This is a genomic window from Fibrobacter succinogenes (assembly GCF_902779965.1).
GTDB lineage: Bacteria > Fibrobacterota > Fibrobacteria > Fibrobacterales > Fibrobacteraceae > Fibrobacter > Fibrobacter succinogenes_F.
In genome coordinates, this window is record NZ_CACZDK010000022.1 from 57672 (window position 1) to 109186 (window position 51515).

Here is a 51515-nt window from a genome sequence, read left to right on the forward strand (position 1 = left end):
CATTTAAATTCGTCAAAGCATTCAAAGTAACCATGCCTTCAGATTCTTTTCCAGCAACCTCATTACGATAATAACCTTTAACTTCAAGCAACGCATATTGCGAAACCAAGTTAATACCCTTTATAGTAAAATCACCCCAATTACTCTTCACACTCGTGTTATAACTTTTTCCAGTCTGAGCCAAAGTACGACCATCAAGTTCTTGAACAGTCACCGAAGCACCCTTCAAAAAAGGTCCCTTCTGCGTAACACCCGCAATTTCTCTATTCTTGACAGCCACAATCCCTTCGCTCTGTTCGTCAATACCGGCCGTTTTGCAAACATCAGAACATGCGCAAAGCATCATCACAGAAGAAAGACAGATAAATTTCACCATATTTTTCATACAACCGCATCCTTTTTAATCTTTTACGCAACGAACAGGACAACGGTTTAGCTTATTTTCAGCCAATAAAGAAGCTTTCATGCTCATTGATCTTTCTTCCAAAGAAATCAGCAAGCCACCCTCATCAGCATCAGCATAACCAGCATCCACAATCAAAGTATCAGAGCTTGTCCAAAATTCAGTCCTTACTTCATCGTAATACAAATCAGATCTAATCAATCCTACAGGTTTAACACTGAAATCGTACAGATTATCCACCTCCTGAAGAACAAAATCGTCTTTATTCCAGTCTCTAAAACTACCCAATCTATATCCAATATCATAGTATTTCCACAACGGATCCCATCTGCCCCAAGAGCTGTCTATACGATCCGCAACGAATGTTAGCATTTCATTCCATTCAAATTGACTAGGGAGATGCCAACTTTCGGGGCACACATCATGAGTAGAATCAGAACCAACAGCCTCGTACCACGAATAAAAACAGCCTTCATCACCGCATATATAATAGCATTCATCATGACCGCATATTGAATCTTTCGTCACGGCCGCTTTATAACGCAGATTTTCAGCCATCCAATATTTACCATTGATTTCTGTAAAACGATACTTTTCGTTATCACGTGCATCTATTATGTATTTATCAGCGCTATACTGTTTCGGTTCATCACTCACCTGTACAGAATCAATAACACAACGAACTAAAGCTCGGCTTCTGTCGCTATAAAAATCAAACTCTCTAATATCAGCTATCGAAGAATCAATCCATAAAACAAATCCATTTTGAGAATAATATGAGCTAGTACTATCTTCAAAATAAAGACCTTTCGTCGAAATCCACAATGCCAAGGTTCCATCGTCTCCTAGTATTGCATTAAAGCCATTCTTGGCAAGCAAAGAATCGGCGGCATTTTTTCCAGCGCCTCCATACTGTTGCAATAAATTTTCAGCCTCACTATATCGCGGCAATCGGAAACCCTTAGGGCATGCTGACAAAGCAGAATCACGTCTATATAAATTTCCATTTTTTCTGATATTTTGACGAGATTTTCCATATCGCAAATTTTCCGCCATCCAAGTAACATTCCCTATACGTAATGTCTTATATATCGTCCCATCTCGTAAATCAATAATTTCCACATTCGTCGAATCAGATTTTTTTCGATATCCACCCCATATCCATCGTTTATTATCCCCATCACATCTAAATACCACTCCATAATACTTACTTTGTTCGTTTATATTTTTGCGGATTTCTTCATCATTTTTTTCATCGCACTTACCAAGACCAAAATTCTGCGCCCAAAAATCATACATATAGTTCACAAATTTTTCACTATTCCACCCCTGTATCCATGATTCCATATTTCTAGATACTTTATATAAGATATTTTTCTCAAAGCCTAATTCACCAGATTCATGATAGAGACCTTTTTCAAAATAATCATATTCAGTTTCAAAAGTCCAGTCTACCATTTCCGCCCCAAATCCTTCATTTTTCTCAAATGAAAGTGCAGCCAACGCAAGCCGTTCTGAGAGATCCGCCATTGCGCCATTCCTCTGCATCATCACACTCAATGCAGCCAAGAATTCACGCCCTTCTCCGGCAAACAAATCCATATCTTCAGATTTTTCTAGACCACCTTCAATACCAAACAAAGCAAGGGCTTCCTCTTCGGCCTGTTTTTTTGCCTCTGTAAAAGATTTTCCTTCTTTTTGTACCAAGCGGAGAACACGGTCAACCATCAAATGAGTCAATACATTCACATTCACATGATTACGGTCAGTTAAATCCGTAAGGGCATTCAAAGTAACCATTCCCTCAGATTTTTCCCAGGAAACTTCATTGAAATAATAACCATTCACTTCTAACAAAGCATAAGGTGAAACCAAGCTCACACCTCTGAGCACGAAATCGCCTTGGTCACTTTTTACACTCGTCTTAAAACTTCTTCCAGTCTGAACTAACGTTACGCGGTTCAATTCTTGAATCGTCACCGAAGAACCCACCAAGAAGGGCCCCTTCTGTGTAACGCCCGCGATTTCACGATCCTTCACAGCGAACACGCCTTCGCTCTGTTCATCAGTACCAGCAGTCTTACCAACATCGGAGCATGCACAAAGCATGGATACAATCGTCAAAAATTCAAAAAAGCGACTCATTTTCATCTTCATACCAACTCTTTTATATTCTATTTACTTTTGCGGTCCATAACTATTTTGCGCATTTGGCGCTACCGCACGGCCATGAATATTTTCCGTCAGCGGGAAAAGTTGCATATTCAAGCGACAAACTTTTTCTATGCTCTTATTCGCAGATACAATCGACACAATGCGCTTACGGCACTCCGCCAATTCTTCCACGACCTTCTTGTAGCATTCATCCGTCATGCCCATCGTGATGCCGCTAAAGTGGCGTTCCGAGATAGGCAATTTGTCCAAAGCCTCAAGCGCAAGCTCGCCCATTTGGCGCAATTGCGAATGCACCGCCACGGCTACCACATTCAAATTTCCTGTCGATAGCGAAGCATTAGTCTGGTGGTAGTTGCCCTTGATATCGCGCTTTAAGAGTCCGGACTTTACCAAGAACCGCAAGCTTTCGCTGACATCCGCCGCAGAAATCGCAGGTTTGCACACCTTGGCAATTTCGATCGGTTTCGCGCCCGGCATCGCGACCGCCAATTCACGGACAACGGAATGCTTCCAAGTCTCGTAGTAAGTGTACATTTCGCTACCGAGGATTCTCACGCGGTTCACTTCGCCAAGCGCCTGCATTTCCTCAAAACACTTCTTCTTTTCCTGCTCCGTCTTTGCGCTTTCGTACCGCACCAACAAAACAAAATAATCCAGTTCATAGCCAAGCAAGCCCATCGCAAGGCCAGTTTTCTTAGCGCCTTCTTCGCGCAAACGCGTTTTGCCGTCACAAACAAGTTTCAGGTACGACCCCGAGGCAAACCCGGCCAATTTTGCAAATTCGCGCCAGGTAAACGCCGAGCAACGTTTGCGTTCGCGATAGTAATCCAGCACATATTCGCGGTATTCCTTATATTCAGTTACAGACTTCATGAATTTAAAATTAAAAATTCGCACTCTTGTCTGCAATATTTTCACGAAAACAAAAATGGCATTTTTAAACAAATTTCGGCAATTATAAATTAAAACACAAAAAAGTATTCATTCATAAAACAAACATTAAATTCTATAGAACAAAAAAATCCCCCGGCGCATTGCCGAGGGAATTTAAAGGCGATTCGCGATTATCTTAGCTCAAGCGGCTGATCATATAACCAGCGCAAACTGCCGTACCAATCACGCCGGACACGTTCGGGCCCATAGCGTGCATGAGGAGGAAGTTCTGCGGGTCATACTTAGCGCCTTCAACCTGAGAAACGCGGGCGGCCATCGGCACAGCAGAAACACCTGCGGAACCGATAAGCGGGTTCACCGGATTCTTCGGAGAGCACTTGTTCATGATCTTTGCGAGGAGAAGACCGCCGAAAGTGGAGAAGCCAAAGGCAACCACACCCATAGCGATAATCATGATGGTCTGCGGCTTGAGGAAGATGTCGGCAGACATGGTGAGACCCACGGAAGTTCCGAGGAAAATCGTCACGATATTCATGAGTTCGTTGGAGGAAGTCTTCACGAGACGTTCAACGACACCGGCTTCCTTGAAGATGTTGCCCATCATGAGCATGATGATAAGGGCAGAAGCATCCGGCACAACGAGCACGCAGACAATCATCACCATGATAGCGAAGACGATGCGTTCGGCCTTGGAAACCTGGCGGAGAGCCTTCATGCGGATCTTGCGTTCGGCATCGTTCGTCATAGCGCGCATGATAGGCGGCTGGATGAGCGGCACGAGAGCCATGTAGGTGTAAGCAGCAACGGCGATGGGGCCGATGAGGTGCTTAGCAAGCTTGTTTGCAGTGAAGATGGAGGTCGGACCGTCAGCACCACCGATGATACCGATGGAAGCAGCTTCACCGAGAGTAAAGCCACCGAGAGCGACAGCTGCAAACATGGTCATGAACACACCGAACTGGGCGCCACCACCAAGAATGAGCGTACGCGGATTTGCGATAAGCGGTCCAAAGTCCGTCATGGCGCCCACGCCCAAGAAGATGATGGGCGGGAAGAGTTCCAGATGGATACCCTGGCTGATGTAGTAGTAGAGACCGTTCGTCGGGCTGAACATACCTTCGATGCTCCAGCCACCGTCGTAGAACGCGACGGACGGGATGTTCACCGCAAGTGCACCGATAGCGATCGGCAAGAGCAGAAGCGGCTCGTATTTTTTGACAATCGCAAGGAACATCAACACGAAGCTCACGATCCACATGATTACCATCGGAACGGTAATCTGCGCGAATCCTGTGCTCGAGGCGAAGTCCGCGACTGAGTTAATAATTCCACTCATTGACTTTTACCTCATTAGGCAATGGTCATCAAGACCTGGCCATCAGTAACGGTGTCGGTTTCCTTGACGGAGATAGAAGTGACCTTGCCTGCGCACGGAGCGACGACCGGGTTTTCCATCTTGAGAGCTTCGATAACAGCCACTTCCTGGTTGGCAGCAACGGTGTCGCCAACAGCAACCTTGAGCTTGAACACGGAACCAGCGAGCGGGCTCTTGACTTCGGTACCTGCACCAGCAGCAACCGGAGCAGCGGCCGGAGCCGGAGCGGCAGCAGGAGCGGCAACCGGAGCAGCAGGAGCTGCGGCAACGGCGGAATCAAGAACTTCAACTTCAACGTCGTAGGTCTTGCCTTCGAAACTGATACGGACTGTTTTCTTCATTTTGATTTTTCCTGGCTTAAAAGCCTGTTAAGTTTTTAAAAGTTTAGCCTTACTTGACGATCGTCCAAGCAGGGGAGTTAATGTTTCTGTAAGCCGTGACGCGGCACGGCTGACCAATAGCCTGAGATGCAGCAGCTGTTGCGATAACGAGGAACTGTTCGTTTGTCAGTCCCGGATGTTCTTCGAGAGCGGCGACAGCGGCAATGCCGAGGAACGCCTGGAGCTGCTTGTTGGTGAATCCCGGATGAACGCTCTTTGCATTCGGATCCCAATCGCAGTGTGCCGGAGCACGAACCGCAGGAGCCGGAGCGGCAGCAGCCGGAGCCGGTGCAGCCTTCTTCGGAGCAGGAGCCGGAACTTTATCGAAGCCGAGCTTCTTCATGACGAAGCTCATGAGAGAGCAAAGGATCAAGAGGCCAACAATAACGGACATCACGACGATGAGACCCGTAGCCTGGAATTCGACGAGCTTGCCAATGGTGAACTTCTGGACTTCACCATGGCACTTGCCACCTTCCATCTTGCCCTGGCAGTATTCGCTATTGAGCTTAGCCTTTGCAATCGGGAGCACGGCCGTACCGTTAGCATTTTCGACGGAATCGCGAATATCGCGGGCGCGAACGGACTGTTCGTATGTCTTATAAAGAATGGAATAGCCACCACCGTGAGTTTCCACAATCTGGAAAACAGTAGATTCATCCATCCACTTGAGCTGTTCCTTGATCGGAGCGGCAATGGAGTCCGGCATCAGAGCAATCTGCTCGTCAAAACGGCCAACCTTTGCAGCCTTAGAAGCAGCAGGTTGAGCTACGATTTCAGACGCGAAGGCACCGGAAACCGTTGTCACCGCGGCAAAAAGCATAGCTTTCTTTAGTGTATCATTCATATCGGAATGCGTCCATGTTTAATTAAGTGAACTGTTTGATAAAAATCAACGCGCGAGAATATAGCAATTTTTGATGGGTAGTAGGAAGTAGACGGTAAGAAGTAGGAAGTTAGAAGTAGGCAGAACTTAGTAGGCAGAGCTTAGTCTTTAGTTACTAGGTACTAGTTAATAGTTACTAGTGAATTTCATCTTAATACATTCTAGCAACTAGTAACTCAGAACTCTTAACTGCCGCAAAGCGGCCTCAGTAACTAGTAACTTCTAAGTTCTAAGAGCGAAGTGAGCTAAGTTCTAAGTTCTAAAATCACATCGTCATGGTGCCAGAAGAAAGGCCCTTCACGGGCACATAGCGGAGTGTTCCATCGACACCCATAATAACCGCTACACCGGCGAGGTAATTGATCCACTGTTTCGTGTCGAAATAGCGCAAGTTTACCTTTCCTTCCGTGCAATATGCGGCAAGCGGAACCACGAGCATATCGTGAGAAATCCAGACAGCCACCTTGCCCACGCTTTCGAAGCGCGGCTTGACTACTTCGGTTATAAATTCCTCGCCACGGGACTTTAACGGATAGAAGGCATCGCTATAGCTTCCTTTATACGCATAAGCCGATGTCACTACCCAGCCACCGCCATCAGAATTTTTGTAGTCTTCAAGTTTCGACTCATTTTTCACAAACCAGCTACCATCCAAATCAGGAATCGTATCGCTTACAAGCTGCGCAAATCCTGCTCCAGCCGCCACATTTTCGCAAGTCTCATAGCTGCGCGTGTAAGTGGAGTTTGCAAAGTAAATATCTTCACCCTTGAACTTTTCGCCCACGGATTGCGATTGTTTCTTTCCGTTACTCGTCAAGTGACCTGTTTTACCAGTATCATCGGAACGTTCGGCATGGCGCAAAATAAAGATGACCTTTTCACCTACGGCAACCGTCTTCAAGACATCGGCAACATCCTCGAATTCAAGGATTTCGCCCGGTTCAGGAACACGCCAAGTCCTTTTGCCCTGGTCATAAATGTATGACTTGTCCTGATTAATCTTCCCGCTCTTAATTTGTCCATCATAATCGCCGGCACCCAAGCCATACGTATCTTTTTCAAGGTCCGTTGCCACGCGCCAGTTCTTGGTTGTCCTATCGCAAATAAAACGAATCTTCGGACCATCAGGCTGTTCGTAATAAGAAACAAAATACTGGCTCTGGCTATTGCCCACATGCTTCACTTGACCCGCATTCATCGTGCCGCAAGTTTCAAAGTTATGAGTCTTCGTCCAGAAATTACGTACATGCTTTTCGAAATTAGGCACATCGCCCAATCGCCAACTTTCCATGTTCTGGCGGATTTTTTCAAGGCCACCTTCGGCATCGAGCATCAAAAGTTTATCTGCAAGTTTCGCCTTCGAAGAATTATCGCCCCAGTTGCCATCACCACGAATGTCATCAGCAACAAAGTCAGCAAACTTGAGCATTTCGCTTACCGAGCCATAGCTCTGCATCATCACAGAAACGGCCAGGAGCGCCGCGCTGTAATCGTCCGAACCGAACAAGCTAATATCTTCTGCGGACTTGCTCGATGTTGTAGTTGTCTGGCCACCACGGTTCCAACCACCAAAGCCACCATAGCCTCCACCGCCAGAGCTGCCAAGGCTAATCCCGAAAGACGAAAGCACATCTGTCAACGCACGCCCGCTCTGACTACCGATTGGCTGGTTATTGCCGGAATCTTCCACAAGCTTCATCACACGCGGGGCAGCCATATGCGTAAGCATGTTCACGTTGAATGAATCGCGCTTCGATAAATCGACAACTGCACGAAGCTTCAGCAACGACTGCGAATACGCTCCTGTGAATTCATCCATGTAAAAACCGTTCGCTTCTACTCTCACATACGGCGAAACAAGATTGACATTTTCAAAATTAAACGAGCCATTCGAAGAGACAATGCATGTTTCGTGCGAACGATCAGAATCCGCCAAGCGCTTCATGCTATCCAGCTCAACAATCTTGACCGAAGTCCCGTAACGGAATGGACCCTTTTCTACAAAACCCGAAATAGCAACGCCCGCTCTACGGAAATCCGTTGCTTCATCTTCCGTTTCAACGGCAGATTCAACTGGAACAAGAACACCATCATGACAAGTGAATGTCCCGGTTATAGCCGTATCGTTGAATGGCTTTTGAATTTCAGAAGTATCTTTACCTAATTCTTTACTAGAACTAGAAACTCGATGATGATGTTCCCTTTGCGAAGAACTGCTCACCGAAGAAGAGCTACTCTTATTATCTTTGGGCGGATTTTCTTTTGGCGGATCCTCATTAGAATCCGAGCTTTCTACTTCCGAAATCGTCTCGCAATCTTCGCCATCGCACGGAATAGACCCATACTTAACAGAATCGCAAGACGTCAAAACTAGCGCCAATAAAAATAATATCCAAACCCGCATAAGGTGAATATTAGTAATTTCTAATCCGTGAACCCAGACTTGAGGCCACGAATAGCGACATATCGGCGATTTCCCGACTTGTCAATGATAATAGCAACTCCGGCCAAGTAGTTAATCCACTTTCCGCCATCGTACTTTTTCAATTCTATCTGCAAATTCGAGCAGTAAGCCACAAGCGGAACCATCAACTTGTCATGCGAGCTCAAGAGCACAAACTTCTCCTTGGTGTATTTCTTGAGAAGAACATCCTCGATAAGTTCCACGGAGCGTTCAGCGAGATTGTAGTATGCCGCATTAGCTCCCGTCGAATAAGCACCCGTATAAGCATACTTGGAGGTCACTTCCCAGCCACCGCCACATTCACTCTTAGCCTTTTCAACCTCTTCGCTATTCTTGGTGTACCAATCGTCGTTCAACTGCGGAATCGTATCGCGCGTATCATAAGATTGGCCACGGCCCTTGGCAATTGACATCACCGTCTGATGGGCGCGCAAAAATTCAGAACCGCCAAGAACAAAATCTTCCTTGAATTTTTTCAGTCTAGCACCGACTTCTTCGGACTGTTTTTTACCATTGTCGGTAAGGGTCCCGCTTTTGCTCGTATCGTCACCGCGTTCCGCATGGCGCAACACAAAAATCACACGTTCATCGTCCTTGATACTTTCATAAACATCTTGGATATCGACAAACGTCTTGGCATTTGAAGCAAGGACAAAATAACGGTCTTTTTCAAGAGCGGTCGCCTTACGCCATTCCTTTTTGGTACCATCATACACAAGGATTTCACCCGTGAAAGCACCACGACGCACATCGCCATCTTTAGCAGGGGTCGCATCGCCCATAAAGTCCTTCAAGCTATCAGGAATAGCTTTCCATCCCTTTTGCTCATCGCATACAAAGCGTTCCTTGGACTTCGAAACATCATCGTATTTTGCAGCATAAAACTGGCTCGACTTGTTCTTGACATAGAAAATTTTGCCAGCGGATTCCGCATCGCATTCAGGGAATTCCAGTTCTGTCAAATAAAAATTTCTGAGATGCGTTTCAAATTCCGCAGCCTTGCCCATCCGCGATTCAAGCGTCTTGCGAATAGCCGCATAGCCATCGTTCAAATCATTCGAAAGCGCCCAATCCGCAATCGAAAAACGAGAAGCCGCATCATCCCATTTACCATCTTTTGAGACATCGGCCAAAACTGATTTAAAGAACTTTGCAAAGTCATCGCCAGCACCAGCCTGCAGCAAAACTGTTGCCGCCAAAAGTGCTGCGCCCGATTCGCTAATGTCAGAAACATGAATCATTTCGCTAGCATCATAATCAAAAGCTTCTAGATGGAACATGTTCCAAATTTCTTCAGCCGCATTTTTCTTTGCTTTTTCAAAGGAAATTTTTTTCCCGCTCAAAAGATTTAAAACACGATTGGCTTCAAGAGTCGTTATCATGTTCAAGTTGAAAACTTCTCCAGAAGTCACATCGCCCAAAGCCACCAATGTAAGGCTAGAATACTTGTCATTCAAAACACTTTTTAGCGAGCCATCTACAGACAATTTCACAAACGGCTGCTGCAACTTAACTTTCTTTATTTCATACGTACCATTTTTAACTTCACCCGTAAACGAAGTCTTCGTTTCTTTATATGCATCGTCAGGGTTCAACTCCACCATGCTGATTTTCGTACTCTTTGCAAAATAGTCCAGTGCAATAGCCCCCGACACTGTACCATCTTCAAAAACATAAACAATATCAAGGCCCTCTTCAGGCGGCAACTCAATTTTTATAGAACTCGAAGACGAGACCTTTCCTTTAACACTACTCGATGAAGATCTCCTATGAGATCGCGAACTCGAAGAAGACTTCGAATCTTCTCTTTTGCTGGACAATTCGGGATTACCTTTCGAATCTTCGTTCGGACGACTGACGGAATCATCGCCGCAAGCCACAAGCAGCGAAGCAAAGAAAACAAAAATCCAAATATGGGTGCACAAAGCACGAGCCTGAAAAACTTTCTGAGAAATAAATCCCATAAAAGCCCCCTTACATTCAAGTTTTTGCCACTTAAACACCCCATTACAAAGATATAATTAATGTATAAATTTCGCAACAACAAAAATAAAAAACAGGGCCAAAAAAGCGGGTCAATCGGCCCGCTTTAATTGTTTCAATTCTCGCTTTGTACTAAAGCATCTTGCCCGTTTCCAAAAAACGGGTATGCATTTCGAATGCGCGGGAAAGCGCAAGCGGCAAGTGGATTCCCTTCGCATGCTTGATGCCAAATTCCAAGACATCCGTAAGCTCAGCGCGGTAATCCGGGTGGGCGCAATTCTTGATAATCAAGCGGGCACGTTCTTCAACCGGCAAGCCGCGCAAATCAGCCAAACCTTGTTCCGTCACAAAAATCTGAGTGTCGTGATCGGTATGGTCCACATGGCTCACATAAGGCACGATGCTCGAAATTGCACCACCTTTCGCCACAGACGGCGTAAGGAAAAATCCGAGTGCGCAATGGCGTGCAAAGTCGGCAGAGCCGCCAATGCCGTTCATCATCGCCGAACCGCAAACAAGCGAGCTATTCACGTTGCCAAAGATATCCGCTTCCAAAGCCGTGTTCATGGAAATCACGCCCAAGCGACGAATCACATCGGGGCTGTTGCTCACCTCTTGCTGACGGATGATAAAATGCTTTTTCCATTCGGTGCTATTTTCAACAAATTCTTTTTGGGCAGCCTGCGAAAGCGTAAGCGCCGTTCCAGACGCAATGCCGAGCTTTCCCTTTTTCAAAAGCGGGAGCACGGCTTCCTGAATCACTTCGGTGTAAAGGTCAATTTGCCCCAGGCGGTCATCATCAGCCATTGCACAGAGCACTGCATTCGCCACCTTACCTACGCCGCTTTGGAAAGCCAGACCTTTCGGCAAACGACCCGTCGATTCCTCATAACGGATAAAATCTAAAATGCGTTCACCAATGTTCTTGGATATTTCATCCGGCTCTACAAACGGAGTCACTTCGTCATAGGCTTCGTTTTCGACAATCGCAATAACCTTATTCGGATCAATGCGCACAAATTCTTCGCCCATGCGGTCGCCAGCACTGTAAATCGCAAGCGGCTTTGCATGCGGCGGAAGTTCCGGGAGAGCATTATCGTGCATGCCCACACAGCTATCACCCAAGCGCGTGTTCAGTTCCAAGATAATCCTTTCGGCCATATCCAAATAGCAGACAGAATTTCCGCCCGAAGTCGAAAGGCAAACACGACCGTCCGGCAAAATCGCAGAAACTTCTATAATAGCAACCGTTGGCGCAGGGACGGCTCCGGTACGTACAAGATAACCCATTTTGCCCAAATGAGCGTCAATGTAATGGATGCTACCGTCGTTAATTGCCTTGCGCAAGCTCGGATTGGACTGGTAAGGCATGCGAAGCGAAAGTGCCTTAGCGCGAGCAAGAGCGCCATCGCAACTGTCGCCTGTCGAGGCGCCCGCAAAAAGCGTTACCTTAAATTCTTTACCTTCTTCGTGAAGTCTTTCGGCGCGAGCCGCAATCGCTAGGGGAACAGCTTTCGGGTATCCAGCTAAAGTAAATCCCGAAACACCCAAAATATCCCCATTACGAATCATATCTGCAGCGTCTGCGGCGCTGCATTTCTTAGTTGTAATCCAGGTCATGCTGCCAAAAATAGTATTTTTACCGCCGTGAAACATTTTATCAAGTACAATGCTATCGGCGTAATGAATACCCTGATTACGCTTGCGACTTTCTGGATTCTCCACGAAAACCTGAACTGGGATTATCGACTCGCAAATTTTCTCGGATTCGTCGTTGGGGGGCTCAACAGTTACATTTGCAACCGCATCTGGAACTTCAAGAGCACAAACAAGAAACGCACTGAAGTCGTCCGCTTCATTATCGTTTTTCTCTGTTCGTACGGCATAAATTACCTTGTACTCAAAGGCGCAACACACGTTCTCACAACCGCCTCCTGGTGCGCAGGCTTTACCGAATTCGTTTCTCAGTTTATGAAGCCGACCACATTCGCAAACCTCATCGCAAACGTAGTCTACGTGCTAGTAAGCTTCACGCTCTACAAGAAATGGGTGTTTAGGAAGTAGTAGGCAGTAGGAAGTGGTTGGTGATTAGGGATTGTCATCCTGGCGCAAGCAATAACCTTACGGCTCGACCAAGACATACAAGTATGATCGCGGCACTCGCCTTTTAAAGTTGTAACCGACGCTTTATTCTCTCGATGCCATACGACATCTCATTAATTAAAACACCCCACTTTATCTAAATAAATCATTTCGTGATGATAAAAAGGCGCACGGTTCGTGCGCTTTTTTGTACAGCACTAGAAATGCGCAGCTCGTTCATAGCGGCTTGCGGCATTCTCCAAATACAGATATTCATCATACACAAAAAGGGCGTCCTTACGGACGCCCCTTTTTAGATCTCAATCAGATTCGAAGATTACTTTTCGAACGGAACGAGTTCAACACGGCGGTTGAGCTTGCGGCCCTTCTTCGTCTTGTTATCTGCGATCGGCTTGTCAGAACCGTAACCGACTGCGCGGAGACGTTCGCTGTCAATGCCCTTCTTGACGAGGTACTTGACAACAGCCTGTGCACGCTGTTCGGAAATCTTCTTGTTCTTTTCTTCGTTACCAACGTCATCGGTATGACCCTGGATTTCGAGGTTGACAGCCGGGAGCTTCTTCAAGAGCTTAGCAATGTTGTTCAAGGTCTTGTTGCTGCTTGCAGTGAGCTTAGCAGAGCCAGACTTGAACTGGATACCCTTCTTGAGCTTGTCGAGGTCCTGGTTCTTGTTCGGGCAGCCGTTCTTATCAACTGCAACGCCAACGAGGGTGTTCGGGCACTTGTCGAGGTGATCGGCAACGCCATCCTTGTCGGAGTCAACCGGGCAACCAACTTCGTCAACAGAGACGCCAGCCGGAGTATTCGGGCACTTGTCGAGAGCATCAACGATGCCATCGCTGTCGCCATCCGGGCTGCAACCATCAGCGTTAACCGGGAGACCAGCCGGAGTGCTCGGGCACTTGTCGAGGTAGTCAGCAACGCCATCATTGTCAGAGTCAACCGGGCAGCCCTTGCCGTCAACAGCAATGCCAGACTGAGTATTCGGGCACTGGTCGAGGTAGTCAGCAACACCGTCGCGGTCAGAGTCAATCGGGCAGCCAGCAGCGTCGATAGTAGCACCAGAAGCAGTGTTCGGGCACTTGTCGAGGTAGTCAGCAACGCCATCCTTATCAGAGTCAACCGGGCAACCAGCAGCGTCAACAACTACGTTAGCCGGAGTTTCAGCGCACTGGTCGATGCCATCAGCAACACCGTCATTGTCGGAGTCAACCGGGCAGCCAGCAGCGTCAACAACAGCACCAGCCGGAGTTTCAGCGCACTGATCGAGACCGTCGAAGACACCGTCATTGTCACCGTCAACCGGGCAGCCATTAGCGTCAACAACAGCACCAGCCGGAGTGCCTGCGCACTGGTCGATGTTGTTTGCTACGCCATCATTGTCTTCATCAGCACCACGGACGTTACCGAAGCGCCAGACGAGAGAAGCCGTACCAGCATAGAGCGGGGTCGGAGTATAACCGTACTGGATCTTCTTGCCATTCTTGTCGTAGTAGTAGAGCTGATACTTTTCAGCATCCTTCATTTCTTCCTTGTTCTTCCAAGTGAAGTTGGTAAGAGCACGGATACCCACATCGAGACCGAGGGCGATGTCGATGTTTGCCGGGAGGTGGAAGCGGAAACCCGGAGTAAGAGTGAACGGATCGTAGCCAGGCTGACGATCGTAAGTACCCTTTTCTACACGGAATTCACCGTTAGCTTCAACGAAGAAGTCCATCCAATCGGTCGGGAGGATGTTGATGCCACCGCCATAGACCAAGGTGTTAGAACCCTTCGTCACAGTGCCGACGAAACCGACGTTACCGTTGAAGCGGAGCGGAGCGCCAACCTTCTGGAGGTCGAGGGTGAGGATCAATTCACCGCCGAAAGCCATGTTTCTGAGGCCGTACGGATGGGTTTCACCACCGTTGGCATGCAAGAACCAAGCATGACGCGGACGAACACCGACGGACTTGTCGCCAGTCGGGAAATAGAAGTGAGCAACAACGGCAGTGTTGAAGATGCCGTCGGTCATTTCGTCGAACGGAAGCTTTGCCTTAGCATAGAATTCGAGGTCACCGCGGCTTGCTTTCCACATGTCACCTTCGTTATTCTTCGGGGAGTTGGCATGGTCGTAGTAGAGCGGAAGAACAAGACCGAGGTCCAAGAAATCCGTTACGCCAGCGCCCAAGCTGATTTCACCGGAAACGCTACCAACGTTTTCGTAGAAAGCACTAGCCTGACCACCCTTGATGTATTGGCCACCGCGAGAAAGAGACCATGCGTCATAAGACACCTGGCCGCCGACTGCGAAACTAAAGCCACCTTCACCATTGGTTTGTGCGGTTTTCTGATGGATACCATCGGCTCCGCCCTGAAGGCCAGACTGCGCAAACGCGAAGCTACCGGCCAAGAGAGACATTGCAACTATTTTTTTCATCTATTCTCCTTGTTATTGGTTAATATTTCTTGTGATAGCCATAGTAGCCATAATAGCTGCCATAGCCGTATCCCGCATGACGTTCACACTTGTTGAAGACGAAAGCCTTCTGCAACGGTGTTTCCGTGCTGCGGTCAAAAGTATTCAAGGCATCTTGGATGCTTTCAATGGTATGAGCTGCATGCTTCAAAACACACAACAGATAATCCGCATGCTTTTCGACAAGCAATGCGTCACTGCACTGGAATACCGGAGGAGTATCCAGAACAATCAAGTCATACTTATCCTTGAACGCATCAAGGAAAGCGCTAAATCTAGAACTGTTCAAAAGTCCACCCGGATTCACAACACGAGCACCCGAACCTAAAACATGGAATGTATCCGTCACCTTGACAACATACCCGTCGCTATAATCTTCCTTTTCGAGCATTTCGCACAAGCCCTTCTGGCTATGCTTGAACAAATGACCACGACGAAGGTCCATATCGACAAGCAGCACCTTCTTGCCAGACATAGCAAAAGATGCAGCAAGGTTCGTAGAAACAAAAGACTTACCCACTCCCTGCACAAGACCGGAAACCATGAGGACTTTCTTGCCATCAGAGAATACAGAAAATTCCAAAGCCGTACGGAGAGCGCGAATGCCTTCTGCAAACGGATCATCCGGATTTACAGAAACACAAGGCTTCGTAACGTCATTCAAAGTTTTGCCATCAAGCATCGGAAGCTTTCCATAAACACCGATACCAGTAGCCTGCTCCACTTCGCTGCTGCTGCAAACGCCATTCGAAAGCATGCGACGAATATAGACAATAAAGCAGCCAAGCAGCAAGAACGCGAATACAACACCAACAAAAATCACCTTGCGGTTTGGCTTGTTCGGCAAAAGCGGTTCATACGCCTTGTCCACGATACGAACGTTTCCGACTTCACCGGCCTGCACCACGCGCAACTGCTGGATATTGTTCAGCAAGTTCGTATAAAGCTTATTGTTGACTTCAACTTCTTCCTGCAACGAGAGGACTTCTTGCTGCACCACCGGCAAAGTAGCAGCAGAGCGCTGTTGCTTTGCCAATTCTTGACGGAGCTGAGCGAGCTGTTCTTCGATAGTGCGGACAGTCGGGTGTTCAGCACGGAACAGACGTAAAGCTTCCTGCTTTTTCTGTTCAAGTTCAAGAATGCGCTGCTGGAGTGTCACATCCTTTTCGAGATGCAAGCGCGTTTCACCCGTAAGGTCGATTGTGCCCTTAGAGTGACGGAAGGATGTCAGTTTTTGTTCCGCAGAGTCAAGCTTGGCTTTGACACCCGGCAACTGTTCTTCGAGGAACATCAAAGTCTTCTTGGCTTCGGCACTACGCATTTCGATATTCTGTTTCAAATACGTATTTGCGATAGTGTTCAAAATAGCAGCAACTCGATCTGCATAGCGGTCTTCGAACGAAACTCTAATAATGCCGGAATTCTTACCTTCTTCAGAAATCGTCAGTCCCTTAAGAAGGCTCTCCACTGCAATCTGCGGATGAACGGCATTGAGCAAGAAGGTCTGACCAACGGTCGCGGTCAAAGCTTTAACGCAAATCACTAAAGTATCACCAGCAAAGGGCTTACGGTAAGTTTCGCCAACAGAGCCAGCCAACACGACCTCGCCCTCCAGTCCGAGCACTTCGTATGCACTGGAATCGGCAGTCACGCGAGCAACAAGCTTACCTTTTGCTTCCTGGAATGCGCGCGGAATAACCAAAAGTTCCAAGTCCATGCGGCCTTCGCGATGCATGAGGCGATCGGCCTTATCCAGCGGAATAGCAGAGAAACAAAGCCTTTCTTCATCAACGACATAATCAAGAACGACGCGGCTCTTGATGAGTTCCATTTCAGCTGCAGACGGAGTAGAAATATCAAGCAGAGCGCCCATTTCACCAAGAGCGAGCCCTTGCTTATTGCCCTTAACATTCACCTGAAGAAGAATATCACTTTTATAATATGGGCGGAGCCACATTGCAAGAAGGCCACCAAAAACAATGCCCAAGAACAAGAAAACAAGCAAGAACTTCCACTTGCCTTTCAAATAGACCAATACCTCAAAAATGTCGACTTCGCCATCGGCAGACGCATTCGAAGCATTTTGAGTCGTTTTCTCGTTCATTTAAAATAATCTCCAAGGACGCAGAACCAACCACCTGGCGTGGTCCAATTCGGAATATAAAATAAAAAAAAAATTAATGTTTATACATTGAAACATAAGAATCATGTAATTTTTGGGTGCTTTTAAAGATTACCCCCGTCAAAAAAGCACGAAATGACATTCTTTCAATGTAAAAGCAACCTATTCAACGGGTTAAAGCATCCAAAGAGGCAAATAAAAGGTCTTTATGCAAACCGTACAACCGATACTTTCTGTTCAGAATTTACGTCGCGACTTTAAGATGGGCGATGAAATAGTACACGCCTTACGCGGTGTGAGCTTCGACATATATCCAGGCGAATTCGTGACCATCATGGGCACATCCGGCTCCGGCAAGTCCACCATGCTAAACATTCTGGGGTGCATGGACCGACCGACTTCCGGACATTATATATTAGACGGCCAACACACAGAAACTCTAAAGCGAGATGCGCTCGCCCGCATCCGAAGCCAGAAGCTCGGATTCGTATTCCAGAGCTACAACTTGCTCAGCCGTACGACCGCTATTGAAAATGTGGAACTTCCCCTGTTGTACAATTCAAAAGTTTCAGCCGAAGAAAGACACCACCGCGCCATCGAAGCTCTAAAGATGGTCGGGCTCGAAAGCCGCATGAACCACTTGCCAAACCAGCTTTCAGGCGGACAGCAGCAGCGCGTCGCCATCGCCCGCGCACTCGTGAACGACCCTGTGATTATTCTCGCCGACGAAGCAACCGGCAACCTCGATACGCGCACGAGTTACGAAATCATGATGATCTTTCAGGAACTACACCGGCAGGGCAAGACCATCGCCTTCGTCACACACGAACCGGACATCGCGACGTTCAGCGGCAGAACAATCACGCTCCGCGATGGATTACTGAAAAAAGATGTCATTAACGAAAAAGTGCAAGACGCAAAAGAAGCGTTCGAAGCACTACCGCCACCGGAAACATTTGACGAAGAATAGAACTTAGAACTTAGTGAATTTAAATCAACTAAGATCTAAGTTCTGCCAACTTCTAACTTCCTACCGCCTACTTCCAACTTCCTACTAAAAAATATGAATCCATTTACTCTTGCAAAAATTGCTCTCCGCGCACTGCTTAGGAACCGCATGCGCACATTCCTCTCAGTGCTCGGCATCGTTATCGGCGTTGCCGCCGTTATCACCATGGTCGCCATGGGCGAAGGTTCAAAAAAATCCATCAAGGAACAGATGACGGCAATGGGCACAAACGCCATCACCATCATGCCGAACCAAAGCCGCCGCGGCGGCGTGCAATCCGAATCTTCCGAAATGCTCGAAGAAGAAGACGTCATCGCCATCCGCGAGAACGCGACTTACATCAACGGCGTATCTCCCATGATTACCGTTGGCGGGCAGGCCATTGTCGGGAACAACAACTCGCCTACAACTCTTTCTGGCGTTTCAGCAGACTACCTCAAAATCCGCAACTACGAAATCGAAGACGGCGTGATGTTCGATGACGAAGCGGACCGCATGGCAAAAGTTTGCGTCATCGGGCAAACGGTCGTAAAAAATCTATTCCCAGATGTGAATCCCATTGGCAAAACAATCCGCTACAAGAGCATTCCGCTGAAAGTCATCGGGACACTCAAATTGAAAGGCTCCGGCGATTTCGGTCAGGACCAGGATGATGTGATTTTCACGCCGTACCAGACGGTGATGAGACGCTTCTCTGCAACAACGAACATCCGCCAAATTTACGCAAACTCTATAGGCGAAGGCTATGCCCAAAAGGCAACCGAAGAAATCATGGGCATATTGAAGGAACGCCGCAACTGGACAAAACCGACCGATCCGTTCCGAGTTTTCACGCAAGAAGAAATGATCCAAATGGTCACAAGTACCTCCGATATGCTCTCGCTCGTGCTGACAGCCATTGCAGGAATTAGTTTGTTCGTTGGCGGTATCGGCATCATGAACATCATGTACGTTTCCGTGACCGAGCGCACGAAAGAAATCGGACTTCGCATGGCCATTGGCGCACGCGGCAAAGACATCTTGCTCCAGTTTCTCTTCGAATCAGTCATCATCAGCTTGCTTGGCGGCGCAATCGGAATTGCACTTGGCATTGCCGCTTCAGAAACTGTAAAACTCGCGATGAACTGGCCCATGAGCGTTTCGATGACGAGCGTTGTCGTAAGCTTCGGCGTATGCTTTGCCACAGGCGTATTCTTCGGATGGTACCCGGCACGCAAAGCAAGCAGGCTCGACCCGATTGAAGCTTTAAGATTTGAATAGAACAGGCTTCAGGTTTTAGGAAAACAGAGGCGGGCCGACGTCCGCCTTTTTACATTCTCTGTAATAAAGAAAAACAACAATTTTTTTCTTTTTTTCGTTTCTCGTCTCTCGCCTATAATGTATCTTAATACCATGAATTTTCTTGAATTTTTACAACCGATGCCGGTCGTGGGCATTCTCCGCGACATTCCTCAGGGCGCCGAAGAAGCATGCGTGAATGCATCCGCCAAATGCGGGCTCAAGGCTATTGAAGTTACGATGAATACATTCGCCGCCGCAGAAATCATAACAAAGATCAAGTCTTTTGCAAAGCCGCTTGGTATCAAGGTCGGCGCAGGTACAGTGCGTCACGGGAGCGATGTAGAGAAAGCAATTTCTGCAGGTGCAGAATTTTTGGTCACGCCGAACACGCGCCACGAAGTCATTCGACTTTCGAACACTGCGGGCATCCCGATCATCCCGGGCGCACTCACTCCGACCGAAGTGCAAAAAGCTTACGACCTGGGCGCAACCGCCATCAAGATTTTCCCGGTAAACTGCGTAGGCGGTCCGGAATATATCAAGGCACTGCGCGGCCCATTCCGCGACATTCCGTTGATGGCCTGCGGTGGCGTGAATGCAGAAAATGCGGCAAGCTACCTCAAGGCAAGCGCAAACTTGCTTTCGTTCGGCGGGAGCATCTTTAACGCGGAACTCATGAAGGCTGGCGATTGGGCAACAATTGAAGCAAGAATGCAGAAGCTGCTCGATGCAGTGAAAGCTGCACTTGGGTAAGCTAGGCTTCAGGTTACAGGTTTCAAGTAACAAACAAAGGCGGCACAAGCCGCCTTCTTTCGTCTTTAGTCTGTAGCCCACTTGCGGGCGTTCTTTGTACAAGTACCAAATGCTAGGTTCAGAAATGTCGATGCAAGCATCGACGCTTCATTCACCTTACGCATTTGTCGTCTACTCTCTACCTGCGCGCATTTTGCTTTTGCATTCATACATGGAAGCATCCGCACTGCGCAACATTTCGTCCATGTCCTTGTAATCTTCGGCAGTACTTGCCGTACCATACGCAAAAGAAACACCCTGATCGACAATCGTAAGCGATTTCACGGATTCTTGCATTCTTTCGGCGCAGACAAACGCACCCTTCAAATCGGTGTCCGGACAAATTACTAAAAATTCATCACCGCCCATTCGGAACAACATATCCGATTCGCGAAGCAGCTTATTGCAGGCATTCACGACCGAACGGAGCAGCAAGTCGCCCGCTAAATGTCCATGCTGGTCATTAATCTTTTTAAGCCCATTCAAATCGAAATAAACAATCGAGAAACTCGTTCCATAACGTTTGCTTCGAGCAAACAATTCACGGAGAGAACAAATCGCATGTCTGCGGTTGTAGGCGCCCGTCAAGTCATCGGTCAAAGAGATTTCACGCAAGTTGCGCAGAGAACGAGCCAAGCGCAAATGCACACCGATTCGAGCAAGCAAAATATCCGGCGCGGCAGATTTACAGACAAAGTCAGAAGCTCCCGACTGGAATCCCTGCGTCACGCTCTCTTCGTTTTCCTGATTCGTGAGGAATATAATGGGTAGATCGTCCAATGGGAAATGCTTGCGGATATTCAAGCAAACATCGTAGCCGTTCATCTCCGGCATATTGACATCGAGCAGCACAAGCTCTATCGGATTATGAAGCAAGTACTCTAAAGCCTCGGCACCGGATTTACAGCCAACCACTTCGTAACCCACTTCTTTTAAAATATCCGAGTCCTTCTTCAACTCGACTTCGTCATCATCGACGATAAGAATCTTTTCCTCTACCATTTTGTCTCCTTATCATCCTAACACTCATTCCGAACTACAAGATAATATTACTCAAGGAACTCTATTGGCGGATTTGATTCAACTAGCCCCATTTCAGCGGCTAATTTGAAGAAAAGAGCTAGCGATTGTTTGCGTTCATCCGTAAAACGGTAATCCAGGACGCTAAAATAATCTTCGATAAGAGGGCGAGGTAAATTAACTGGATATTTTTTCAACCATAAATCTAGCGCCACTGACGGATTTTTTCGGAACTCTCGAATGCCGTTTTCAAGACAATCCATATAACCATTCAGTACATGCAGCAAACCAGGTTGAAGAGCATCCTTCGAAATCACCCAGGCACCAAACACAAACGGAAGCCCTTGCCATTCTTGCCAAAGAGAACCCAAGTCATAACTGAACGCAAAACGATGGCGTTCATTTTCTTCAAGCGCAAGGTCCCCAATCAAAAGGCACGCATCATCCGTTGATTCGGCCGCAAGCCCAGATATGTATTCTGGCTGCAACCCGTAGCGGTTTTCAAGGAGAATCTTCAATAACGTAACAGACGTTTTGCTCTGTAACGTCATGCGGATGCGCTTGCCCGAAAGTTCTTCAATCGGGTAACGCGAAAAAAGTTTAACCGATCGCACCTCGAAAGAACAAGACGTGCAAAGCGACGGCGACAGCACAAAGGCGCCCGGTTTTTGCGCAAACGTAATCGAAGATGCCGGAGAAAGATGAATGGATCCATCCTTGAGACCTGAGCAGTGCGCACTCGGCGGACCGTCAATAAAAGCCACCTCGGGAAATTCATTTTCGCGACCGATAGAATTAAAGAAAAACGGCGCACAGACTAAAAAAGGGATTCGACCAACACGAAGAGTCATGTAAAAAAGTTAAATTTTTACACGTGGCGAAATTGTATGCCACATCAAAAACAAACCGATTAATTTAAAAGTTAATGGCTAAAGAATAATGGCTGTATTTCACGTGAAGAAGACCTCGCTCGGCGATGACCAGACTAGTCTCGTTTTCAAGGGCAAGATTGTAGAAGGCCCCATCAGCAAGGGCATGACCATTGAAATTCCTGTAACACAGGAAGCTGTCGTCAAAATGAAAATTTACGACGTCGTCCAGTTCGACAAGCAAAAAGACGAAGACAAAAAGGTGGGCCTTGTTGTAGATTTTTATAACCTTCCCGACGATATGGAAGTCATCATGGACTTAAACATCGCCGACGAAGATTTGAACATCGTAAACGAATAACCTATTCATTCACCGGCTGCTCCGGCAGCCAAAGTATGGGATACACGCATGAATAAAGAAAGATTGCGCGGAGTGAATTTGGGAGGATGGTTCAGTCAAGTAGACTGCATCGAAGAAAAGGACCCTGTCGGTTTTCCGGGAGTGGTCGGCCACATCAAGACGTTCCTTGGAACAAACGATTTCAAACGCATCCACGATGCGGGGTTCAACCATGTTCGTTTGCCAGTAGATTACTTTAATTTATTTAAAGGCGACGAGCTCAAGCCGGACGAAGAAATCTTTGCTTTACTCGATAAGGCACTCAAGGACATCCAAGACGCCGACCTAGACGTGATTCTCGATTTGCACAAGTGCCCGGGTCACGATTTCCACCTCGCTAGCAATCACGAACAAGCTTTCTTTGCCGATGCGAACGCCCGCAAGGACACCCGCAAAATTTGGGCTTTCATGGCCGAACGCTACAGCTCCATGCCCCGCGTGATGATGGAACTCTTGAATGAACCGGCCGCAAGCGATTCCAAAGTTTGGGACAAAGTCAAGGACGAAATCTTCTGGGAAATCCGCAAACATGCGCCCAAGAACACCATCGTCGTAGGCGCCAACAAATGGAACAGCGCAAGGGAATTCGAATTCTTGACACCGCTCGATGACGACAACGCCATCTACAGTTTCCATACCTACACGCCGGTGACGTTTACACACCAAGGCGCCGCCTGGATTGACGATCCGTTCTTCAAGATTGAACGTCCGTGGCCAGGCGATTATGCCGCCCCCGAAGGAGATTGCGCTACTCGACTCCACGTGGAATATGGCAAGTGGGACAAGGCACAGTTACAGGCCAGCATCCAGAACGCTCTTGATTTTCGTGCCAAGTACGACTTGCCCGTAAGCTGCAATGAATTCGGCGTTTACGTACAAGTTCCTCGCAAGTATCAACTCGCCTGGATGCGCGACTTCCTTGACATTCTCCGTGATGCCGACGTGGGTTACAGCTACTGGAACTACAAGAATCTGGACTTCGGTCTCGTCTCGAAAGGCGAATCGCTGCACAACGATTTGCCGCAGTATAACAACCCCGAACGCCTCGACTCCGAGCTCATGGAAATGATCGCGAAAGGGTAACGCGGCGGAGCCGCAGTAGGCAGCCAGCAGAACTCAGAATTTAGACAAGAACGCCTCGGATTAAATCCGGGGCATTTTTTACTATTGAGCAACTAACAAATAGCACATTTGCCACAGTCCCTTGCTAACAGTTGTTGACAAAATGAACGGTCAAAATTCCGGCCCCTTGCATTTTATTTTTGGCTTATATATTTTTAGTACGGATCCATTGAGGATGCCATCCGGTCCAGCCGGGCGTTAATATATCAGTTACTTTTATTCTAACAACTAACAAATAGGATACTCATGGCAAGACCCATCAGAGAAACTCCGATTTTGTTCGGCGAGGATGCTCGCCGGTTTATCGCCCGTATGCAGGAGAGGCACCCCGAAACTCCGGAAGCTCGTGCCCAACGTTTACGGGACTACGAATTTTTCCTAAAAGCATTTGAACGAGGCATGCGAGAAAAGCGTGCCCGCGAAGCCGCTAACGGAGGTAAAGATCCATGGTTCGACAATATATAGATAACGAGTCTATTCGATTTATTCGACTGCAACCATTCAACAAAGTCAAAAGTTTTGACTGCGGAGATGCTGATTTAAACGATTTCATTTTAAATCGCGCAACTCTTTTTGACAAATACATGTTAGCGGTCAGCTACACCTGTGTTGACATCAACGACACCAGCAGGCCTTTAGCCTATTTTAGCTTGGCAAACGACAAAATCGCAACCAGCGACTTTCCTAGCATGACGGAATTCAACAGATTCCGCCGTAAACAAGGATTCCCGAACGAGAAAAGGCTAAAAAGCTACCCCGCCGTGAAGCTCTGCCGCCTAGCCGTTGACATCTACGCCAAAAATCAAAAACTCGGTACACAAGTTCTAAACATCATCAAGTCCATGTTCGTCATCAACAACAAGACAGGCTGTCGCTTTATAACGGTTGACGCCTACTTGGCAGCAGTTCCGTTCTACGAAAAGAACGGATTCCGCATGATGAATCTCGAAGACAACGATCCGCATACACGATTGATGTACTTCGACTTGATGGATCTGGTGGCGTAAGGCAATAAACGGAAAAAGACCTACTCGACTCCGAATTCATGGAAATGATTGCGAAGGGGTGAGTTAGAATTTAGAACTTAGAGCTTAGAACTTAGAGGTTTGTCATACAGATGCTAAGGGCTCAGTAGATAGTAAAACATGGCTTCTTCGTCATCCTGACGCCGAAGGCGGATATATGAAACTAGGCACTTTAGTGCCTTAGTTGAATTAGGTTCGAAGGAGCTGGATCCAGTTACAAAAAAAAGGCGGACGAAAGTCCGCTTTTTTTATTCCACATTAAAGATTTTCATCGGCAGAAGATGTCTTTGTTTTGCTTTTAGAACTTCAAGAGCAACTGTACTTTCACCGCCTTGAGGCGAATTCGTCTTTATCGTCACTTTCTTAAGCGTACCCGGAAGCGAGCAGGAATTATCGCAATACTCGAATTCGCTCACTGAACCCACTCCATTCACAACAACATTCATCTTCATCACACGTTTGTTTTTTTGTGAATAGTAAAGCGTTGGCTTGGCCGGATCCTTGGGTGTTAATTTCCAAAAGTTTCCCTCAGCAATAGGATTGTTGTAATCCTCAGGAGACCCCATCTGCTTATTCACATCGGCAGGATTCTGCGCAGGCATATTCTGCGCAGGGAGCTTTTTTCCAGTCTTCAAGTCCGTCACCTTCATTCGACCGTTATTCTGCACCATTTCCATCTGCATCATACTTGACTTGATGGTGGTAATGGATTTCGATTCCCCCGCAGTAAGCAAAGCCACGTTTATCACCTGCGAAGGCATACCGGGAAGTGTTACCGTAGTACGCATCTGCATTTCACATGTATCAGGAAAAGCAGCTTTCTTTTGATTATCAAAAACCGTCTGCAAGCTAAGTGCATTTGCATGAATCGAAATGAACGAAGCAGCAACAAAAATTTTAAATAATTTATTCATAATACATCCTTAAAGCATAGAAAGTTTCTTTGTCGATTTAATAGTTCCATTTACCTTTAACATTAAATACGTCCTGTTCATATCTATTCCCGTCCAATTAACACGAACAAATTGTTCACCGGGAGCAAGGCTCCCGTTAAAAATAGATTTTACAGGCTTGCCCAAGGCGGTCACCAGACCCAGTTCCACATTCATCCACTTATCAATCGTAAGGACAAGACCTTCTGATGTACGTATAATAGGAATTGTTCCCGGCGCTTGATAACCGAATTCAACATTGTAAACAGAATCAGGAGCCATTTCGTCCGGTGCAGGTAACGGCCAAACCGGTGTATCGCCGTAAATCACGTAACCCGTAGAATCGAACAAACAAATGCCACGAGCCACCCTCATCGCCACTCCCAAACTGTCATGGCTAGGATCATCGAGCGCATTCCACAATTTTGTCCATCCGGATAAGTGCAACGAAACTTTCACGGGATTCTGCCAGATTTTACCCGCAGCAAGCGATTTATCGCAATGGACAGTCACCTGCCAGCGACCAGAACCAAGACTTTCCATAGAGGCCGAGGAACACTCAGACTTGTCGTTTATTTCATAATCTGGGGCAAGCCCCTCTTCCACAAAGAAGTAGTAACGCACATCGAAATTTTTCAATGCGACATTGCCCGTATTTTCCACCTTGAAGTGTATTTCGCTTGCCTGATTGTTACCACGCATATCAGCTGCGAGCACACGAGCCTTGGTCTCAAGCGACACAGGATCTTCCATCTCGGCACAAGAACCGCCAATCAGATTATTTTCGCTGTCAAGGACAATAACGCCAGCATCTTCATAGAAGCCGTCGATATTTGCAACGAGGCCAGAATTCGGATCTACAAAGGACGGGTCATCGGAAGCATCCCACGGGACATTACGTAGATTGTACAAGCCAAAGTGCGGTCCGTCGCCATTGAAAACGGTTCCGGCAATAGGAATTACCTCGGCAAACTTCCATTCCACATAGCCCGTGTTGGCACTTTCGGAATGCACCGCAGGGAATGTCGCCACATTGTTCGGCCAGTAGCGATCGACACCGGCTGCCGCAGCATCCTCACCACGGAAATAGTAGCGGACAGAGAATCCGTTCACAGGTTCATTAGAAATGTTGCGCAGGCGGATTCTCGGACGGAGCGTAGATGTTTCCGGATAACCTTCGTAGCGCAAATACGACTTTATCTTGCGAACCGTATCGGCAGACGCAATTCCAGCAACCTTGTCAGATGAGCTTACACCCCAGGCAATCATCGAAGCCGGAATGTTGGCTGTAGTGAGAGCTATACCACCAATCTGAATAGCGGCAGGAACCTTCAGAGTCAACGTATGCGTACCAGCAGCAAGATGCACGGACACGCCCGAAACCGTCACGGCTCGCCATGTATTGGAAACAGCAGCTGTTCCTGCGAGCAAGTTCGATTCGCCGACAAAGACCGGCTTATCGCCAACTGTCGCAGACCTTGTGTACAATACGACATTGTAGTCCGCCGCATTCTCGACAATTACGGACATTGTGAGTGTCGCCGAATCGCCCGATACAAGATACTTGTTGCCCGCCACAGAGCAGGAGAACTCGTTCGAGAATCCGCTTACGGCATCCATATCCTTCACGGCAACAACAATGATATCGGATACCTCGCCAGCATCGGTTACAGGCTTCGAAAGTTCCTCGACTTCCGCAGCAGAAAGCGCACGCGAGTACATGCGGATATCAGCGATGTTCCCGATATAGGACGATTCACCGCCAGCCTTGCCCATGGAGAATCGACCATCCAGTTCGCGTTCCTGTGAAATTCCGGCATCCCTAGCTTTTTTCAATATGCCATCGACATAGAACTTCACATGCCCAGAATCTACGGTCACTACTACGTGAGCCCAGGACTTTTCACCGATTGGAAGCAGTTCAGAATCCCAAGAACGAGAACCTTCGACCAGTTTCAACACGCCTCCGCGCTGCATGAGTTCAATATTGAGACCGTTAATTCCCGTAAAACCGAGCACCCTACGCCATGCGCTGTACCCTGAACCACGCTTGATACGCGCTTCAAACGAGTAAGAAGTCGAACTTCCAAAATAAACGGTCCCATTACCACTAGCAAAGTCTGCAGCCCTACCGAAATAAAGTCCCGCATCGCTTTGCCATGCATTTTTCATGTTCGTCAATTCAAGGTCATGGCCTGTACCAAGGAACTCATGAGCATAATTTCCACCACCTTCACGAGCAGGATACCACAACGCAAGTTCCGTCGGATACGGGTAAAGCTTTCCGGATGTAAATTTCTGTTCCGCGTGATTATGGCCGTAATCTTCCACGCGCATGTTCAGAGCGAGATTGCAACCGGAGCACTCAGCAAGCCGCTTTCGGGAAATGCGGACACTTGCAGACACTTGACCAGTCGTATCAGGCCGCAGATTTATTACACGCAACGTATCGTCACCAAACACAGGTGTTACAATTACGCGAGCGACACCCGATTCAGAATCCATCACTTTTGCGCTCACCGTAAATATACGGTCAAGAACCTCGGAAGAATCATCCACGGAGAAGTTCCTGATGACAGGTCGCGCAGAATCCGTATAAACCCGCGGCCCTGCCATCTGCAAGTCCATACCGAGAATAGAAACACCAACATAACGAGACTCGTAAATACCTTTGGCGATTTTACCAATTCGTGGTTCGCTAGAAGTCTTGGAACCATCATAAATAATCGTATCGGGAATTTCTCCTCGCACTTCTGCAGCAACACGACCATTCCGATAAAGCGTCACTAACCCATATCCCGGATGCGTACAACTTGCCCCATAAGCCATAAAGCCATTGTCAAGGCCAAGCCACAACGAGTCCGACGGGACAGAACAGGCAAACTGAGTATTCACTGTCAGAGCACGAGCCACCGCCGGAGCCGCAGGAAGTTCTTCCATATTTCCATTTGCGTCGGGTTCGCCAAGAGCAACCACGAACACATAGCTAGTATCGATAGCTTTTCCTCGCGACGGCAAGGTTACTTGTGCAAAGCCATTGGAATCCGCCGTAAACGAAAGCAAGGCCGGCGGCGTAGCATCGCCGCGATTGGCCCACAGCGAGTCATCATCTACATACAAGCGGTATCTCGAAATGCCGTCCACGCGAACCGTGCGGGTTTTCACCGATGCAATTTCGGGCAGAACGGTCACGCTGAAGTTTTGCGTTTCAGCAATGGAGGAATCCATCGCCGTAAACACAGAGAATGTTTGCGTCTCGGCAGAAATGAACAGGTATGCCCATGCAAAGCTATCACCGACACAGCGAACCTTCGTCATTTTATTGCGATCATCGCATTTTAAGGTGTCTGCGCCCTCCATGACGGCACTTCCATCCGCATTCAGGAACCCATACAACGCATTTTGAAGCGGAACAAATCGTTTACCTGTTGTATCGACCTTGTACAGCCTTACCGTCTGCGGAGTCGCACGCATCGCCTTCATTTCATCGTAGCTTATCTTCACCTGAATACGTGGCCGCACGGAATCCGCAAATGTCATATGCGGCAAAATTTCGATAATCGGGCCCTTGAGCGCCAAGTTGTTGAATACCTCGAACGAATAATCCTTCGCGTCAATCGTTCGTACAGTAACATCTTTGGCCGTATCCACCGAATTCTTCGGGAATGTGACACTCACTTCTTCGAACAAGGATTTGACGGTCTTGTAGTCCGATGCATCCACCGGGCGACCGACAATCATGTCAAATTTTGCAAAATTATACGATGTTTTATCTTTATCTCCCCACAGGAGCATGAACTGAGTATTCCCTTGCAACTTATTCACATCGAACCAGCCCAAACGATACCAGCCCTTCGTATCAACCTTGATAGAATCTTTCCATCTCGGTTCCAGCATGGAATTAGGAACGGCATAGAAAGCATTCCCATTCAAATACGCCAACTGATAATTTATGCCATTTTTCAAGTATGCCCGAATTTCCACAAGTTCTTTCGGACGCTTGACTTTTATGGAATCGGCAGGCCTAAATTCCACATACCTATCCGCAGAATCAGGATAATCGCCCGAAACTTTCAAATGAGTATGGTCACTAGAATCTAGCTGCAATAAGATTGCAGAATTCAAAACAACATTTTTAACCCATTGATTATAGTTGATATAAAGACTATCCGCTGCCAAAATATTATTCATCGGCAGTTTTGCTTTATTAGGACGCACAGGAACTTTTACAGTCGTGTCCATATCTTCGGACTTGCGATAAACAATATCATAAGCTATAGAATCCGCACGGACATAAAGCGTATCTTTTCTACTGGACAAAGTCAGCACAGAATCGCGAAGAGTAACCTTTGTTGGATTAATACCTAGCGAATCTACCGAAGCTACGACATGATCACTGGCAAGATTGCCAAGTATTTTCGTAACCGTATCGACTTTTACGAAAAATTGATGTTTCGCCTTATCATAATCTTGAGAAGATGGAACAACAGAAATTTCAACGGATTTTCGACCAAATTTTGAAACATCGAGACTATCCTTGAATCGCTGTTCCAAAGTTTTTCCCGTAGCAATCGCAGGCGTGTTCACCATATTCTTTATGAAACCGTCACTACGCACAAAGTTTAAAGTCCATACGGTATCCGTGTAATCTCCATAATAGTAGTGAATACGGGAAGCCAAGTCATAATACTTGTAACAAGCAGAGCTACCATTGCTTGCAAAATCCCATTTTTGCCCAGAGGCCAAGCAAGAATCCGTCACTTGAGTACGCCAATTTAAAGTTGCCGGATAAGCGATGGTATCCACATTGCGGCTTGTATCTATTTTCGCTCTCGATATCGCCATATTGCGGCCTACATAGAATTCAACAAATGCTCCCTTCAAATAGAATGGAGTCTGCTTAACCACAGAATCATTGCTCGTTGCAGAAACGACACATTTGCGACCATTTGAAGTTGATCTCATAAAACCGACATTCGTCAGCATGGTATCGCAACCACTCGAATCTATCGAAGCATTTACAGCAAGAACCTTAAAATAGTCATGTTCATCTTTGGGAGCAAAGAACTGCATATCAAACCGAGCAGATTGCATATGCTGCGCATCTTCATCAGCAAAGAGGAACGTATTTAAACCACCATCCAATAACGAAGCCGGATACATCGGCAAATACTGAACTTCAAACGGGGTTAACAGGCCATAGGTCCTGTCGTATTTCCATTTGTTTCCATCGTAATAAGAACCCGTCGCAACATCTAGTTTAAGTATAGTATTAGAATTGCCTTGCAAAGCTTCCCAATAACCACTTTCCCCATCACCAAAAATTGTCTTGTTCGTATGGTCAAAACGGACTGTGCGGTTTACGAGGTTGTCCATGCCGAAAGGGGCATCCCAATAGGATTTGGGGATAGTCAATTTAACATAAAAATCCATTTCTCTCCAACGTTCCTCGTTACAGCCATCATTTATCGTTCCATAATTCTTATAAAAATAATCAGAAACCCTATAAATATCCACATTAAACAAGTTTGCGTTCGGATTGTAATTAGGTGTATTTTTTAACGTATCTACGCCATATGCACAAGACGTATCGGCAAAAGCAGAATCAGCATATACTACAGAACAGTTCTCATTTTTTGATGTAACAATTGATGTATCGTGAACAGCACTTCCGTCAGGTTTTGGAATATTCCACCCATTAGCCCCATCGGAATCAAGGTAATCAGATAATTTCCAAATCACTTCTGTTGATTGTTTTAAATTTTTAAAATCCTTTGCATTTAATAAAGAAATGTCCCTTCCTTTTAGTTGATCATTTAAAGTACGTTCCATCAAAACAATGACATCAATGTGTGTTAAATAATCCTTATTATTATCATAGCCATATTTAAATTGTATTGGTAGCCCAAAAAGAGTCCCTGGTATATACGCATGATGATATATATGGAGTGAATCGCTTAAATTTTCGGAATCATAAGAAAGAATCTTGCTATAAATTATAGTATCACTTCGTTGATTTGCTGACTCGCAATAAGACCCAATCCCGATAACTTGTGTCATTTGCTCTCGATGAACATCAAGCATCGCTAGAACCACCAGCTTCAATTCTTTCCTGTGTCTCTTGAGCGCCAAGCTAAAACGCTTCGGCTCGTACTTGTAAATCTGTTGCGTTCCTGAAATTTCACCGACCAAGGGAACTCCATTCACGAGCGACGAATCCGGGAACATCCAGCCGCTGGCATTCGCCTTGACCAGATAATCCGCGATAGGCTCGTACCTGTACATTCCGGCATTCGCAAAATCCGGTTTCGCTTCCGAAATAAATATTGCGGGAACAGAGTCTTTCAAATTCTTCGGATCCGTCGGAGAAATGTCCCTCATCGTTTCCGCATACTTTACATGGAAAGAAGCCTGCGCCGTATCCGCCTTGGAACCATCCACAGGTGACGCGATAACCAGAAGGGTATAATCGCCCTCCGTAAATTGCGCCATATTCTGTTTTCCCTTTCCGTTCCAACGCACCTGATAAGCGGAATCGTTAGCATTTGCACGTATAACAGTAGCAGGATCCTGTAATTTTGCAACTTCCGTTGAACCATTCATCACATAGATGCCAACATGCGCATCCCTGTACTTGATTCCATATTTTGCAATCATCGCATTAAGTTTCAGCACTGTTCTTTCGCATGAATCCTTTGGTGTCGTCGCGGATTCGCAAACCAACGCAGAATCTTTCTTTGACAGAATAAAATCAGGCAAGTTCTGAGGAAGAGCAATCTTTACATTGGGCAACTGAATTACGACTTCTGCGGAATCCAGGAATACATGCGGACTCGAAGAGATATTTTCTGTAGCTTCCGCATAAATTTTCATTTTACCCGTAGCAGGATACATTCCCGTTTCCGGGGCGCCATTCCATACAAACGTCAAACCGTATGCACGTGGATTCACCGTCCAGCCCATCATAAGCGGATTGAGAGTATCGCTGTTCACGCGTCCTTCCGCAATCCAATAAAAACCGTCACTATCATTTTCACCGAAATACACATGCATCTTAGGCAAAGTTGTATCGGCATAAACATTAGCTCGCGACAGCCGGAATGCCTCCGTCGCAGTCATCACTATATGGCCAGATTTTCCCGTCACAAGCATTTCATGGTTGACTGTCGAAAGTGGCGACAGTTCCGGGAAATCATCAAAATACGAACCCACAAAAGACGACAAAGATGTCAAATTATAACCAATTGGCCGAACTGTACATTTTGCATAACTGCCCTTATTAACAGATTCGCAAGTCTTACCAAAGCCGGCTGAATCATAAGAGACAACCAGAGAATCATTGGCCCCTAACCCATTCCATTGCAAATGATACTTGCCATCCAATTCATAGAACCACACGGCGGAACTATCCGACACGGTATCCTTCGGAGCGCCATAGTACGGGTTTCGCCACGCTTTCGAAACGGATTCATCGAACATGCCGACATGTTTTGCATCTTCGGCATATACACGCAAGAAATAACTGCTATTAAACATTCCCGACCGATAAAGCGATATTTCAAGGGAATCTACACCTACATGCAAAGTATCTTGATTCTTGACAAAATGCCATTTGAGACTATCACCAAAAAATTCATCCCGTTCATCACCTAAAAACACATACGATGTATCTACTTTCCACAAGCTGTCAGGACCGCCGATGCAGTCTTCTCCAGCACATACTCCAAGTTCTATGATGAACGTTCCTTCCAGAAGCGAATCCTTGCCGACTTTACGATCAAGGTAGCCCAATACTGCATCATTACTTTGCGAAGTCTTGGAAATATTGCGGTGCGAGCTATCGCGCAAGGCGGACACAACGAAGATATTCGAAGTTTCCCAGACAAGCGAGCCATTCGAATTGCGAGAATCCACACTGGCGTAACGCAAGCGGTATATGGTATTCGACGAATCCGCAAGTTTGACTGGCGGCGCAATGCCCGAAATGGCGACAAGCTGATTGTAATCCACAGAGTCTCTTGGCGAAGAAATCACCGGGGTACGCTCGCCAATGTAGAACAGATCCGTCTTTACAGAAACATTGCCTGCGGCATCGATACAAGACACTTCCAGATAACATTTGCCACGCCTTCCATCTAACGAATCCAGCTTAAACGTCACGGAATCATTTTTCAGAACCTTATCCGTTATTCTCTTCCACGACGTTTCCTTGCCGCAACCGCCCACATGGTAATGGCAATGCATGCCCGTACGATTCAACGCAATGTCGGAATTTTCATTCACGACAATTTTTGCCGAGTAATTCTTGACGGAATCCGGATAGACGAGCTGCGTACTTACGAGGCTTTCGATATTCGGGGCGGTTTTATCCACACGCAAGTTTTTAGAGAGATTATAGAAAGCTTCATTTCTAGCTTGGTCGCGAACAACAGCCCGAATCTTGTAGTCGCCGTCCGAAAGACGCAAGCCCGCCATTTCAGTCCACGAACCGTGTGCAGCATCGCCGTTTTTGATCCACAAGGAATCACCGGCACGGTCTACCTTTGTGGTATCTTCCGCATGGATGAACTGCCAAGCGATTGTCACAGGAACACTGTCACGACCGTTCAGCGGCTCCGTAATCTTGTAAGAAATTTCAAGCAGGCTATCTTCAGTAACATAGGCGTAACCAGACTTGCGAGCAGGATGGGAAAGTTTCGAGTATTCCGATGATCCTGTAGAAAATCCTTTCAGAGTCTCGTCGCTCATCACGGGAGCCTTCGTATCGACAAAGAACGTGTCATATACGGTTGTAGAGTTCACCGAGTCCGCAGCGGTCGGCCAAAGTGACGGCTTGACACGGTTCGGATGCATCATGATGGCGGTAACGAGGGAATCCATCTTGTTAAATACGGCACTGTCAGGGACCGCGTAATCTACGGCGTAGGCCTTGATGCGGTAAAATCCGTCGCCTTTTTTTTCAATCATTCTACGAGTCGTATCGTTCCACTGTATCGCAAAATCAGGCGAGGCGACATCGGACATCGCGGGGAATTCCGCCACCTGCGTAAACGGATGGCCTGCTGAATTCGCATCCATTTGTTCCAAAGTAAGGCGCATCGCACGGATGTCGGGAGTGCTCGCAGAATCGCCCCAGGTAAAGCGGGCCACAAACGGATCGTTGCTCGGATTGACAAAATCATTTTCAGCCCTCAAAGTGAAAACAGGAGCTGTCCTATCGACTCTGAACGGGACTTCGTATGTATTCGAAGAGTCTTTGTCGTCAGGTGAAGCGATATTGTTTATATCGACAAAGAATTTCCAGAGATAATTGCCCTGTTGCGGGTCGCTGTTTCTTTGCTTCGAAGTAAAATAAGCACTCGACTTATCATAAACCTTGCCAATAGAATCAACATCGGCTTGCCCGATGCGCGACATGTCGATTTTCCAGTCTACGGACATGTCCATTCCCTGCCGCGTATAAGGGGAGGCACTGTCTAAAACAAACTGCGGAAGAATGATATCATCGGCCCCGGCGACCGTGAAACCCTGATAGCCGATCGCACTCGCATACGCCTTGAAACCCTTGATCTTGTTCACGACAACATCACGCTTGGGCCACGAAGGCTGAAGCATATTCGCGGTCGCCTTGAAGAGATAATAAAACCGCTGCGTGTTCGAAAGGCCTATCTTGTTCACCGTCGAAATCGTGACCGTATTCTGGTTGTCTTTTTGTAGCGCAAGTTTGTTATAGTAACCGTAATCATCGGGATTAAAGTCAAACTGACCGTTCTTCTTGACTGGGTGGGGAACTTTGTCTATAGTATCGCGACGAATTTCCGTGCGAACGCCATTCACGTCCGCCGAATCCACTACCACAATCGGGTTTATCCAATTCCCGCCGCCGAAGCGTTTATAAACCGTACACGCTGTTGAACTCGTATCCGGCTTGGATATATCGCACTCCCACGCAATTTCTTCCTGGAAATTGAAGTTCATGCGGATCTGGCGCAACCTGTGCGGCATCAAGTCGTCAACAACAAAGGAATATTTTTCGATAAAGTCTTCAACAACTATCGCGGGAACCTCGTAACGCTCCACATGACGGATAGGGACGCCTTTCGGGTTGTCACTGCCGTCAGGCTTCAAGCCGTCCACCTTTTCCCAGCGGTCCACCTTCACGCCCATCTTGGACCAGTCGGATTCGGAATGGAACTTAAGCGGAGTCAACGCAGAAACTCCCTGCATCCAAAGCGTCGAATTCAGGCTGTCCTGTTTTGCAAACAAACCTGTGGCACAGTTCACGGAATCACGCGGACCGATATAATAGCAGTTGCGGTTCAGGGACGCAACTCTAGCTGAAACAAATGAACTCAGGCGGGAATCAAGGCATGAATTGATATTCATGCAGCTATCGCTTAACATTTCCTCTATTTGTTGCCTATACGTTTTCAAAGACGACGCTGCGTTCAAAACGGAATCACGAACTGACGCCTTTTTTGCAGAAGAAGCATTCTTCAAGAAAGTAACTAGACTTCTAAAATCATCGCTTTCATCTGAATTTTTCTGCAAAGAATCCAGCGTATGAACATCACTCAACGCCAGATTCACGAAAGGACGCTCGTAAAGGAAGTCTTCCATGAGATAAGGAGTCCAACTCGTATCACCGGTTTCTATTCGAGAATAGGAATAGGAAATTCTTTCGTCACCATTATTAGCCATCAAAGAATCCAAAATGTCAGCTTGTAGTGGTCGCTGGTGAGAATACGTCATTTCATCTTCCAAATCCTCAACCAAATAGGAACTAACCATATTATAAATAAGTGCTCCTGAACCAGCCGCAATTGCAATGTTTGCCGCGAAAGCGGCAGGCTTAATCCAAGCCAAGGCGGCATCCGCTGCAAGGCATGCGGCAGCGGCAATTGCGGTTGCCTCCGCGGCTACACGCCATGCTTCGCTATCTGCCGTAGGAGCAGCATTAAATCTAGCTCGTTTAACATCCGCAACACCCGATGTCAAACTAATTGTATTGTCGGCCCATCCAGAAGACTTTGAAACCAACGAAGAACCCTGTTCCCTTGCCGATGCAGACGCCATCAAACCAACCGTAAAAGCCTTTGACGCAAGGGCAAACGAGTATGTACTAAATATGTCGTCGCATTCATCCAATTGGGAAATGAAATTTTCTACGCCAACTCCTATTTCGGCGGGAATCAAGAAATACACCATCTCAGGGATATTCTTGTGAGGGTCGGTAAATGTAATGCTACTATCTGCACCAAGCAATCGGAACATAGGAAGCGAATCATGCGCCTCAATATTTTTCAGAAAACCTATATGTCCCTTACCCTTCTTCAAGGGATCCACATAATCTACCAAAGGGTCGCTATCAACATAGTCGTCAAGCCCACTTAAAATTTGGGGACCAACAACCGCATAATCTATCCACTGAGCCGCTAGTATCATGACAGAAGACGTTATGCCAACAATTTTTGACATGGGTCCACCCGCCATAGCCGCCACGCCAACTATAAGCATCAACGCATCGGTCACAATATGTTGAGAAAGTGCAACATCCCTATTTTTTAGATCCAGTTCCATATTCAAGGCGCCAGTTCCTTCGTGCGGAGAATCCAGCGTTATAACCTTGTCTACCTCATTGTGGTAGTAATCGCTGTTCTGAATCCATTCGCGGGACACAACCCCGCCCATAGAATGACCAATAAGAATGTAACGGGAAGCAAGCTGGCGATACAAATCGGGATTACGACGTATAGAATCAAGAGCTTCCTGACCATATAAGTTATTGCTTGGTTTTTCCGGATCTATAATAGCAGCTTTTACTTCCTGAGCTTCTTCAACCAAAGCCCGGCGCTGTCCAAATTTTTTATCCTTATTCCATGTCCGTAGCCCCAGCTCCTTGGCATTGTTGATCGAGTTATTGGCAGGATTTGTAAATGCTCGCCAGTGGTAAATGTATGAATTCTTAGCGTTACGATTATTTCCAATATCAGGTTCTTCAAATACATTTTTCGAAAGCCATTTCGTTATCCTGGAATCCTTAGAATACGCTCCAAGGGACGCATCGCCACCAAGATAGACAGATTCTTCATATGCTGATGGATAATCGCTACTCTCTGTAATACCCTTTGCAGATTCATAGGCACCATGCAAAAGCATGACGTTGTAGTTTTCTATAGATTCCATCGGTTTGGGCACAGACCAACAACCGACGGCAAAAACTAATACTAAAGCAAACAGTTTTTTCATATTTTTCCCTAATAGTTTATTGATTCACCACCAATATTCCGAAACATCAGTCCAACCAAATCTGCGATTGAAAAGATGTTCACATGTCCATTATTATAGGAACCAATAAACCCTCCAAAATTCAAAATATCTCCCATAAAGCTAACATCATCATATTTACTTAGTTCAAGTTCACTATTAGACAAACTGTCGCTCATTTCATCATTTAAAAGAACAAAAACAGCAAGGTTTATCTTATCAAAGGCTAGACAAGCCACATCATTACCCAATGCACGAACATCGTCACATTTTTCAATCCACTTCAATTCATTGCCAAGGCGCTTGTACGTCAACGCCTTCGCCGATGTGTCCAGAACAGCATACTGACAACTATCCCCTCCTGCACCAAATGGACCTTTCAAAAGAATCTCACCATTTAACCACGTTCTCATTCTTTCATGTTTAAACGTTGCATTGCAGCCATCCTTAAAAACAGTCATATTCATGACAGTCGGTTTCTGGCCTAATTTCCAAAAAGAAAAAGATTCTTTTCCATTCCCCCCCCAAATCACGGAATCGGATAACTGCCCAACTAGATATGTAAAATCATTCGTATTTTCATTATCCAACGTATCAGTCCAACGCGGTCCATCTTCTTGAACGCGATAATTATAGACTCGCAATCCTTGGTGGCCTATACCGCTAGCCATACCGCCATCGTGAACGAAAGTACCCTTTTCTTGATTCCACCCTCTCCAATCGCTTACAATCACAAGAGAATCATCCATAAAACCTATTACCGTCCCTATGGTCCGTTCTTTATCCCATTCCACAGGGCCATCCTTCTTTAAGTCCCCGCACCCCCACATACATACGCATGCAAAGGCGACCGCCAAAACAGCGAGCATTTTTTCAACCCCAAACTTGTTCATTTTATTTTCCATAAGAGATTTTCCTATGTTTAAAATTTTCCAATGTAAATTTACATAAAATTTCTTATAAATTCAAGATGCATTATTCAAGTAGAAGACAGCACATATAAAAGCAAAGATAAAAGGCGATGCCCGCACAAATGTAAGGAATAAATATAATGGATTCCCTACGCAAGTGCAATCCAAGAAATGATGGTTTCCCTCCCTCCGGTCGAGAATGACAAGCTTCGAGGATGACTGGCAGGCATGACAGCGTAAAAAATAACTGGATCCTTCGCGCTAACGTGCTCTGGATGACGACAATGAGCACTCATTTCTTCGCGTTGCGAAGGATGACGTAACGCGGACATTCAGGATGACACTACTTAACGATTTTCTCACTATAAAGCAAGCCTGAAGCGAGGAGAAAAGCCGTTCACACCCGCAATTACAATGACAACGTACAAAGAAACTAGAATGAAATCCAGGGAATATTCCATTGGAAATTGAGTCCCCAACCGCCCGTATACATATGACGTCCTACAGAAGAACTTCCATACCAGCCACACCAAATATACTGATAATTGGCAACTAGGGAAACCTGCATTTGTTCTGTTATACGGTATCCAAGACGATAACCATATCTAAAATTGCTTCGATGTCCAAGATATTGAAGAAAACCCCAGTTATCATATCCATTTTTTACAACATCTTCCATTTCACGATTAAAATTATTCATAGACAAAATAAATCCGAAGCCAAAATTTATTTCGAATACAAATTGCCTCACCGTTATAGACCAAACAAGCGGCTTGATATAGAAATCCCATACCGATACACTCATATCGCCATTGGAGTGCGAATAACCAAAACGACTTATTCCAATAGCAAGGGTATAATCCACCATTTGTTTCGGTTCATTGAAAGCTCCAAATTCAATGCCAAAGCCCAGTATTCCGCCAGGTTCGCAAACTTCATTGTCAGTTTGAAGGCGACTATCCTTGAATTCAACATCTAAAAAAGCCGCGTTAGCAAAACCACAAATAAAAAGGACGAGCATTAAAATCCTTTGCATACATCCCATCCTTTTGTAGAAAAGATTTCTTCGGAAGAATAATACGTAACAGATATTTTTCTAAAAGCACCGTCTCTCGAAAACACACCTTCACTGTGCTTTGATGCGCCAAACATTATAAAATCTCCTGAATGATACGTCGGTTTATCCGTATTCATACTAACAGGGAAATAGGTCATAATGTTTTTGTGGAAAACACCGTCATTTGCCGGCTCCAAAAAAGACACCGGGAACGTTTCCTTATAAACAGTTTCCTTCGAATCCCATATAGTGTGAATTTCCGCGCTGTCGCTATAAGATATAGTCGCGCCCCTCAGAGTATAAGGGATGGTGTCTTCGACAATCTGGCCTGTGGTATCGTAAGTCAAAGCAAAGCCACGTACAACGACCATTGCGCTATCGCCTTCAAAGCAGATTTCCTTACAAAGAATTCTGTCATATCGCTTTTCACGTCCCATGGCGGAATACCCGCCATCTACATTAGGGAGTTTTTTATCTATGTAGGTATCTTCTTTAACTTGTTCGCTATAATAACACCCTTGAATATCCTCTGCTCTCACCTGCTTCGGGGCACTCGAAGTTCCGTGATCGATATAGGGGCAACCCTGAAAAAACAACGCCGCCAAAACGAAGACGCAGATTGTCAAGACCTTGACTATTGGACATGTCATTTTGTTCATAATATTCAATATAAAAAAATAACTGGATCCTTCGCGCTAACGCGCTCTGGATGACGACAATGAGCACTCATTTCTTCGCGTTGCTCAGGGTGACGGAGACGCGGATTCTGGATGACAGCAGGCTTTACATCTCAATCAAAATTCCGGCTTGCAAGTACCAGTAGCCTTCGCCGGAGTGATTCAGGAATTGATAGCCTGTCGAAAAAATGATGGACGAGTTGTCGCCATTTTTGATGTCGAGTCCAGCGCCTGCACGCCAGAACATTTGATTGTCCTTGCCGAACAGGTAGCCAAAATCACCTGTAGCAATCGGCAGCACAGTTCGGCCAATCGGCAAGCGCACCCAAAGGCTTCCGGACAACGGCATAAGGCCAACATTATCCAGTTCCTGATAGCCAATACCAACGCCTGCAAAAACCATCTGGTCAATCGGATACCACAGATGGCCATAGAAACTCATGTTGAAGTCACCCATGCTGCTCACGCGATTGCAAAAGCCACCCTGCGCATCCATCGTGAAAGCGCTTGCCGGAACCGCGACGAAAGCCAAAGCGAATATAATAGCTGTCAAAAATTTTTTCATATTATACTCTAATATATAAATTCTAATTCATTTAGGAATGACTTCAAAAGGAGATTCCCGATCAAGTCGGGAATGACAACGCCAGGACAACGATTGCGTAGGGGGATTCCCGCGCGGTGGCGGGAATGACAGCATAATACAAGACATCACTGGATCCTTCGACTCCGTTACACTTCGCTCAGGATGACAAGTCGAAGGCAGCAATTATACCCTAAGACCTAAAACCTACTACCTAACCCCTAAATATCACTCGTCGCTGCGGGCTTCGCGGGCCCAGCCGCCACTACGTTCACGCTTAAACGCAAGGAAGAATCCCTTGAGCATCGCGAGGTTCATGAGCAAGAAATAATAGGCGCTCGGCAAAATTTTCGTAATCGCCACGATAAACGCAAGCGTCATGCACCCAAACGAGATCTGGTAGAAAAGGCCCTTTGTCAAAAGCAATGCGTTTGCAACATACAAAAGAATGATGATATGCGGAGAAAACCAGCGCACAATCTTATGCGAAAAGAACAGATATGCAAGCAGCGGACGGAACGGGTTCAACAACGGCAAGTAAGAGAACAAGTAGTTGAAGTTTGCACGGCCAATGCGCACCTTGCGTCTGTATTCACCACTTGATTCCTTCGAGGTTTGTTCAGTACCAATAGCGCTTGCCACGAACGTGCAGAAATAACCCTTCTGCAAAATCTTCGTCGTCACAAAGAAGTCGTCCATGACGCTTTTCTTCACCGGAAGTTCCGTATAAAGTTCACGACGAATAGCATAAAGCGCACCGTTACCGCCAATCAGGCGATCGAGCACACCTTCGAACTTCTTGATTTCACTTTCCAGATCCCAGTAAGAGCTTTCGCCCTTGCCAAGCACACTTCCGCTCTTGTCCGAAAGAATCAGGTGGCCGCAAGCGCAACCCATTTTCTTGTCCTTGAACGGGTCCACAAGCTTACGTACAACATTCGGGAAGAACATCGTATTCGCATCGCAGAACAGCAAGATATCGTTCTTAGCGATTTTCTGCAAACGGTTCAACATCGCAGCCTTGCCCGCATTTTTCGGAGCCTTTACCAAGGTAATTCCCTGATCTGCATAACGCGCCACGATCTCAGCAGTCTTATCCGCAGAGCCATCATCGCCAATCAAAACTTCTAGCTTGTCCTTGGGGTAATCTATTTCAAGAATGTTCTGGATCTTGCGTTCAATCACCGCTTCTTCATTATAAGCAGAAATCAAGATCGATACCGTCGGGAGTTCGGCATTGCCGTCCATCGACTTTTTTTTGCGCTTGAAAATTTCACTCACAAACGGGAGCGTCATCGGAAACAGCAAATAGCAATGAACTATCAGGAACAGCAATAACCAAAAGGCAATTTGCGCATAAAAGAGAACGTTTTCACTCATTTCGAAATCCACTCCTTCTCTTTTTCAAGAATCTGGTAAAGCAAATACTTCATTTCTTCGGCGGTAAAGGAATCCTTGATGGTCATGATCGAAAGCCCCTTCGGCGCAATCAGAACAAACGCCGGCAGCACACTCAATTTCCACACGTCAAAATAACAGCGCTGCACCGTCTTGCGTTTTCCATCACAAGTAATCGTATCTTGCGAATCCACATCGAGCTTAGCCGAAACAAAACGCGTGTTCAAGATCGAGGCCACCGTTGGATCCGAATAAGTGTTCGCATCCATGATTCGGCACGGGATACACCAATCCGCGTAAAGATCAACGAAAATCAGTTTCTTAGAATCCTTTGCTTTTTCCAAAGCTTCGGTGTAATCCAGCCAATTTACAAGTTTAGGCTTTTCGGGAGAAGCCGCAAAGACCGTCATTGCAAGACAAAGCGTAGCAAGAATCCATAAACGCATTTTCATCATTTCTTGTCCTTCTTTTGCACAGGAATAACTTTGGGGATTCCAAGCAAAGAATCTATTCTATCCGAAACAGCCGTCTGAAACACCATCCAACTCTTTCCGTCATCAAGAACGTTGTCACAAGCCTTGATAAATTCTTCGCGGGTGTAACCGTACTTTTTCAAAACATCACGGCGGACAAGGCGCCCCATGGGAGACTCGCCACCGTAAAGTTGTTCGGCAACGCGCATCTCGACAAACGCGGAAACAAGGCGTTTATCCGCTTTCGGAGCAGAATCCGTACAGGCGCAAAGCGCAAACGCCACCACACCGAAAAACACCAAACGCCTCAAGAGACTACTCCCTATTTTCTAGAGCGTTTTCGAAAAGACCATCAACGTAATCGCGCTTGTTGAATTCTACAAGCTGATCGATGCGTTCGCCCATGCCGACCCAACGAATTGGAATCTGCAACGAACTTGCAATCGAAAGCACGGAGCCGCCACGCGCGGTTCCATCGAGCTTCGTCACGACAAGTCCTGTAAGCGGGAAACTCTGGTTGAAAATCTTCGTCTGGTTAATCGTATTTTGTCCAGTGTTGCCATCAATCACAAGCCACATGTCGTGCGGCATATCGGGGCTCACCTTCTTGATGACTCGAACGATTTTCTTGAGTTCTTCCATCAAGTAGTCTTTGTTGTGCAAGCGACCTGCGGTATCGATCAATACCACGTCGCAACCGCGAGCTACCGCCGCACTGCAAGCGTCGAACGCCACAGCCGCAGGATCGGAACCTTCCTGGTGCTTCACGAATTCGGCACCGGAGCGTTCAGCCCATGTTTCAAGCTGGTCAATGGCTGCTGCACGGAACGTATCGCAAGCGGCAATCATCACCTTCTTGCCTTCACCCTTGAGGCGGGCCGCAAGTTTACCGATAGTCGTCGTCTTGCCAGCACCGTTCACGCCAATCACGAGCACCACATGCGGCTTGCCCTTGAGTTCAAAGGGAGGCGGGTCCTTGAGCAGACGTTCCGCTTCATTGCGCATGATGTCGAGCACCTGCTCTGTCGTAAGCGACTTGCCAAGCGCATTTTCGCGGAGCGCATCTGTTAAAAGGAATGCCGCTTCGACGCCAACATCAGCCTTGATGAGATGCTCTTCGAGTTCTTCGAGCGTCTCGTCCGTAATCTTACCGGCACCGACAATACCCTTCAACTCGCCAAGCAAGGCGTCGCGGGTCTTTGCAAGGCCGCTCTTAATTGCAGAAAATAAACCCATTAGATGATACTCTCGACTTTATCTACGAGGCCGTAATTTTTAGCCTCTTCGGCAGACATGAAGTTGTCGCGTTCTGTATCGCGATCAATCTGTTCGATCGTGTGTCCAGAAGTTTCGGCAAGAATCTTGCCCGTGATGCCACGGATGCGAAGCATTTCTTCGGCCTGGATCTGGATATCGCTTGCAGGGGCCACAATTTCGCCATGAATAAGCGGCTGGTGGATCATGATGCGGGCATTCGGCCATGCACAGCGCTTGCCCTTTGCACCAGCAGTGAGGAGCACGGCGCCCATAGAGGCAGCCTGTCCGCAGCAAACCGTCACGACATCGCTCTGGATAGCGTTCATGCAGTCGTAAATGGCAAGACCGCTCGAAATCACGCCACCCGGGCTATTGATGAAGAAAATAATGTCATCGTGATTTAAAGAATCCAAATACAAAAGTTGCTTGACAATACGTTCGGCACTTTCGTCATCGACACCACCCCACAAGAAAATTCTGCGCTTGGAGGCAAGGTATTCTTCAGCCTTCTTGAGCATGTCCGGGGTCTGCTTTTCTTTATTTTCGTTACAATCAGCCATAAAATTTCCTTTTGTTCGGGTATAATTTAGAAAAGTTACTAGTTACTAGTTATTAGTTACTAGAAAGAGTTAGCGTAAAACGTTACAGTTGGCGGAACTTAGGGGAATTTGCAATTAGCGATAGGAAGTAGACAGTGTTAGGGGTTAGGGGTTAGGTATTAGGGATTAGGAGCTAGTAAACAGCAGGAACTAGGCGATAGGCCGTGATTAGGGGTAAAAAAACTCGTTGAAAAAAGCAAATTTCTTTTTTTTGCCATTTTTTACGTAAAAAAGGAAGAAAACAGGGATTTTTTACGTAAAATTACACATAAATTAACAGCAGTCGGCATAAAAAAGGGTACAAAATGTCATTTCTGCACACTTTTTTCCACGAAAAACATCACCAGCCCGCTCAATTTCAACAGACAAACTCATAAAACGACAAAAATTGTCTCAATTTTTACAAACAACATTAAAAATTTACGTAAAAAAGTCCAAAAGTTGAAGTTTCTTACGTAAATTTTTCCATTTTTCAAAAAATTGAGTTTTTCGCAAGCTCCGAATCGCTCAATTTGCACGCTTTTAGTTTAACTCAGTTACTAGAGATTCTTGAAATACAGTTCTAGAACTCATAACTCATGAACTATTAACTATCTTTACGGCCATGCCAACCGATTCTCAGAAATACCTCGTCGGGCTTGTCGATCCCGAAACGCTCACCGCCGCCGAAAGCGAAGAACTGCACCCATCGCGCATCGACTACGAAAGCTGCGACATCCTCGAAATCCGTTACGATTTTTTTGACGAATCCGACTGGCCAACGCTAGCATCACGCGTCCGCAAGCTCGCCCCAAACGCAATACAATTGGGCACTATCCGCCTCAAGCGCGATGGCGGCGCATTCCCCAATGCCCGCGCCATTGAACGCCCCGCCTTGTGGAAACAAATTCTCGAAGCCGCTGACGTTCCGGAATGGCTGGACCTCGAACGCGACTACCTCCACGACTACAACGAGCTCCGCGAAATCGCCAAAACAAAGGGCGTGAAGATTCTCATTTCCGAGCACAACTTTACCCGTATTCCAAACGACCTCGAACTCAAGAACTACCTCACCGATGTTAAACGAGTGAAGGCAGACGGCATCAAAATTGCTGCCATGAGCAACTCCGACGAAGACTGTTCAAGGCTTTACAAGTTTGCTAAAAAGGCTAAAGGGTTCAAGTTCATCGCGGCATTCGGCATGGGCGAAACCGGAAAAATCAGCAGAATCTGGTCCTTGAAAGAAGGCGCCAACCTCACTTACGGCTCCATCGGAAAATCTGCCGCCCCCGGTCAAATCGATGTTGCGCTCATGCGAAAAGCGATAGACAAGCTCGAAACAACCGCTTCTCAGCTAGAATTATCTTCTTTTTTAAACATATTTTAAATATCCCCCTCTCCAAACGGGATTTTATTTTCTAAAATAGGTGTTTGATTGGTTCATAAAAAGGAAAAAATTACACCATGCGTCTATCTGAAAGATTTGTGGATAATTGCATCTTGATAAATTCTTCCAGTGAAACAAAGGAAGCCATTCTTAACGAATTGGTGGATACTCTCTGCAGCGCATACAAACTCGATCACCGTGACGAAATCTTCGAAGCCATCTGGAACCGCGAACAAAGCCGTTCCACCGGCATCGGTTGCGGACTTGCAGTCCCGCATGCAAAGATTGACTACGTGGATCGCATGTGCATGGTCGCCGCCACCATCGAAAAGGGCCTGGACTTCCAGTCTTTCGACGGCGAACCGGTATTCCTGCTCATCCTCATTGTGAGCCCGGGCAATACCGTTGGCCCGCACCTCAAGGCACTTTCTTCTGTGAGCCGCCTGTTGGCTGACGGAAACGTGCGCAAGGACCTCATCGCCTCGAAAACCCCGGCAGAGTTCCTCTCCATCCTCCGCGCCGCTGAAGATAAGTACTTGTAGCAGCGCCAGAGGCGCAGTGATTAGTAAACAGTAGGCAGTAGACAGGAATAGTTAGGCGGCAAAGCCGCGATTATAAAAACTTCCGACTTCCTACCGACTACTTCCTACTAACCACCAACCACTAATCACTAACCACTATCGAACCACTTGACAGCTTTCAATAACTTTACTATATTTGCTCTCACTTCGGACGGTTAGCTCAGTTGGTTTAGAGCGCTGCTTTCACACGGCAGAGGTCACTGGTTCAAATCCAGTACCGTCCATTCGAAAAGGCTTCCCTACGGAAGCCTTTTTGTGTATGTACATTTTCTGCAATTTCCATAAATCAACACAAACAACACCAACCTCGTTATAATTGACTAATACTTCTTCAGTATTAAGCGAGATAAATGTTCTTTTTTGAGCAAATAAATTAACGTTTAGAGAATGAAAGCGTCGGCCACAACCTTAAAAGGCGAACGCAGCGGGGCTGCTTGCAGACCCATTGCTGAGCCGTAAGGTTGGCGCTTGCGCCAGGATGGGTAAAAAACCGAGCTGGGGCCCCGCCCGCATGATGTACTTTTCAAGAATTATAGATACAAAAGAACAAACTTCAGGCGACAAGCCAAAAATTTCTATCTTAAAAATCACGCAACCAAATTATATAGCTGGGGCATCTAAAAGGTATGAATTACAAAAAAGCAGTCGTTCTCGGTATTTTTGCATCAGCATCACTTGTTTTCGCTGACGGTCCATGGACTTTAAGCGCATGCCTCAAGCAGGCAAAAGAAAAGAGCCTCAAGCTCGAATCCGCAAAAATCCGCGAACAGAAAGCGGACGTCAGCCTCGAACAGGCTAAAGTTGCAAACTACCCCTCGCTTTCAGCAAGCATCGGCAACTCCCTTTACGATTCCCCATTCAGAGATGGTCCGCAAGACCATTACCGCTTAAGCGCAGGCCTCAGCGCATCTTACACGTTGTGGGACGGCGGTTCTACACGGCTTTCCATCCAAGCAAACGAGCTGAATAAAGAAGCAACACGCCTTTCGACCAAGGAAACCGAACGCTCCATTCAAGAAAGCGTCTTGAACGCCTACATGAACTTGCTCGCCGCGATTGAAAAGCTCCACACTGCAGATGCATCCGTTGAACTAGCCAAGGCGGAATTCGAACACTACAGCACTTTGTTCGAAGCAGGCTCCATCACCAAGAAAGACTTGACCCAGTCACAGGCAAACGTCTTGCAAAAGGAAGCCGCACAACTTGCAGCGCAATTGAGCGTGAACACTTCGAGGACAACGCTCAGGCAGCTCTTGGAACTCCCTGAAAGCGAAACATTTGAAGTAGCAGCGCCGGAAACCGAAATCCAGACACCGGACGCCCTCGCCGCGATCCCGTCGTTAAACGATATCCAAAAGACAGCAACGGACAACTCCCCCAGTTTAAAGTCCGATAGCCTCTCTATCCAGGTCGCACAGAAGAATACCGAAATTGCAGGCAAGGGCAAGTCCATCAAGGTCTCGCTCGGTGCAAGCGCAAGCACAGGCCTCCAGGCTTGGGAATCTAAGAAATACGGAAGCCAAATCAAGAACGGCTATTCGCACAGCATTTCATTGAACATCAACATCCCGATTATCGATGGCGGAGCTACCGAGAACAAGGTGTTGCAAGCCCAGCTCAGCGAAACTGAAAGTGCAGTAGCCTTAAAGGAACAGGCCAAGTCGCTTGAAAACACCATCGAAAAACTTTACTTGAACGCCCTCAGCGCCGACATGCAGTGGAAAGCCGCGATCCTCCAAGTCGAAGCCGAAAACGAAGCATTGCTGGTCGCTGAAGAACAACGTAACGTAGGAGCCCTCACCTACACCGATTACCTTTCTCAAAAGAACCGCCTCGAAAGCGCTCAGTCCACGCTCACGAACGCAAAATACACAAGCCTCTTGGCCCGCAATCTGCTGGACTTGTACCAGGGCAAGCTAGATTAGACTATCGCAATCGTCATCCTGAGCTCTGCGAAGGATCCAGAGCGATGCAAAAAACGTGTCATGCCCGTCCCGAAATAAGTCCGAGATGACAGCGGGAAAGCACAGTGCACTCTCGTCTAAAACGTACCGCCTACTGCCTACTGCGGCGCAGTCGCCCTACACCAGTTTTTCGGCTTCGCCTTCGGCGTACTTTCCGTACAAAATAGCAACGATATCTTTCTTGGGGACTTTTTGCCCCGTCTCTTTGAGGCTCACGCGAAGGCGATCGAGCATCGCTTTGTCGATTTCTTTCCAGTACTGGTTTGTCTCGGTGAGCGTCCAGAGTTTGTCATCGCCACCGCTGATGGTCACGAGTTTCGCCTTGAAGAACGTTCCCAATGCGCGGTTGATAATGCTACTTGTCGTGCCGGCAATGTTCTTTGAAACAATTTCTTGCACCAAATCTTGCTTGTTCATCGGCACAAACGACGTGATGTCGCAGGCTTCCGCATAAATCTTTTTAAGCATGTTGCGCGGGAACATGTCCCAGCCTTTACGCTTGAGCGCCTTCGCCAAAATCATCTGCGAATCTTCTTCGACAGCGACTTTCTGCTCGGCTAGCGCAACCGTATACGAGCCGCCGCCCACATCCGTCATTTGCACAAAGTCCGCGGACTTCACAAAATCCTTGAACGTCTTGAAACCGAGGCGCTTTTCGTTAAACGCGTTATCAATCCCGAGCATCTTGGGTTTAATCGCGGCAAGCGCAATTGGACCATCTTCTTTCTGCAAAACGCTGCGGAGCATTTCCATGGAATCAATTTTTTCCGAAACAAGTCGATTTGCTCGTTCCTTGGCATCCGTCACATCGTCGCCAGAATCTTCATCGGCCACTGTAGTATCGTCCGTATAAATGTAACGAGAGCAAGAATTCTTGACGCACTCGCTCAGCGGGGACTTGGGCCCCACGCCAATCACTTCCTTGCCCTGCTCACGAAGTTTGCGGAAAAGCGGCGAAAAATCGGAATCGCCAGTCGCAAGGACAATCCACTGCACCTGGGAATCCAGCGCAACTTCCATCGTATCGACCGTCATCTTGATGTCCGTCGAATTTTTACCACTCACTGGGTGGAACGTGTGCACGAGCTCAAAACCGTTCTCGTTGAGCGTCGATTGCATGGGAATCAGCTGCGGCGAAGACCATTTACCATACGCCTTGCGCACGACAATTTGCCCCAGCGGCAAAAGTTCATCCATCAGCGACTGCACGCCATCGTGCTTGATCCAATTGGTAAGGTTTTCCGCGTCGATAAAAATTGCAATGTGGTTCATGATGGTATATATAGTAAAGTAGGAAGTAAACGGTAGACAGTAGGAAGTTACTAGTTTGGAGTTACTAGTTACTGCGACTGCTTAGCGGCATCCTGTTTGTTAATTCCCTTCTAGCTATTAACCAGCAACAATCAATCAACATCTGCGGTACGCCCCTAAACTTACAAAATTCTGTTTTAAGCCTAACTTTTTGACAAAATGTCCATAACAAAATATTTACATTCGTGATTATTCTATCTTAAAAGAATAAATTTTAATTGGGTTTAGAGGTCCAAAGAGACATTTTTGGATTATAAAAGGAGTGTTGAATGAAAGCCAAACGTCTTTCGTTAGTATCTGCAGCATGCATTGCTGCGTTATGTTCCACGTCATTTGCTTATACGATCAGCGGTAAAGTTTCCGATGATCAGGGCAAGGCAATCAAGGATGTCGATGTCAGCTTGCTCAAGGAAGGCAAGACCACAAAGACAGACGACAAGGGCGAATTCACCATCCACGAAGATGAAAAAGATTCGATCCCAACCGCCATCCATCCAAATTTCAAAAACGCCGTCGGATATATCAACATCAACAACGGCATTCTTTCTTACTCCCAGAGCAGTACTTCCCCTGTTCAGGTGAAGATTTACAACTCTCTCGGCAACCAAGTTTTCACCAAAACTTTGCAGGGTGCAGGCTCATACGACTTGAGCAAGGGTCTCAGCGCTAAGGGCACCTACTTTGCACAGGTCTCCGTCGGCAGCGCAAAGCAGAATTTCAAGTTCACGACCGAAGGCAGCTACAACAGCTCTTTCGGCACACAAGCTGGCGCAAGCGCCCTCATGAAGGACGCACAAAAGGATGAAGCTATCCAATTTACCACCGAAGGCTACGATACGCTCACCATCAAGCTCAACACGCTCGATACCACGCTCAACGTGAAGCTCACGAAGACCCCGCCTCCGGCACCGACATTCAAATTCGGTTACGCCTTGAAGAACGACCCGACCCCGAGTAAGGGCTGCGGCACGACTTCCAAGGAAAACGGCGACCGTTTCGAAATGAGAGTCGGCAGCGACAACCGCGAATACTTCATCACGCTACCGAAGAACTACGACAACAAGAAACCTTACAAATTGCTCTTTGCCATGCACTGCATGGGCTCTAACGCCGAAGACTTCGTCCACCACTATGCGGACCAAGACCATCCGTCTCCATACTACGGCCAGCAGAAACTCGACACCGAAGGCAACTACATCTTCGTTTCTCCGCGTGGCGATACCGACGGCATGCCGTGGAGCGTATCTAGCGACAAGGACCACAAGTTCATCAACCAGTTGCTTACGACTCTCGAAGAAAACTACTGCATTGACACCAGCCGCGTGTTCATGACGGGCTTCAGCTTCGGCGCCATGGTCACGAACTCCATGGCCCAGGA

Annotated in this window: 37 protein-coding genes and 1 tRNA gene (1 of these 38 only partly in view); 13 read left to right on the forward strand and 25 right to left on the reverse strand. The window is 46.9% G+C overall.

The features are described 5' to 3' along the window. From HUF13_RS11025 to HUF13_RS11065, 9 genes are all read right to left on the reverse strand, one after another. Positions 1–385 carry the start of an FISUMP domain-containing protein gene (locus tag HUF13_RS11025; RefSeq protein WP_173475181.1) on the reverse strand. 1748 nt of this gene lie to the left of the window's left edge, so the window shows 385 of its 2133 coding nt (coding positions 1–385); it begins with the start codon at positions 383–385; its stop codon lies beyond the left edge, outside the window. A 15-nt stretch (positions 386–400) separates the two neighbouring features. Then, positions 401–2560 carry an FISUMP domain-containing protein gene (locus tag HUF13_RS11030; RefSeq protein WP_173475182.1) on the reverse strand — a complete coding sequence of 720 codons (2160 nt, stop codon included), beginning with the start codon at positions 2558–2560 and terminating at the stop codon, positions 401–403. A 21-nt stretch (positions 2561–2581) separates the two neighbouring features. Beyond that, positions 2582–3451, reverse strand: a complete 870-nt coding sequence (locus HUF13_RS11035) for a TIGR02147 family protein (protein ID WP_173475183.1) — start codon at positions 3449–3451, stop codon at positions 2582–2584. A gap of 196 nt (positions 3452–3647) precedes the next feature. Then, positions 3648–4808, reverse strand: coding sequence for a sodium ion-translocating decarboxylase subunit beta (locus HUF13_RS11040; RefSeq protein ID WP_173475184.1), 1161 nt, complete (start codon positions 4806–4808; stop codon positions 3648–3650). A 14-nt stretch (positions 4809–4822) separates the two neighbouring features. Continuing rightward, the gene (locus HUF13_RS11045; RefSeq protein ID WP_173475185.1) at positions 4823–5188 is read right to left on the reverse strand and encodes an acetyl-CoA carboxylase biotin carboxyl carrier protein subunit; all 366 of its coding nucleotides are present in this window, start codon (positions 5186–5188) and stop codon (positions 4823–4825) included. A 49-nt stretch (positions 5189–5237) separates the two neighbouring features. Further along, the gene (locus HUF13_RS11050; RefSeq protein ID WP_173475186.1) at positions 5238–6074 is read right to left on the reverse strand and encodes a hypothetical protein; all 837 of its coding nucleotides are present in this window, start codon (positions 6072–6074) and stop codon (positions 5238–5240) included. Positions 6075–6378: 304 nt separating this feature from the next. Further along, positions 6379–8481, reverse strand: coding sequence for a histidine phosphatase family protein (locus HUF13_RS11055; RefSeq protein ID WP_304039099.1), 2103 nt, complete (start codon positions 8479–8481; stop codon positions 6379–6381). Positions 8482–8537: 56 nt separating this feature from the next. Continuing rightward, on the reverse strand, positions 8538–10541 hold the full coding sequence (locus HUF13_RS11060; RefSeq protein WP_173475188.1) for a histidine phosphatase family protein: 2004 nt from the start codon (positions 10539–10541) through the stop codon (positions 8538–8540). A gap of 151 nt (positions 10542–10692) precedes the next feature. Continuing rightward, positions 10693–12180, reverse strand: a complete 1488-nt coding sequence (locus tag HUF13_RS11065; RefSeq protein WP_304039101.1) for an acetyl-CoA hydrolase/transferase C-terminal domain-containing protein — start codon at positions 12178–12180, stop codon at positions 10693–10695. 27 nt (positions 12181–12207) lie between these two features. Between HUF13_RS11065 and HUF13_RS11070 the strand changes: the two genes are divergently transcribed. After that, a complete protein-coding gene (locus HUF13_RS11070) occupies positions 12208–12624 on the forward strand; it encodes a GtrA family protein (protein ID WP_173475190.1) in 417 nt (138 codons plus the stop codon). A gap of 355 nt (positions 12625–12979) precedes the next feature. Here HUF13_RS11070 and HUF13_RS11075 read toward each other — a convergent pair whose 3' ends face one another. Together HUF13_RS11075 and HUF13_RS11080 are read right to left on the reverse strand one after the other, a co-directional pair. Beyond that, positions 12980–15082, reverse strand: coding sequence for an OmpA family protein (locus HUF13_RS11075; protein WP_173475191.1), 2103 nt, complete (start codon positions 15080–15082; stop codon positions 12980–12982). 19 nt (positions 15083–15101) lie between these two features. After that, entirely contained in the window at positions 15102–17225 is a 2124-nt protein-coding gene (locus HUF13_RS11080) for a polysaccharide biosynthesis tyrosine autokinase (protein ID WP_173475192.1), read from the reverse strand. Between the two features lie 226 nt (positions 17226–17451). Between HUF13_RS11080 and HUF13_RS11085 the strand changes: the two genes are divergently transcribed. The 3 genes from HUF13_RS11085 (at position 17452) to HUF13_RS11095 (ending at position 20286) form a co-directional block, all read left to right on the forward strand. Continuing rightward, entirely contained in the window at positions 17452–18213 is a 762-nt protein-coding gene (locus HUF13_RS11085; protein ID WP_173475193.1) for an ABC transporter ATP-binding protein, read from the forward strand. 93 nt (positions 18214–18306) lie between these two features. Next, positions 18307–19512 carry an ABC transporter permease gene (locus HUF13_RS11090; RefSeq protein ID WP_173475194.1) on the forward strand — a complete coding sequence of 402 codons (1206 nt, stop codon included), beginning with the start codon at positions 18307–18309 and terminating at the stop codon, positions 19510–19512. A 132-nt stretch (positions 19513–19644) separates the two neighbouring features. Continuing rightward, entirely contained in the window at positions 19645–20286 is a 642-nt protein-coding gene (locus HUF13_RS11095) for a bifunctional 4-hydroxy-2-oxoglutarate aldolase/2-dehydro-3-deoxy-phosphogluconate aldolase (RefSeq protein WP_173388350.1), read from the forward strand. A gap of 171 nt (positions 20287–20457) precedes the next feature. Here HUF13_RS11095 and HUF13_RS11100 read toward each other — a convergent pair whose 3' ends face one another. Then, complete coding sequence (locus tag HUF13_RS11100; protein WP_173475195.1) at positions 20458–21327, reverse strand: diguanylate cyclase; 870 nt, start codon at positions 21325–21327, stop codon at positions 20458–20460. 47 nt (positions 21328–21374) lie between these two features. Further along, on the reverse strand, positions 21375–22196 hold the full coding sequence (locus HUF13_RS11105; RefSeq protein ID WP_173475196.1) for a menaquinone biosynthetic enzyme MqnA/MqnD family protein: 822 nt from the start codon (positions 22194–22196) through the stop codon (positions 21375–21377). Positions 22197–22284: 88 nt separating this feature from the next. On the opposite strand from HUF13_RS11105, the gene HUF13_RS11110 reads away from it, so the two are divergent. The 4 genes from HUF13_RS11110 to HUF13_RS11125 all read left to right on the forward strand — a co-directional run bounded on the left by HUF13_RS11110 (position 22285) and on the right by HUF13_RS11125 (position 24743). Continuing rightward, on the forward strand, positions 22285–22575 hold the full coding sequence (locus HUF13_RS11110; protein ID WP_088660937.1) for a hypothetical protein: 291 nt from the start codon (positions 22285–22287) through the stop codon (positions 22573–22575). Between the two features lie 48 nt (positions 22576–22623). Next, positions 22624–23697, forward strand: coding sequence for a glycoside hydrolase family 5 protein (locus HUF13_RS11115; protein ID WP_173475197.1), 1074 nt, complete (start codon positions 22624–22626; stop codon positions 23695–23697). A gap of 285 nt (positions 23698–23982) precedes the next feature. After that, on the forward strand, positions 23983–24201 hold the full coding sequence (locus tag HUF13_RS11120; RefSeq protein ID WP_014546264.1) for a hypothetical protein: 219 nt from the start codon (positions 23983–23985) through the stop codon (positions 24199–24201). After that, positions 24183–24743: a GNAT family N-acetyltransferase gene (locus tag HUF13_RS11125; protein ID WP_173475198.1), complete on the forward strand. Its 561-nt coding sequence runs from the start codon at positions 24183–24185 to the stop codon at positions 24741–24743. The genes HUF13_RS11120 and HUF13_RS11125 overlap by 19 nt, the downstream gene beginning before the upstream one ends. A gap of 266 nt (positions 24744–25009) precedes the next feature. Here the strand turns inward: HUF13_RS11125 and HUF13_RS11130 are convergent, their stop codons facing one another. From HUF13_RS11130 to HUF13_RS11180, 11 genes are all read right to left on the reverse strand, one after another. Beyond that, on the reverse strand, positions 25010–25675 hold the full coding sequence (locus HUF13_RS11130; protein WP_173475199.1) for a hypothetical protein: 666 nt from the start codon (positions 25673–25675) through the stop codon (positions 25010–25012). A gap of 9 nt (positions 25676–25684) precedes the next feature. After that, positions 25685–37942: a LamG-like jellyroll fold domain-containing protein gene (locus HUF13_RS11135; protein ID WP_173475200.1), complete on the reverse strand. Its 12258-nt coding sequence runs from the start codon at positions 37940–37942 to the stop codon at positions 25685–25687. Between the two features lie 8 nt (positions 37943–37950). Further along, positions 37951–38865 carry a hypothetical protein gene (locus tag HUF13_RS11140; RefSeq protein WP_173475201.1) on the reverse strand — a complete coding sequence of 305 codons (915 nt, stop codon included), beginning with the start codon at positions 38863–38865 and terminating at the stop codon, positions 37951–37953. Between the two features lie 439 nt (positions 38866–39304). Continuing rightward, positions 39305–39907, reverse strand: coding sequence for a hypothetical protein (locus tag HUF13_RS11145; protein ID WP_173475202.1), 603 nt, complete (start codon positions 39905–39907; stop codon positions 39305–39307). Beyond that, complete coding sequence (locus HUF13_RS11150) at positions 39892–40578, reverse strand: hypothetical protein (protein ID WP_173475203.1); 687 nt, start codon at positions 40576–40578, stop codon at positions 39892–39894. The genes HUF13_RS11145 and HUF13_RS11150 overlap by 16 nt, the downstream gene beginning before the upstream one ends. A 133-nt stretch (positions 40579–40711) precedes the next feature. Continuing rightward, positions 40712–41170 carry a hypothetical protein gene (locus HUF13_RS11155; RefSeq protein ID WP_173475204.1) on the reverse strand — a complete coding sequence of 153 codons (459 nt, stop codon included), beginning with the start codon at positions 41168–41170 and terminating at the stop codon, positions 40712–40714. 246 nt (positions 41171–41416) lie between these two features. After that, complete coding sequence (locus HUF13_RS11160) at positions 41417–42568, reverse strand: glycosyltransferase family 2 protein (protein WP_173475205.1); 1152 nt, start codon at positions 42566–42568, stop codon at positions 41417–41419. Continuing rightward, positions 42565–43041 carry a DUF255 domain-containing protein gene (locus HUF13_RS11165; protein ID WP_173475206.1) on the reverse strand — a complete coding sequence of 159 codons (477 nt, stop codon included), beginning with the start codon at positions 43039–43041 and terminating at the stop codon, positions 42565–42567. Before HUF13_RS11165 ends, HUF13_RS11160 begins: the two co-directional genes overlap by 4 nt. Beyond that, positions 43038–43358 (reverse strand): hypothetical protein, encoded by a 321-nt coding sequence (locus HUF13_RS11170; RefSeq protein ID WP_304039103.1) that lies wholly within the window; start codon positions 43356–43358, stop codon positions 43038–43040. The genes HUF13_RS11165 and HUF13_RS11170 overlap by 4 nt, the downstream gene beginning before the upstream one ends. Before the next feature lie 16 nt (positions 43359–43374). Next, on the reverse strand, positions 43375–44295 hold the full coding sequence (ftsY, locus tag HUF13_RS11175; RefSeq protein WP_173357135.1) for a signal recognition particle-docking protein FtsY: 921 nt from the start codon (positions 44293–44295) through the stop codon (positions 43375–43377). Beyond that, positions 44295–44876, reverse strand: coding sequence for an ATP-dependent Clp protease proteolytic subunit (locus HUF13_RS11180; RefSeq protein WP_173475207.1), 582 nt, complete (start codon positions 44874–44876; stop codon positions 44295–44297). The genes ftsY and HUF13_RS11180 overlap by 1 nt, the downstream gene beginning before the upstream one ends. Positions 44877–45519: 643 nt before the next feature. Between HUF13_RS11180 and HUF13_RS11185 the strand changes: the two genes are divergently transcribed. The 4 genes from HUF13_RS11185 to HUF13_RS11200 all read left to right on the forward strand — a co-directional run bounded on the left by HUF13_RS11185 (position 45520) and on the right by HUF13_RS11200 (position 48787). Further along, positions 45520–46281, forward strand: coding sequence for a type I 3-dehydroquinate dehydratase (locus tag HUF13_RS11185; RefSeq protein ID WP_173475208.1), 762 nt, complete (start codon positions 45520–45522; stop codon positions 46279–46281). Between the two features lie 77 nt (positions 46282–46358). After that, positions 46359–46823: a PTS sugar transporter subunit IIA gene (locus tag HUF13_RS11190; protein WP_173475209.1), complete on the forward strand. Its 465-nt coding sequence runs from the start codon at positions 46359–46361 to the stop codon at positions 46821–46823. Between the two features lie 188 nt (positions 46824–47011). Next, a tRNA-Val gene (locus tag HUF13_RS11195) sits at positions 47012–47086 on the forward strand. Positions 47087–47488: 402 nt separating this feature from the next. Beyond that, complete coding sequence (locus tag HUF13_RS11200; protein WP_173475210.1) at positions 47489–48787, forward strand: TolC family protein; 1299 nt, start codon at positions 47489–47491, stop codon at positions 48785–48787. Between the two features lie 156 nt (positions 48788–48943). Here the strand turns inward: HUF13_RS11200 and HUF13_RS11205 are convergent, their stop codons facing one another. Beyond that, on the reverse strand, positions 48944–50098 hold the full coding sequence (locus HUF13_RS11205; protein ID WP_173475211.1) for an NYN domain-containing protein: 1155 nt from the start codon (positions 50096–50098) through the stop codon (positions 48944–48946). Positions 50099–50406: 308 nt separating this feature from the next. Here HUF13_RS11205 and HUF13_RS11210 point away from each other — a divergent pair. Continuing rightward, the coding region (locus HUF13_RS11210; RefSeq protein ID WP_173475212.1) for a T9SS type A sorting domain-containing protein at positions 50407–51515 on the forward strand (1109 nt) is incomplete at its 3' end.

What these genes read in the sequence shown, in the direction of transcription:
- HUF13_RS11030 (WP_173475182.1), bottom strand. Translation starts at nt 2,560, where the DNA reads ATGAAGATGAAAATGAGTCGCTTTTTTGAATTTTTGACGATTGTATCC.
- HUF13_RS11035 (WP_173475183.1), bottom strand. Translation starts at nt 3,451, where the DNA reads ATGAAGTCTGTAACTGAATATAAGGAATACCGCGAATATGTGCTGGAT.
- HUF13_RS11040 (WP_173475184.1), bottom strand. Translation starts at nt 4,808, where the DNA reads ATGAGTGGAATTATTAACTCAGTCGCGGACTTCGCCTCGAGCACAGGA.
- HUF13_RS11045 (WP_173475185.1), bottom strand. Translation starts at nt 5,188, where the DNA reads ATGAAGAAAACAGTCCGTATCAGTTTCGAAGGCAAGACCTACGACGTT.
- HUF13_RS11050 (WP_173475186.1), bottom strand. Translation starts at nt 6,074, where the DNA reads ATGAATGATACACTAAAGAAAGCTATGCTTTTTGCCGCGGTGACAACG.
- HUF13_RS11060 (WP_173475188.1), bottom strand. Translation starts at nt 10,541, where the DNA reads ATGGGATTTATTTCTCAGAAAGTTTTTCAGGCTCGTGCTTTGTGCACC.
- HUF13_RS11065 (WP_304039101.1), bottom strand. Translation starts at nt 12,180, where the DNA reads ATGACCTGGATTACAACTAAGAAATGCAGCGCCGCAGACGCTGCAGAT.
- HUF13_RS11075 (WP_173475191.1), bottom strand. Translation starts at nt 15,082, where the DNA reads ATGAAAAAAATAGTTGCAATGTCTCTCTTGGCCGGTAGCTTCGCGTTT.
- HUF13_RS11080 (WP_173475192.1), bottom strand. Translation starts at nt 17,225, where the DNA reads ATGAACGAGAAAACGACTCAAAATGCTTCGAATGCGTCTGCCGATGGC.
- HUF13_RS11085 (WP_173475193.1), top strand. Translation starts at nt 17,452, where the DNA reads ATGCAAACCGTACAACCGATACTTTCTGTTCAGAATTTACGTCGCGAC.
- HUF13_RS11090 (WP_173475194.1), top strand. Translation starts at nt 18,307, where the DNA reads ATGAATCCATTTACTCTTGCAAAAATTGCTCTCCGCGCACTGCTTAGG.
- HUF13_RS11095 (WP_173388350.1), top strand. Translation starts at nt 19,645, where the DNA reads ATGAATTTTCTTGAATTTTTACAACCGATGCCGGTCGTGGGCATTCTC.
- HUF13_RS11100 (WP_173475195.1), bottom strand. Translation starts at nt 21,327, where the DNA reads ATGGTAGAGGAAAAGATTCTTATCGTCGATGATGACGAAGTCGAGTTG.
- HUF13_RS11105 (WP_173475196.1), bottom strand. Translation starts at nt 22,196, where the DNA reads ATGACTCTTCGTGTTGGTCGAATCCCTTTTTTAGTCTGTGCGCCGTTT.
- HUF13_RS11110 (WP_088660937.1), top strand. Translation starts at nt 22,285, where the DNA reads ATGGCTGTATTTCACGTGAAGAAGACCTCGCTCGGCGATGACCAGACT.
- HUF13_RS11115 (WP_173475197.1), top strand. Translation starts at nt 22,624, where the DNA reads ATGAATAAAGAAAGATTGCGCGGAGTGAATTTGGGAGGATGGTTCAGT.
- HUF13_RS11120 (WP_014546264.1), top strand. Translation starts at nt 23,983, where the DNA reads ATGGCAAGACCCATCAGAGAAACTCCGATTTTGTTCGGCGAGGATGCT.
- HUF13_RS11125 (WP_173475198.1), top strand. Translation starts at nt 24,183, where the DNA reads ATGGTTCGACAATATATAGATAACGAGTCTATTCGATTTATTCGACTG.
- HUF13_RS11130 (WP_173475199.1), bottom strand. Translation starts at nt 25,675, where the DNA reads ATGAATAAATTATTTAAAATTTTTGTTGCTGCTTCGTTCATTTCGATT.
- HUF13_RS11135 (WP_173475200.1), bottom strand. Translation starts at nt 37,942, where the DNA reads ATGAAAAAACTGTTTGCTTTAGTATTAGTTTTTGCCGTCGGTTGTTGG.
- HUF13_RS11140 (WP_173475201.1), bottom strand. Translation starts at nt 38,865, where the DNA reads ATGGAAAATAAAATGAACAAGTTTGGGGTTGAAAAAATGCTCGCTGTT.
- HUF13_RS11145 (WP_173475202.1), bottom strand. Translation starts at nt 39,907, where the DNA reads ATGCAAAGGATTTTAATGCTCGTCCTTTTTATTTGTGGTTTTGCTAAC.
- HUF13_RS11150 (WP_173475203.1), bottom strand. Translation starts at nt 40,578, where the DNA reads ATGACATGTCCAATAGTCAAGGTCTTGACAATCTGCGTCTTCGTTTTG.
- HUF13_RS11155 (WP_173475204.1), bottom strand. Translation starts at nt 41,170, where the DNA reads ATGAAAAAATTTTTGACAGCTATTATATTCGCTTTGGCTTTCGTCGCG.
- HUF13_RS11160 (WP_173475205.1), bottom strand. Translation starts at nt 42,568, where the DNA reads ATGAGTGAAAACGTTCTCTTTTATGCGCAAATTGCCTTTTGGTTATTG.
- HUF13_RS11165 (WP_173475206.1), bottom strand. Translation starts at nt 43,041, where the DNA reads ATGATGAAAATGCGTTTATGGATTCTTGCTACGCTTTGTCTTGCAATG.
- ftsY (WP_173357135.1), bottom strand. Translation starts at nt 44,295, where the DNA reads ATGGGTTTATTTTCTGCAATTAAGAGCGGCCTTGCAAAGACCCGCGAC.
- HUF13_RS11180 (WP_173475207.1), bottom strand. Translation starts at nt 44,876, where the DNA reads ATGGCTGATTGTAACGAAAATAAAGAAAAGCAGACCCCGGACATGCTC.
- HUF13_RS11185 (WP_173475208.1), top strand. Translation starts at nt 45,520, where the DNA reads ATGCCAACCGATTCTCAGAAATACCTCGTCGGGCTTGTCGATCCCGAA.
- HUF13_RS11190 (WP_173475209.1), top strand. Translation starts at nt 46,359, where the DNA reads ATGCGTCTATCTGAAAGATTTGTGGATAATTGCATCTTGATAAATTCT.
- HUF13_RS11200 (WP_173475210.1), top strand. Translation starts at nt 47,489, where the DNA reads ATGAATTACAAAAAAGCAGTCGTTCTCGGTATTTTTGCATCAGCATCA.
- HUF13_RS11205 (WP_173475211.1), bottom strand. Translation starts at nt 50,098, where the DNA reads ATGAACCACATTGCAATTTTTATCGACGCGGAAAACCTTACCAATTGG.